The organism is Gilliamella sp. LMG 34359, assembly GCF_984569085.1.
In genome coordinates this window covers 2,941,242-2,998,912 of sequence record NZ_OZ474906.1, presented here as the reverse complement: position 1 = coordinate 2,998,912, position 57,671 = coordinate 2,941,242, and the positions used below count along the sequence as shown (strand labels likewise).

Below are 57,671 nucleotides of genomic sequence, written 5' to 3'. Positions count from 1 at the left end.
TACCAGCCGTTCAACTATCTTCTTCGGCGCTGCGCTCTTCGGATGAAACACCAATCGGGAGTAAATAAGATTGGCGAAACTTTAATGCATATGCCATGATTTCTAGTTCATGTTCAAGCATTTTCCCCCCAAATACGCATGATGATGACTCTCTGAAACAGGAAATTGTTTAACTAAATCGGCATAACGTTCAATTGGACGCTGGTAAAGTTGTTTAAATTGAGAGGGTGAAAGTGATGTGCGCTGCCAGATTGCTTTTAATAGTAGCTCGCAGTGCACGTTGGATAATAGGTTTTCTGCTGTTTGTGGTACGATAAATCCATCAGGAACAATGAGTGGCGTTTCAGTTATTACTTTATTCTCTTCAACTGTTTTTTTCTCTTAACAACTTTCGACAGTTGCGCGCTTCTTCTCTTACTTCTGACAAAGAAACAGTATGTGTAGCGCCAAGTCTGATTCAATACTCTCTTTTTTAAATTAAAACGAAATATCTAAGATTTTGCTCCTGATTCTCTAGCGTAAGGCCAAAGTCCACCGCCACGTCCATCGCCATAACAATCAGCTGTATTTATTTTTTTCACAGATAAAGTTGTCAGTTTTTCAATAAATCTTGCCATGAATAATTCCCCAACATTTTTTTAATGCGTTGAATTATGCAGAGGGAGATAACTGAATTTAATAAAAAAATATAAAACAGCTCGAGTATTTTTCGGTGGATGTTTTGGTACAATTTCTAATCGTGGATTGAAATGGATTGCTCTGGGTGAGTATAAGATTAATAAAAAAGTGGAAATAAAAAAATCCACGTAACCTCATGACTACCAAGATTTTAGTGGATTCTATTACATTGCAGTGGATTCTACCATAAAAATAAATGGCGGAAGCGCAGAGATTCGAACTCTGGGAGGGTCGCCCCTCGCCGGTTTTCAAGACCGGTGCTTTCAACCGCTCAGCCACACTTCCGCAATGGCTGTGCATATTAAAGGAGTCGGACTTAATTGTAAATAGTTAATTTAATATTTTTTATCGACTGCTTTAATTTTCATCAAATTTAGATGGAATTCAGCAAAACTAGATTGTTTACTCGCCAAAACTAGTGTTGCAATCTTATTAATCGAGTATAATACGCAGCAAATATCAAACAAAGTTTTGCAAAATGTTAAATCAAATAGAAACCGATGAAAAAGGCTATCTAAAAAATTGGCAGGATTGGTCTGTTAATTTAGTGCCAGAATTAGCTAGCAAAGAGTCGATTGAATTAACTGATGCTCATTGGGAAGTGATTTTATTTGTTCGTGATTTTTATTTAGAATATAAAACTTCGCCTGCAATTCGTGCGTTGGTTAAAGCAATGGAGAAAAAATTTGGCCCAGAAAAAGGTAATAGTCGGTATTTATATAAATTATTTCCTGATGGTCCTGCTAAACAAGCAACAAAACTTGCGGGCTTACCTAAACCAGTTAAATGTATTTAAATTAAGAGAACAATTAAACTCATGATTAGGTGGAAGATCCCCTTTATATTGCTTCTGGTGCTGGGGTATTTGCAGTACTCATTATGGTATGGTAAAAACAATATTTATGATTACCAAGATAATCTGCAAATGCTTAAAAGTTTGCATCAAGAAAATGATAAACTTAAGGCTCGCAATCAACAGATGATTGCCGAAGTTGACGATTTGCAAAAAGGTTATGAAGCAATTGAAGAACGAGCTCGCAGCCATTTAGGTATGGTTAAACCTAATGAGTATTTTTATCGAATAATTATTGATTCCAAAACACAAAAATAAGGCATTACGTGACAAATAATAGTGATATCGTTGCAATCGTTCCTGCCGCAGGAATAGGTTGCCGCATGGAAAGTCAGTTACCTAAACAATATTTAAAGATTGGTGCAATGACCATTTTGGAACACACTTTACAAAAATTATTAACTCACTCAAAAATCAGTGAGGTAGTAGTGGTTATCAACAAAGAAGATAAGCTTTTTAGCACACTTGATGTCGCATCAAAAGTTAAGGTGACTTACGGTGGTAAAACGCGTGCCGATTCTGTTTTAGCGGGTTTAAATTTAGTTGCTGAAAATAAGTGGGCGTTAGTCCATGATGCCGCAAGACCTTGTGTTACTCACCAAGACATCACTAAATTGATTAACAGAGTCTTACAAGAAGATAAAGGCGGAATATTAGCAATGCCCCTTAGTGATACGATTAAGCAAGCAGATACTAATAATCCAGATACCATTAATCACTCTGTCGATCGCACTTATTTATGGGGCGCTGCGACACCACAATTATTTAACACTGGTGAACTTAAAGCTTGTTTAAATAGAGCGTTAAATAACCATGTAGCAATTACTGATGAAGCTTCGGCGATTGAGTATTGTGGAGGACATCCATTATTAGTTGAGTGTCGTCGAGATAACATAAAAATTACTTGCCCAGAAGATTTAAACTTGGCTACATATTATTTAACTAATCAAATTTAATATAGGTAGATTATGCGAATAGGTCATGGATTTGATGTACACAAATTTGGTGGGGAAGGACCAATTATCTTAGGTGGCGTAACTATTCCTTATCAATATGGACTTATTGCCCATTCAGATGGTGATGTGGTATTACACGCCATTACCGATGCTTTAATCGGCGCATTGGCTTTAGGCGATATTGGTAAACTATTTCCTGATAGCGATCCCAAATACCAAGGTATAAACAGCCGCTTACTATTACAAGAAGTTTACCAAATTATTCAATCTAAAGGTTATCAATTAGTAAATTTAGATACGACCATTATTGCGCAAGAACCTAAAATGAGGTCTTATGTCGATCAGATGCGGGTTAATATTGCCGAAGATTTAAAAGTGTATTTTGACCAAATTAGTGTTAAAGCAACCACCACTGAACAGCTGGGCTTCACTGGTCGTAAAGAAGGGATAGCTTGTGAAGCAGTAGTACTATTAGCAAAAAAGTAAATATAAAATTAATGATAGGCAATATAAGTGTTAGCAGAACTTAATTATTTTTATGGTAAACCTACAGTTCATGGTTTATATAAACAGCAATATGAAGATTTCATAGTTATTGAAGAGCTCGGTTTTGATCTTACCGGTGAAGGTGAGCATATTTTAGTTTATTTAGAAAAAAAAGATTGCAACACAATTTATGTCGCTGAACAGTTAGCTAAATATGTTGGTATTTCCGCTAAAAATGTAAGTTATGCAGGTCTTAAAGATCGCCAAGCAGTCACTCAACAATGGTTTAGTCTACATATGCCAGGTAAAGAAACGCCCGATTTTTCACAGTTTGATTTAGCTGGTTGTAGAATTTTGCAAATTAATCGCCACAATAAAAAATTGAAAATAGGGGCTTTAAAAGGCAATCGCTTTAAAATTATTTTAAGAAACTTGAGTGATAAACAAGCGATCGAACCCAAATTAAACTTAATCAAACAATATGGTGTACCTAATTATTTTGGCGAACAACGATTTGGACGAGAACAAAATAACATCACTCAAGTGATAAAATGGGCAAGTGGAGAAATTTCAGTTAAAGACCGTAAAAAGAGAAGTTTTTATCTTTCCGCCGCGCGCAGTGCCATTTTTAATCAAATTGTAAGCCAAAGAATTGAACAAAATATTCAACAGACTGTCCTTGATGGTGATATATTACAGCTATCTAAAAGTAATAGTTGGTTTGTGTCTAGTTCAGATGAATTACCACTGTTACAACAACGTTTGCAAAATGGCGAAATTAATATTACTGCTCCAATGGTCGGTGATTCACAATTAGGCACCGCATCGGTTGCTTTAGAATTTGAAACAAGTTGTTTAAAACGTTGGTCTTGTTTTGAAGAGTTATTTAAAAAAGAACGAATGGCAACAATAAGGCGTTCAATATTATTGCGCCCTGAGCAGCTTGAATGGCAATGGATTAGCGAAAATGATATTGAGATCAGTTTCTTTTTGCCTTCGGGTTGTTATGCTACAAGTGTTTTACGCGAATTGATAATTGGAAAAGAGTAATGCAAAGTTCAAAAATGCAGACTTTGATTAAGTTATTGCGCCAGCAGGGAATAAAAGATGATCGTGTTTTAGATGCTATAGCTTCGATACCGCGTGAAAATTTTGTGGATGAAGCGCTTTCTCATCAAGCCTATGATAACCGTTCTTTACCTATAGGTAGCGGTCAAACTATCTCTCAACCTTATATCGTTGCAAAAATGACTGAATTATTAAGGTTAACACCAAGTGCTAAAGTGCTTGAAATTGGTACCGGCTCAGGATACCAAACTGCTGTGTTAGCTAAGTTGGTTGACCATGTTTGCTCTGTGGAAAGAATAAAAAGTTTACAATGGAATACTAAACGACGGTTAAAGCAACTCGATATTCATAATATTTCAACTCGCCATGGTAATGGCTGGCAAGGTTGGCCAGAACGCGGACCTTTTGATGGTATAATTGTCACCGCAGCACCAGCTGAAGTACCACAAAAACTTCTAGCACAACTGGCTGATAAAGGGCGATTAGTAATACCTGTGGGTAAAAATAAGCAAATATTACAGCTAATCGAACGCGATGGTGACAATTTTATTACTAAAAACATCGGTGAAGTAAAATTTGTCCCTCTGATTGATGGCGATATTGAATAAATAGCCACCAAATATATTGGTGGCTTCTATCACTTATCATTTATCCTTAATTTAGGCTAAGTATTTTTCTCGCTTCGTTTGGCGTAGCGGGTTGTTTTCCAGCTTCTTTAATTATGCGAACTGCTCTTTCGACAAATTGGCTATTCGATTTTGCTAGTTCTCCTTTCGCATAATAGATATTATCTTCCATACCTATACGAATATTACCTCCCATTGCGATGGTGGCTAAAAGAATAGGTAAATGGTTAGCACCGATACCAAATGCTGACCATGTACAGTCACTTGGTAATAAGTTTTTCAAAAAGACAAGATTTTCAATTGTTGCCGCTATACCTCCTGGCGCGCCCATGCAAAGTTGGAAATGTAATGGTGCTTTTAATACCCCTTTTTTTAAATAATACAATGCATTATAAATAAAGCTTGCATCAAATACTTCAATTTCAGGTTTAACATTATGCTCTTGCATATAATGGCCAAGCTTTTCTAAAAATGGTGGCGTGTTATAAAAAACAGTCGAGTTCATCCAATTCATTGTTCCACAATCGTACGATGCCATTTCCGGTTTTACTTTGGATAAATGGATCATTCTTGTCTCATCTGTAGCATTAAGATCTCCAGACGTTGTGCAATTAATGATAATATCGCAACCAGTTTGGCGAATTAATGAAACTGTCTCTTCAAATTTTTCAGCACTCATTGTGCCTTGACCATTTTCATCTCGCATATGAAGATGAGCAACTGCCGCACCAGCTTTCCAACATTTGTAGACATCATCAGCAATTTCTTTTGGTGTCATAGGTATTGCTTGATTATGTTCCTTAGTAGGAAATGCCCCTGTAGTTGCAACAGTTATAATAACTTTGTCATTCATAATTTAAATCCTTTTAATTAATTTTAGTATTTGGTAAGAAGAACATGGTAATGGCAGAGAATAAGAAAAATACTGCACAGATACCGATACCAACGGTAAGTCCATATTTTGCAGCAATAAAACCAAGAACGAATGGTGAAAATGCTGATATTCCACGTCCTGCATTAAAACAGAAGCCTGCGCCTAATGTTCTGACTCGAGTTGGAAATAACTCGCCAAAATAGGAACCAAATAATCCTACAAATGAAATAAAGAAGGCATAAAAAGGTCCCATTAATAATATCATCATAGGATCTTCTACCATGACATATATAGGTAAAGTAATAGTAGTACCAATAAACGATAAGATAATTGCTTTTTTACGGCCAATAATATCGGATAACCAACCAAATAAGTTATAACCGATAAACATACCCACATTTAGTATTAAGAAAAATAATGACATCGTTTTTATATCAAGCCCACGAACTTGAACTAAAAATGTTGGGATCCAAGTGGTTGAGCCCCAGTAAGCAACAAAAGCAAAACTAGAAACAAGTGTTGCCAAAATTGTTCGTGATAATAGTTCCGGTGAGAAGATTTCTTTAATCGAAATATTACTCATATCACCTTTAGCGATTCTATCGTCTTTTTGGTTTTTCCATACTTCGGATTCAGGTACAAAAAGATAAATATAAATAGCGGCAAATATTGAACCTGCACCGGCTAAAAATAGTGCTCTCCAACCGAATTCAGGAATAATGACAGATGAAAGAAACGCAGCTATACCAGCTCCAACTGGGAATGAACTTAATACAAATGCAGCAGCTCTTCCTCGTTGTTTTGTCGGCCATGATTCAGCAATATAGGCAGCAATGATACCCCAAACACCACCTAAGGCTAAACCAGCAGTAAAGCGTAGTAGCAATAAAACTATCCAATTTGGACTTAATGATATTAATGCAGTTAATATTCCAAAAAGGATTAAACTCCAAATGAGTGATTTTCGTCGACCATAATTGTCAGAAAACCAACCGACAATAACACTACTTAATCCTACGCCTAATAAGGTTGCAGTACCGAGTAATCCACCTTCTGACATCGACATATCCATGTCCTTCATTATAGCGGGTAATGAAACAGCTAATAATGTAATATCCATAGCGTCGAACATGTAACCAAAAAAACCACCTACAAGTACATGCCATTTATTTAGTAACTTGGTTTTCATATTGTTTTATTTCCTATAATTTAAGACATTATTGCGATAGTTCGAGTCCATCCAGCGCTTGCTTTTTTAATTTTTATCGGCAAACATGAAACTTTAAAGCCAAATGGAGGTAACTTATCTAAATTAGTAAGTTTTTCAAGGTGATAGTACTCTTTTTCAATTCCGGCAAAATGTCCTTCCCAAATAAGTGATTTATCATGTGTCTCTTTAAATTTTTCAGCGACCAATGGCAGTGGGCTATCCCAACTCCAGGCATCAGTACCGACGACTTTAATACCTTGATTAAGTAAGTATAAAGTGGCTTCTTTTCCCATTCCGCAGCCTTTAACTAAATATTCTTTGGAACCAAAGTATTTTTGTGCACCAGATTGCACGAGAACAATATCTAAAGGTTTTAATTTATAATCAATACGATCTAATTCATCTTTTATGTCTTGAGCGGTTACGACATAACCATCAGGAAAATGTGAAAAATTCAACATGACACCATCTGAGATACACCACTCTAATGGCATTTCATCAATGGTTCTTGCTCGTTGTCCATTATTCATGGTTGGGTGATAATGCCAAGGAGCATCAAGGTGGGTTCCACTATGTGTAGTTAGTTTTATATATTCTATAGCCCAGCCTAACCCTTTGGGTAAATCATCATTGGTCGCGGTTGGGAAAAATGTTTTAATATGTTCCGATCCTTTTACATGATCCCAATAGTCGATTTCGGTTGGCATAGATGGCGGATCATTTGGAGTACGATCTTCTATATCAACACTTAAATCTATAATTTTCATTTATTGCTCCTTTTGTATTTCTAATAATCAATTGAAAATTATGGGCAATATAATATTGATTGAACGATCATTCAAATTTTTTGTTGTATAGTTTGATCTAGATCACTATTTTAAATGAACGTTCAATTATTTAATGAGGTGAAAGATTAAAAATACCGATTAATTGGATTTTAGTTAAATACAATTATGCTAATCGGAATTTAGAAATAATGTTGAATGCAGACTGATAATCATACTCAGGTTTGGTTAAAACGGCATGTAAACCTTCAATAGCATAATTATAAAGATATTTACAGGCTATTTCTGGATTACTAACAGAACATATTTCTTTGGATAAAAATTTTATTCTATCAACTTCGGCAAAAGTATTGCACATAACTCCCACTAAGAAGTCAAAGCCCCAATGAATTTGTTGTTCAGTCGACGTTGGATAAGAACGTTTAAGTTCGGTAATAAAAAACTCAGCAAATGGATCAAATTGATCACGTAATATAGAAAGCCCTAAAGCAGAGCCAGATGAAAGTAAGCGAGCAACATTGATGGCATAGTAATGCCAACCTTCACCGCCATAAAGTGTATTATAAAGATAAGGCGCTATAAAAGATTCAACAATTTTTTCAAGCGGTAATGGCTGATCGCCATTAATATTCTTGTAATAATTAAGTAAATGTATTCGATCTGAACTTAATATGCCAATTCTTCGATCAATAACAGCTTTAAATAGTTCTTCTTTAGAACCAAAGTGGTAATGTACTAATGCTAATTTTACACCGGCATCTTTGGTGATGTCTCTAATTGAAACTTCACTATAACTGGCTTTTGCAAAAAGCTTCTCGGCAGAGTCGAGTAGCTTCATTGCTGTACTATTTTTCATAATATACTACTTATTAATTTTCTTGATATTCAAGTTAGAATTTATATCTGAATTTTTAAAAATGTATCTGTTTAATATATTATATTATGTAGATATAAAATTTATAAATTAATTTTTTGTTTTTAAAAAATCGTTGGCAAGTTAGCAATGTTAATTAAAGCTATTAATAATAAATATAATTAAAAAATCGTCAAAACTTTTTAAGTATTGCTAGATACATATAATAATCAAAGAAAAATTAGATTTTCTTTGATTATTATGATTATTTAGATTTTTAATTCAATTTAGATTTTTCTTCTGAAAGCTTCCATTCGCAAATTCCATATATTGCATTAAAGAGATAAATTAAATATTGAGTTGCGATCACAATATTGTCAGTATAGAGATTTAAACCGATAACTAGCACATTAAGTAATACCCATAAATACCAGTTGAATGCATATCTCATCATTAGTAATAGTTGTGCAACGATACCTAAACCAAATATAAAGCAGTTAGTAATGAGTTGATAGGAAGTATTCGTCACACCCATTTCGTTAGTTAAATAGATATTAAAAAATGCTGCTGCAATTAGGAATATTAAGGCATATAAAAATGCATTTTCATTTAAAGAGCGAACTTTAACACTCTTATTATTATCTAGATTTTTTTGCCAAGTAAACAAGCCATAAATATGGGAACCAAAATAGTAAAAAGTTGGTAAACCAGCTCCAATATTGCCACCAAGAAAATTAGCGCAACATTCAGCGATTACCGCTAGCATACCAAGCACATTACCTAAATTTTTTCGTTTAGCTAATAAGATTACACATAACAATCCACAAAATGCCCCTACGTATGATACTGCATAACGTAAGTCAAAATTATTAAATGGGTCAGTATACAAAAATGCTATAGTGACACAGATAATACATAACAGTGGATAAAATTTATTTCGGCCAATAGTGATAACAACATCTCTTAAATTATTCATAATTAATACTCTTCATCATTAATAAGTTGATTGACTAATTCAATACTGCGTAAATAACGTTCTTCATAATCAGGTGAGTCAATTTGAACATAACTGATATTATTTTTTTCTAATAAGGAGATAAGTAGTTGCTGAAAGTCTTTTCGCTGTTTTGGACTTCCTAAACTACGCAACCCATCAGCTACCCATGGGGTGTTATTACCTAATAAAATAACTAAATCAAATCGATAGTTATTGATCATGGCTTGTAAAAATGGGTGTTCTTTACCTTCATATTTTTTGCAAAATGCTTGCGTGGTAATAAAGTCAGTATCAATAAATGACACTTTATTGGCATGTTTGATAGCAAAATCAATATATTGTGCATGGCCTAAAGCAATTTTATCGTAGTCGGCGTATTGCAATGCCCGTTCATCACCGCCAAGTTGTGAAAATACATAATCACGGCCATATTCCCAAGCACTTGTCGTATTAAACGTATTGGCTAACTTATTAACTAAAGTTGATTTACCACTAGATTCACCACCAAGAATAGCGATAGTTCTGACAAAGAATGGTCTCACTTCAGTTGGGATATATTGCCAGTTTTTTAAGGGGGCTTGGCGAATTTGCGTGCCGCTAACTTGCATAAATTGCCGAGTAGGGTCAATCAATACTGTATCTAAATAAAATAAATCTTTATACATCGCCACATCTTGTGGTTCGCTGGAATAAACACAGCTTGGGTTAATTCCCTTTTCATTGAATAATTTCTTAACCCGATCACTCCATTCTTGCCAACCATTTGGGTAAGCAGGAATACCATCCTCTTCTAAAAGCTCGATATGGATATTTTTTTGATACTTAAAGGTTTGTAATAACCAACGAATTCTATCGTTGATGGTGGGTTGGCGAGACATGGCGCTATCTTTAAATAATTCCATATCACGCATGGTATCCGAGCACAGAATAACATACAGTTCATCAACCTGGCTTATTGCACGTTGAATTAGATAAATATGGCCTGTATGCAGAGGATAAAACTTACCAAAAATTACCCCCACTTTTTTGTTTTCAGTGTTCGGACTAATTTGCAAATAATGGTGGAGCGATTGTAACTTTTGTGCGCTTGGATTTTTAATTTTATCATTAATTAGTTGACTTAGATAACCTTTGGTCATTTGGCAAGCATCAGCAACTGTCTGTAACGATAAATTTTTGCGTTTTATGGCTATTTTCAAATAATTAAAACCATTCATACCGTCTCCTTACTTTGTGTTTTTTATCTTGAACTAAATTTACATTATTTTTAATAAATGTTCAATATATTAAACAAAAATAATTTTACTTAATTAATTTAAATTTAATAGAGATTAAATTTAAAATGGAGAGTATTTATTATCTTGAAAAGAAAGATAATCTTGTTATTTTAAATAACGCCAAAATTAATGATTGAATAATTAAAAACTAAACAATATAAGGAAATAATAAAGTGAAAATAAAAAAAATTGCATTGGTAATCGCTCTGATGTCAGGAAGTGCTTGGGCAAATAACAGTGTTACTTTAAATAAAGTGACTTTGTTTATTCAGGGGGCTGAATTACAAGGACAATCAACTGTTTCATTAACTAAAGGTGAAAGTGAAATAGTATTAACAGGTATTGCTAATGATATTAATCCTAATTCTATCAACGTAGGTTTTGGTGAAAATAGTAATGTTCAAGTATTATCGATATCATTAAATGAAAACTACTTAGAAAATCTCAGTAAAGATGACGACATTCAATCGATCATTGAAAAACAGAATCAATTACAAGAAAAGCGTGATACGGTAGAAATCCAATTGAAAGCTGTTAATGAACAAATTTCACTTTTACACGGAAATCGTTTAGATACTTTAGCTAAAAATGGATCTGATAACTTGACAGCAATGAAAAATGTGTTAGATTTTGTGAAAACTAATTTAACTACGACATTAAATGAACAAAATCGATTACAAAAAGAAGTCGATCAGCTAGATGCACAAATTAGCCAATACCAAACACAATTAGAAGAAAAGCAAACCAATAATGAAAAATTACATAATGCGGTTATAGTAAAAGTCATTTCTGAAAAGGATATGACATTACCTATTACGCTCTCATATGTCACCACCAATGCTGGCTGGGAACCTATTTATGACGTCAGAGTGGCAGATATCAGTTCACCATTAGAATTAACATATAAAGCAGAGATCCACCAAAATAGTGGTTTAGATTGGCAAAATGTTGATTTCATATTAGCGACATCTAATCCAAGTAAAGACATCAATCCGCCAGCTTTAACTCCTTGGCATATTGACGTCTATAGTGAAGGAAATGGTTTATTTTTTTCTAAATCTGAAAAAGATTCTTGGGAAGAGTATGAATCAAAATCGCAGCTGAATAATCCAGATAAAATTGGCAATGTTAACACATTAGGCATCAATACCCGTTTTGCGGTAAAATTACCTTATACCATCAAACATGCTAGTAAAAATAACATACTCACTTTACAAACCAAAGAAGTAAAAGCAAATTATCAATATGTCTCAATGCCTAAATTTGATAGTAGTGTATACTTACAAGCACAAATAAATGACTGGGATAAACTCAATTTATTATCAGGAAAAGCCCACATATTTTTCAGTGGCAACTTTATTGGCGAAAGCAACATTTCAACCGAAAAAATATTAGGGACATTAGATTTTTCATTAGGTCGTGATAAGAGTATCCTAATTTCGAGAAATCGTAATATTAAAGAAACCTCGACTCGATTATTAATTGATAATGATGTTTCAGAAAAATATGCTTATACTATTAATGTCAAAAATACTAAAACATTACCAATTAATATTGTCGTAAACGATCAACTACCGGTCATTTTAAATAAAGCGGTTACACTTGATGATGCCAAATATGATGGTGCAAATTATGATAAACAGACCGGTTTATTAACATGGAAATTCACCTTAAATCCAAATGAAAATAAAGACCTGAATTTAAGTTTTAAAATTACTTATCCTAATGATAAAGAAAAAGACATATATGGTTTATAAAACTTATAAAACAAAGTATAAAAAATGTTAACAACTTGGTTAGAACAATTTAAGCAAAACAGTCAGATTAGTTTACTTGATCTGCATTTGGCACAATTTTTGGTTAATAAAATTGATAGTGAAAATGAAATTACCGCCAAACGTTTTGCTTTTTTAATCTTATCGTTAAGTATGGAGGTGAGAGCAGGGCATGTATGCCTTGATATTACTCGCCTAGAGCAACAAAATATTGAACCACAAATCTGGTTAGAACTTCATTCACCAGCAATTAATGATTGGGTTAACGTACTTAACCTAGCGGCTAATAAGCAGGTAGTCAGTTATGGCGATCAGCTTGCCCCTTTAATGTTCATTGAAAATAAACTCTATTTTCAACGTATGTGGTTAGATGAACGTTTTGTTGCGCAATATTTCAATCAAAGTCAGTTGGATGTCACTTCCGATAGCAATTTAAAACCCATACTCGACCAACTATTTACTGACCAGAGCGCAACTATTGATTGGCAAAAAATTGCCGTCGCTATTGCTTTAACACGTAAAGTTGCCATTATCTCTGGTGGGCCAGGTACTGGTAAAACCACCACTGTAGCTAAAATTTTAGCGGGATTAGAATTAAACAGCCCATCAATAAGAATCGTGGCAGCCGCGCCAACGGGCAAAGCTGCATCAAGATTAACTGAATCATTAAGTCGTGCAATTGAACAATTGTCTTTTGAATCATTAAATATTAAAACGGAAGCCGTAACATTGCACCGCTTATTAGGTGCTAAAATTGATAATCGTTCATTTAGTTATAATAAACATAACCAATTGCATATCGATGTACTTGTCGTTGATGAAGCATCAATGGTTGATCTTAATATGATGGCAAGAATTCTTGAAGCCTTACCTGCTTCAGCTCGACTAATTTTATTAGGTGATAAAGATCAGCTCTCATCAGTTGAGGCTGGTGCGGTATTTGGAGATTTATGTCACTTTATCTCCAATGGCTATAGCCAATCAAGAGCTGAGGAACTAAGTCGATTAACCGGATATCGCATCCCAATTGCAGACCAACCAGCAACGACAATCACTGATAGCATCTGTTTGCTAAAAAAAAGTTATCGATTCAACGAATCATCTGGTATTGGTTTATTAGCAAATGCAGTAAAAGAGGGACAGTATCTTAATGTCAAAAAATTGATTGTTGATGATAGTTTGCAGGATGTGAATTATTATGAACTCTCGTCAAACCAGACTTATCAAGCAGTTTTAAATGACTGTGTTGAGCATTATAAAGATTATTTAAATGCCATCAAACATCATCAAAACAATGATATTGCCACAATTTTAACTAAATTTGCTGAGTGTCGATTACTATGTGCCGTACGTGAAGGAAAGTTTGGTGTAGAAGGGTTAAACAAACAAATTGAACAATTATTAGCAAAACATAACCTGATCAAACTAAATCAGCGCGATCAATGGTATGTCGGTCGACCAATAATGATTTTACGTAATAGCACTTCATTAGGTCTATATAATGGTGATATAGGTATAACTTTAACTGCTGAACATGATAGCTCTAAATTACGTGTTTATTTCCCTTTTTCCGATGGAACAATCAAAGGTTTTTCGCCTTATCGACTACCTGAACATGAAACGGCCTATGCAATGACAATTCACAAATCTCAAGGTTCGGAATTTGATCATGTCAATATTATTTTGCCAACCGAATTTTCACCATTATTAAATCGCTCGTTACTCTATACCGCAATAACTCGAGCGAAAAAAACAGTATCAATTTATACCAATGAAAAAATTTTAGAACGGGTAGTTAAAAGCCAAATACATCGAGAAAGTGGATTGGTTGATCAGCTAAAAAAATTAGGCAAAATAGAAATATAATGTGAGCATTAAGCAAGCACCAACTGATAATAGTTGGTGCTTTGTGATTTATTAATGGATGATCTTCGCTAAAAAGTCTTTAGCACGATCAGATTGTGGATTAGTGAAGAACTGTTCCTTAGAAGTATCTTCAATGATCTCACCGGCATCCATAAAGATAACACGATGCGCAACTTTACGAGCAAACCCCATTTCGTGGGTAACAACCATCATTGTCATCCCTTCGTAGGCTAATTCAACCATAACATCTAACACTTCGTTAACCATTTCTGGATCGAGTGCAGAAGTTGGCTCATCGAATAACATTACAATCGGATCCATACAAAGCGCACGAGCAATCGCCACACGTTGTTGTTGACCACCAGAAAGTTGAGCTGGGTATTTATTCGCATGTGCTAACAGACCAACTCGATCTAAAAGAGAAAGTGCCTTTTCACGCGCTTCTTCATCTGATCGACCTAGTACTTTAATTTGCGCAAGTGTCAAATTTTTCAAAATTGTTAAATGAGGGAAAAGCTCAAAATGTTGAAACACCATCCCTACTTTTGAACGTAGTTTTGCTAAGTTAGTCGATGGATTAGTGATTTCTGTATCATCAATAATAATTTTACCTTGTTGGATTGGTTCTAAACCATTCACGGTTTTAATTAGCGTTGACTTACCTGAGCCAGAAGGGCCACACACAACAACAACTTCACCTTTTCCTACTTTTGTAGTACAGTTTTTTAACACTTGAAATTTTCCGTACCATTTTGATACATTTTCTAAGGTAATCATTTTTAGCCCTTCTTAAAATAACTTATTTTACGAATTAAACGTGGAGTTCCAAAACAGATAATGAAATAGGTTATAGCCACGAAAATTATCATTGAGTATTCAGCGGTTGAACCAATGTTCTCACCAATTCTCTTAACTGCTGCACCAAGTAAATCAACTAAACCAATAGTTGAAACTAATGCCGTGTCTTGGAATAAAATAATGCCTTGAGTTAGCAATAATGGAACCATGGCTCTAAACGCTTGGGGTAAAATAATCAGACGCATAGATTGGCTTCTTGTCATTCCCAATGCAGAGGCGGCATGATATTGTCCTTTGCTAACAGCGTTAATCCCTGCTCGAATAATTTCAGAGTAATAAGCGGCTTCAAATAATGTAAAAGCTATTATTGCACAGCTTGTTCCTATATCCGCATCTGGTCCTAAATGAAATAGGTGTTTGATCATTTGTGGTAATGCAAAGTAAAACCACATCAATACCAATAATAAAGGTATTGAACGAAATGTGGTTACATATATTTTTGCGAAACTATTCAATATTTTATTATTGGATAAACGCATCAAAGCTAAGAATGTACCCCATATAATGCCAACTACAATAGCTGTAAATGTGATTCGAACTGTTAACCATAATCCTTGTAATAATATAGGATAATTATTCATTACAAGTGTAGGTATATCAGCAATCCATTGAAACAATTGCATAATTAACCTCCACTCATCATATTAGGTAAACGTGTTTTCTTTTCTACAAAACGCATAATCGTAATAACCGAATAATTGATAATCATATAAGTTATTGTTATAACACATAATATTTCAATGATACTATTTGTTTGATCATTCATTGATGTAATTAACCCGACAAGTTCTCTTAATCCTCCAAATTGGGAGGCAATAGATGAATTTTTTATAATATTGGTCATCTCTGATGTTAAAGTAGGCACTATTTTTCGATAGGCATTAGGTAAAAGAATATATCTATAAGTTTGAAATTTAGATAACCCTAATGCAGTAGCCGCATATCTTTGACCTATTGGTAAAGTTTGAATTCCAGTTCTAACTTGCTCGGCAATTCGTGCAGAGGTAAATAGACCTAAAGCAATAGAAACCAATATAAAAGTTTGAATATCAGGATCTAGTTCTTGTATAAACCATTCCTTAAAGCTGCCCGTTAAAAATAATGGCATGATTGTATACCAAATGAACATTTGAACAAATAATGGTATATTACGAAAAAGTTCAATGTAACCAATAGCTAATCTATTCAAAATTTTGCTATCGACAGTTCTCATTATGCCAACTATTGAACCTAGAATAAAAGCAATAATCCAAGCAGTAGCAGCCAGTGAAAGCGTAAGCATTGCACTATTCAATAGCCAATTGAAGTAAATCCCATCACCGTAAGGTGTTGATTGAAAAAATAAAGTCCAATTAAAAGTCATAATTTATGTATTTTTTATTTGGTTTATACTGAATGCGTTTAACATTCAGTATGTTGATTAGTAAGTTAATAGATTATTAATCTAAAGCTTTGTCATTAGGATTAGCGAAAAGCTCGACCATTTTCGGCGAAATTTCAAGTTCTAGGTTTACCCCACTAGGTGGAACAGGTTGTGTGAACCAACGATTATATGATTCTAATGCTTTACCTGATGTTTGTGCATTAGCAATGGTTTTATCAATTAATTGTTTAAATTGGGTATCGCCTTTTCTTAACATACAGCCATAAGATTCATAGGATAAAGGTTCGCCAATAATTTTCCATTCTGCTGGATTAATTGCTCTAGAACGTTCACCCGCTAATAATGCGTCATCCATAAGGAATGCTGAAGCACGACCAGTTTCAAGTGATTTAAAAGCATTGCCATGATCGGTAGGCGCGATAATTCGAATTTTCAATCCATCACGATTATTAATTTGATTTAGGCGTACTTCAGACGTTGTACCAGCAGTAGTCACCACATTTTTACCTTTTAAATCGTTAATACTATTGATATTGCTGTCCGCTTTAACTAAGAATCGAGTACCTACAATAAAAATAGTATCTGAAAAATCAACAACTTTTTGACGTTCTAGATTGTTTGTTGTTGAACCACATTCAAAATCATAAGTATGGTTATTAAGTAATTGTATACGAGTCTTAGAAGTGACCGGTAAATATTTAACTTTAAGATCCGGCATATTTAACTCTTTTTTAACAGCATCTACTATTAAATTAGAATAATCTTGTGAATAGCCGACAACTTCTTGTTTTTCATTATAGTAGGAAAATGGAATCGAAGATTCACGATGACCAACAACAATCACACCACTATCTTTAATTTTGGCTAATGTACCACTTAATTCTTCAGCAACAGCGGTACCACTCATTAGGCCAAGCATTGCTAATGATAACACTAATTTGGTTAATTTTGTCTTTTTGTTCATACTCATCTCCTACTGTTTAATTTGTATCATATTAAATAAATTTAATATTTTTACAAAGGGGGTATATTATAACTTATTTTTCAGTATAAAAGTACTTTTTACTGTATATTTATCGATTAAAAGGATAAGCTACGACCTAGGTTTATCTAGAATTTTACGAAATTTTAACACAGATATTTTTTTGAATTTCAATAATATACAAGCAATATCTGTGCCAAAAATTTGATTAGGGACGTTTTTTTACAAAAAGCAAAATAAATAGTAATGATATTATAAGATAATAAGGCAGTTCCCCAAATCTAGCATAAGGGGTTAAGCCGACGGTTGGTGACAAGGTATAATTTAAAACCTTGGTTTGAAATTGTGGTAACTGCTCAATGATATACCCATGATGATCAATGATCGCCGTAATCCCCGTATTCGTACTACGAATCATAGGTCGTCCAAACTCTAATGCTCTAGCCTGAGCCATTTGTAAATGTTGTTTCGGGCCAATACTATCACCAAACCAAGCATCATTTGAAACCGTTAATAAAAAGTCAGTATCAGGTGCAAAATTTTTCCACATCAAGTTAGATAAAATCACCTCATAACAAATCGCAGTAGTGAATTTAAATCCCTTCATCGTCAGTCGTGGTTGTTTTTCTGCTCCTGCTTGCATTGAAGACATAGGGATATCAAGCAGATCGGCAATAGGATCTAGCAAAAATGCAAATGGCGTAAATTCACCAAAAGGTACTAAGTGATGCTTTTGATATCGATTGGCATTAGGGTATTGATACGGGGTCTTTTCACCTAACACCATTAAGGTATTATAGATATCTGGATTAATTTGGTAACCATTATCAGCAATATGATAATCAATAATACCGACCGCAATTTCACTACCATTAGCTCTCGCTTCATTATCTAAATAATGTAAAAAAGGTTGTTGATTTATCTCGTAATCAGTAATACTGGCCTCAGACCAGATAATAATATTATCTTTACCCCAATTCTTTTCAGTTAAGGAAGCATAGGTATTTAAAGTCTTATTTAACTGCTCGTTAGTCCAACGCAATGATTGCAAAATATTGCCTTGAATCAAGGTAAAATTAGCGGAGCGGGAGTGATCAACAGTAGTCCAATTAATTAAATTGAATGAAATTGGTGCAACGGTGATCGCAAACAGTGCAATAATTGCACCAAATATGTGCTTTTTAAACGACAAATGTGTGAGTTTGTACAAACAATAAACAGACAATCCACAGCACATTGTCAACAGTAAGGTTACCCCATTAATTCCGACAATCGGGAAATAACCGCGTAACGGACTATCAAGTTGACTATAGCCTAATTCCAACCAAGCAAAACCAGTTAAAATATAGCCTCGGAGAAATTCAGTTATTTGCCATAAAATCGGCGCGAGCAAAACCAGTTGTTTCAGCGAAAATTTAGTTGCAAAGCGATCACCGGCTCTTAATAACCAAGCAAATAACATTGGATATAACGCTAAATAAACAACTAACAGCCCCAAAATGATAATAGCAACTGGAGTTGGCACTTCACCATATTGTTTAATGCTGATATAAACCCAGTGAACCCCTGCTGAAAAGTAACCAACGCCCCAGCTCAAGCCAAGCAGCATGGCTTGTTTTTTAGGTTTATCAGCAATTAACCACAAAAGCCCGGCAAACGAGACCAAAGCAAGCGGCCAAATATGGAAGGGGGCGTAACTAAATACGGCAACTGCACCCAAAAATAAACTTAAGCCAATTTGTTTAAGCATTTTCCAGCTGCTCTAAATGAGGTACAGTTGCATCTTCAGGGATAGTGACATGCAGTTGAATAATTCGTCTCCGATCAACAATCGTTACCTTAAATTGATAACCATCAATGGTAATCATCTCACCTCGAATAGGTAAACGTCCAAAATGTTGCATGACCAAGCCGCCAATAGTATCCATCTCATCATCACTAAATGAGGTACCAAAGATCTCATTAAAATCTTCAACAGGAGTAAGAGCGCGAACAGAATAGATAGACGGTGATAAACGACGGATATCGCGATCTTCAACCTCATCGTATTCATCCTCGATATCGCCAACGATAAGTTCTAAAATATCCTCGATAGTCACTAAACCCGAAACACCACCAAATTCATCAATGGCCATCGCCATATGATAACGCTGCATACGAAACTCTTTTAACATATGGTCAACGCGTTTACTTTCAGGTACAACAATGGTTGGTCTAAGGATCTTCTTTAAATCAAAATTGTTAACACCTTGTCGAATATAAATCAGTAAATCTTTAGCTAAAAGCACTCCCTCAATGTGGTCTCTATCTTCACTGATAACTGGATAACGAGAATGGCCGTGTTCAGAAATAATATCTAAACATTCATCAAGGGTAAAATTATCTTTGATTGTTACGATTTGAGAGCGGGGAATCATGATATCGCGAACGCGCTGATCGGCTATATCCATTACACCTTCGATCATATCAAGCGTATCTGGATCAATAAGTTCATTCTCTTCAGCTTCGCGAATCACTTCAATCAATTCATCTTTATCTTTCGGTTCTGAATTGAATAATTGACTTAACCATAATGTAAACCTTTTTTTGGGTCTCCGGTGATTATCATCGCTCATTTGCTCTCTTCCTTTCTGTTGGTAATATACAAATTGTATTTTAAAATTATTGTTATTATTTTAATATCTATCAGACTATTAAAAAACGTTTATCTAATCAATTAATAAATAAGGATTATCAAATCCTAATTGTGCCATTATATCAATTTCGATATTTTCCATTTCTTCGGCTTCTTCGTCAAGAATATGATCATATCCCAACAAATGCAAACAGCCATGGACGATCATATGTGCCCAATGTGACGTTAACGATTTGTGTTGCTCGCTAGCTTCGGTTTCAACCACTTGCTTACAAATCACCAAATCACCAAGTAATGGAACTTCAATCTCAATTGGCGATTCAAATGGAAAAGACAACACATTGGTGGGCTTATCTTTATTACGATAAGTATGATTAAGATGTTGGCTCTCTTCCTTATCGACAATTCGAATAGTGATCTCAGCATTATCAACAAACTGCGGTAAAATCACCTCTAACCACTGCATAATTTGTTGCTCACTTGGCAGGTTATCTTGCTGTTCGGTGGCAATTTGTAAATCTAAAATAACAGTACTCATTTTAATACCTAACCTACTCTCGATGATAAGGATGATTAGCGGTTAAACTCCAAGCACGGTAAAGGCTCTCAGAGACAATTACCCGCACTAACGGGTGTGGTAGTGTCAAAGGGGACAATGACCAACTCTGCTCAGCAGCAGCTTTACAAGCAGGAGACAACCCCTCAGGCCCTCCAATTAACAAACTTACATCACGCCCGTCCGCTTTCCAACGCTCTAACTGCTTAGCTAAATCAGACGTTGTATAAGGCTTACCAGGAATATCCAACGTTACAATGCGATTGCCCTTACCACAGGCGGTTAGCATCTGCTCGCCTTCTTTATCTAAAATTCGCACTATATCGGCATTCTTAGTCCGTTTACCTGCGGGGATTTCAATGAGTTCTAAAGGCAGCTCTTTGGGAAAACGCGATTGGTAATCGTTAAAAGCGGTAGTTACCCAACTTGGCATTTTATTGCCAACAGCAATAAGCTGTATTTTCACCTGATTAACTCCAAAGCTTCTCAAGTTCGTATAGTTGTCGGCTCTCTTCTTGCATAATATGAACTATCACTGAATCCATATCAACCACAACCCAATCAGCATCATTTTGCCCTTCACTACCTAACACCAAGTGTCCCTGCTTTTTAGCTTCATCAAGTAAATGTCCGGCGATTGATGAAACGTGACGGTTGGAGGTTCCGGTACAAATGATCATATAATCGGTAATAGTTGACTTACCTCGTACATCAAGGGTAACAATATCCTGGCCTTTTAGATCATCAATTTTATCAATAATAAAATCTTGTAATGATTGTTGCAAAATAAACTCTCTATTATTTAAATTAAAGTACTAGTATAGCATATTTTTAAAAATCGCTTGGAGAATAGTACATCTTACCAATAACATATCCTATATCAAAAAAGCAAAAATTGTGAAAAATCTTTTTTCAAATCTAAAAAATTAAGTAAATTTTTTTGACCGTATCAAAATTCAAGCTATCTACTCTAAATAAGCCCCTAAAAATAGGTATCAATTAAAACCTGTCATTATTATCATTAAAACTGCTATTGAAAAAATAACCTTAAGCGAATTTTTACAAAAATTAACAATTTAAATTTCTAAATTAGTTGCGTGGTTTTTTCAAGTCATTATAATTCCATCATCTTCAATTCGGCTATAAAGTAATCTGATTGAAGGGAATAAATTCAAATAAAACAAAATATTAATTGACAGGAATGTCGAAATGCATTATAATTTTCAACAGCCAACAGCCAACAGCCAATCTGCTCAACCCATGATCTAACTTCATCAAATTTTTATCATCAAAGTTCTGTTTTTTACGATAATTTATTTTTTCATCAAATTTCAGATTTTCGGATCAAATGGTTCCTAGGATCTTTTTTAGCTCAACGGATCTTTTTAGTCATATTGCTTATTTTATTAATTTTAACTTCAAATTATAGTCAGGCATTAACCGCCAAAACATCCAATTTTATTCAAGGTAATCCCCCGTTTCTAACCTTCGATGGTGGCCGCACTCGTGTTGTAAATACTGAAGGTCTGCTTTGGATAACCTTATCTGATGGAACTAAATTTACGCCCATAACAAATAATTCGTCAACTACACCAATAGAGTTACCAAATTTTGGTGAGAGTTTTGCTGATGTTGCTATGTTAGTTCCCCTCAACGCCAATTCGATCACCTTAAATTCCCTTATCGGTTCACCTAATAATTATTGGGGCGATGATGATGGCGATGGTCAAGGAAGGGATGGAATTTCAGTCAGTGGTAATTTGAGTTTATCCATCGTGGATAAAAATAATCTAACTGTAGCCCGTAGTGATGCGCTGACAAACTGTAACGCACCTTATAAACTCACATTGACAACTACCAATGGAACATTAAATACCCTATATGGCGTTCCTAAGAGTAGTAACTTTAGTGGAAGTAATGTGATTTACTATATTAAGCCTAAGGACACGCCAAAGGTGTGTTTTGTAAAACCTAATACAAAATTCGGTTCAACTACGGAAGTTGCAGGCGTCGATTTCCGCGGTTCAGCCTCAATGTGGAATGAAAAAGAGGGTTTTATCCCGCAATCTTTTGTTCCTTCTCGGTATTACTTAAATTTTCCGACTACGGCTGCTAACAATTTATATTTTGATTTAAAGATCGCAGGTAGTGGTCCATTGAATTGGAGAACGGTCGAGCTTAATGGTATTAAAGCTATGATGGAACCAGATTCGACAGGTACCCTAGTAAGAGTAAAATTAACCGGTCCTGTTGCCAATGAACCTCAATGGAAATCAGATTCACCAACACCCCTAACTAGGCCAAGATTACCGCAAATATTTGAGTTAGTTGGTAGAGATAGCCATGATAATGTGGTAGTTAAGTATGGATTTGAGCTAAAACAATGGTTCATTAATCGAGGTACAGTAAAAGCTAAAGCTGACAACCAGTCATCTTGGTGTAGGAATATTGGTTATCGTCTTCCAGAGGTTAAGGATTTAACTAATGCATCTTGTACAGGTGTTGGTTCAGGTTCCCATTGTAAAGATTCTGTTGGCGTTACTCCATCATCACCTAACAATAATTATCAACGTATGATCAACGGCGGTTTTTTTTCAGAATGGGGTTATATGTTCTATTATGACAATGCAAATTTTGACTATGGCGATCATGCTTACTGGACTGGTGATCCTGCAACTAGCAATAAACAGTTCGTTGTTTCCTCTAGTAGTGGTTTTGTGAACAGTTTTGGACTGGACTATAATCACGGTGGTCTATGTGTATCAGCTTTGCGCTCAGAGCTTAATCCCTAGGATAGAGAATTTTCCGGAGCGGGGTTTTTTTAAAAACCCCACAATCGCTTAAAACCCTATTATCATCCAAAACTTACAACTCAATCACCTGATCAAATAATGGATTATCAGTTAATCTATGAGTTACCATCAATAAGGTTTTATTCTGGCAGGTCTGTTTTATAAGTTGAATAATCTGTTGTTCCGTTTGTTGATCAAGACTTTCGGTTGGTTCATCCATTAGGACTAATGGTGAGTTATGCAATAATGCTCTGGCAATACCAATACGTCGAATTTCACCACCCGATAGAGAACGCCCACCTTGTCCTAATGGCAAATCCAATCCATGCTCAGTTGATAGCAATTTTGATAGTTCAACTTGCTGTAAAACATCGATTAATTGTTGGTCTGAAGCCTTTGGATCACCGATTAACAAATTTTTCCTCAACGTATCACTAAAAATAGTAATCACTTGCGGTACTACGGCAATTACTTTACGCAAAGTTGGCTCGTCTAGTTGATTAATCGGTGTATCGTTAATAAAAATATTACCTGAAGTAGGATCCCACGTACGAGTGACTAAATTAAGTAATGTGGATTTACCACAGCCGGTTTTGCCGATTAAGCCAATATGTTTGCCTGCTTCAATGGTTAATGAAAAGTGATTTAAGACCGCAAACGGTTGATTTGGGTAGCTAAAACTAATGTCATTAAATTGTAGTTTGGCTGCGGTTAAATCTATCACTTTACCTTGCTCGGTAAATTTGATATCGGGCGTTTGATTAAATAAAGCAGTAGTACGTTTTGCTGATGCTAATACTTGGCCTAAAAAGATAAATGCGGTGGGAATAGGAGCCAAAATTTCACTACTAGCCAAGCAGACAAATACAAATAGGGCAACTAAAGGCGATAATGTGTAGTGGGTGATAAGCCAAAGCACCAACAAAGTTAAAAATCCGGCTATCAATACCACAAGCGCGCTAGAGAGAGCCACTAAAGTGGATTGTTTTTGTTGATGATAAAGCCAGCCTGATTCAAGTTGGTTCAATTTTACTCGATAACGATCTTGTGCATTAAATAGAGTCAGTTCAGCTTGGCCTTGAAGATAGTTAATTAATAACGCTCGATATTCACTCTGCTGTTTAGCTAAAGTTTCACCTAACTGTTTTCCAGCATGATAGAAGATCACTGGAATGGCAAGTAACGTAATAGTTAATACAATGCTGATGATTAAGGCGATAGGTAGGTTAATATAACTCAATCCGACAAATAGCATCACAATAATGATTAGTGCCGTCACAATCGGTGAAAACAGTTTTAAATAGAGATGATCAAGCGCATCAATATCCACAATAAAACGGTTAAGCAGATCGGCTTTTTGATATTGAGCTAATTGGTTGGCGCTCAATGGTAGAATCTTGCTAAATGCTAGCGTTCTTAAATACGCCAATATTTTAAATGTAGTATTGTGATCGACCAAACGTTCAGCATAACGCGATGCCGTTCGCACAATGGCTGCGGCGCGCACGCCAGCAGCGGGTAACATATAATTAAATGTATATAACCCCGCAACACCAGCCACTGCGGTGGACGCTAAAAACCAACCTGATAAAGAAAGTAAAAAGACACTGGCAAATAACGTCAGAATAGCTAAGCTCAGTCCAATAACAATTTGCCAAAAATAGTGCTTATAAAGTGCAATATAGGGGCGTAATAGCGTTAGCATAAACTTTCCTTAATGGCGTAAAGTTGTCCATTCGACAGTCTCCAAACTTGGTCAAAATCCTGCATATCATCATGTTGATGAGTGATAGTGATACTATTGGTCGCAATATGATAAGGCGCTAACTTTTGGACTGTCTGCTTATCTAAACTGGCGGTTGGTTCATCAAGAATTAGTAATTGACAAGGTTTTAGCATTGCTCTGGCGAGGGCGATACGTTGGGCTTGTCCGACGGATAGCCTTACCGCATCTTCACCTACTTGCGTATCGACGCCATCTGGTAATTGTGCAATAACATCGGCCAATTGTGCTTTGCCGATGACTTCGTTAAGTTCATTGTCGGTTGCCATTGGTTTACCGAGAAGAATATTTTCTCTAATCGAGCCATTAATTAAATAAGGATTTTGCCCAATCCAACTGATCTGTTGTTGCCAACTAGTCAAATCAAGTTGATTAAATTCAATATTATTAATTTTTAGTGAACCTTGATAAGGTAAAAATCCCAGTAATACCTGCATGAGCGAGCTTTTACCTTCACCACTAGTACCAATTAATCCTAATTTAAATGGTGCCTGTAGTGAAAAACTAAGCGGACCCACTATTGGCATGCCTTCGTTAGATAACACGATAAGATCTTCTGCTTCAATGGTATTTAAGACACTTATTTCAGAAGGACTACTTGATAATGATTGATTAATTGGTTTTTTTTGTTGACCATTATCCAGTGACAACTTTTTATTTAAAAATGTTTCGATATTGTCTGCCGCGGCAATGGCTTCAGCTTTGGCATGATAATAGACACCAAGATCACGCAGTGGTTGAAAATATTCTGGTGCTAAAATTAAGGCAAAGAATCCTGCAAATAGGGTAACGGTACCGTTGTAAGCGCCAAAATCAAACTCCCCTAAATAAGAAAACCCAAAATAGACCGCCACAATGGCAATCGAAATCGAGGTAAAAAATTCCAAAACTGCCGATGATAAAAACGCCATCTTTAATACTTGCATGGTTTTTACCCGAAAATCTTCAGAGGCATGGGCAATTTGTTCGGTTTGTTGTTCACCCTGATTAAATAAACGAATGGTACTAAGTCCCTTTAGGCGATCTAAAAAGTGTCCACTTAAATAAGCAAGTGCTTTAAAGTGACGACGATTAATATCCGCAGCTCCCATTCCAACTAAAATCATAAAAATAGGAATTAGTGGTGCAGTACCCAGCAAAATAACAGCCGCCGCCCAATTAAACGGAAAGATGGCAATACAGATTAATAGCGGCACCATACTAGCTAAGCGCATTTGCGGTAAGTAACGAGCAAAAAAATCATGTAAATTATCGACTTGCTCAATGACTAATGTACTCCAAGCGCCGGTTGTGCTTTGATTTAAATACCCAGGACCAAACAATTCAAACTGATCGATAATTTTTTGCCGAATTTGTTGACGGATTTTTTGCCCGAGGGCAAAGTTAATCTTCTCACGAAGATAAATAAGCAAGCCCCGAGCGAATAAAATGGCGATTAAAGATAAAAAATAGGGAAGAACCGTCAAAAAAGCGGTCTGATCGATGATTAACTTTTGTAGAATAATTGCCAATAATGCCGCTTGAGCAATCATTAATAAACACAGCAAAAAGCCAGATAGAACTGAAGCGCGCAAATCTGATTTATGCTTTTTGGTGTGTTGTTTTAACCAACTGAGTAAATAAGTTTGACGATTTTTATCTAATGACATTTAATTTAGTTACTTTTATTTTAAGTTATCTAAATAATGTTCGGCATCTAAGGCTGCCATACATCCCGTTCCAGCTGAAGTGATTGCTTGTCGATAAATATGATCTATAACATCACCCGCAGCAAAAATTCCCTCAACACTGGTTTGTGTTGCATTACCTTGTGTACCGGATTTTACTTTAATATAACCGTTATCAAGTTCCAGTTGACCGGCAAAAATAGCGGTATTGGGTTTATGACCAATGGCAATAAATACTCCCATTACTGAAAGTTCTTCAGTAAGATTAGCATCTTGACTGCTTCGCAATCTAACCCCGGTTACCCCCATATTATCACCAAGGATCTCATCGATGACTTGATGAGTATGTAAGATGACTTTACCTTCTTGCACTTTTTCTGCCAAGCGATCCATTAAGATTTTTTCTGCTCTAAAGCTATCGCGACGATGGATTAAATGCACTTGGCTAGCAATGTTAGCTAAATAAAGAGTTTCTTCGACAGCAGTATTACCGCCACCAACAACGGCCACTTTTTGATTACGATAAAAAAAGCCGTCACAAGTTGCACAGGCTGATACACCTTTGCTTCTAAATGCTTCTTCAGAAGGTAACCCCAGATATTGTGCAGATGCACCAGTGGCAATGATTAACGCATCACAACTATATTCGGTATCGCCCCCAAAAAGTTTGAATGGTTTTTGGCTAAAATCAACACTGTCAATGTGATCGATAATGATTTCGGTATTAAATCGTTCGGCATGTTGTTGCATTTTTACCATAAGATCAGGACCAGTTAATTCAGGATCTGCCCCTGGCCAGTTTTCGATTTCGGTAGTCGTGGTGAGTTGGCCACCTTGCTGAGAGCCAGTGATCAATACCGGAGATAAATTTGCTCGTGCAGCATAAACTGCTGCGGTATAGCCAGCAGGTCCTGACCCTAAAATTAATAGACGGGCATGTTTGGTTTTCATTTTTTATCCTTCTTATTTTCTGGCTGAATCAATTATAAATAACTCAATTTATAGTTGATAAGTCTAACATTATCAATCATATTCGTGTAAAAAAATTGTTTATTGTAGCAATAGGTGAAGATAATTACGTTAAGTAATGCGCTATACTATTGTATTTTCGATAGTTCATTGACCTTATATAACTTAATTTATTTTTTTACAATTTTGTTTTTAGCGTGACTTTAAAAGTTCAACAAGAGTTTTTAAGCGCTATCGGTATTTGCTCATTTGAGGATGCTAGGCTATCTGGTCTAAGTAACACGATTAACTTTTTACCCAAAATTGAAATACAATTATCTATAATCAATTAGTTACCAGAAATGTTATATTCAATAAAGCGATACATTGATGATGTGTAACTCGAAAAGTTTCTTATTAAGAATTGAGTTTATTTAGGAAGGATTTAGATATTTGCTCAAGTGTCAAATCATACATCAAAATAAGTCACATTAATTATTCAACCTTCATGCCGCCAAAAGGCGACAGAAGGCAGATAACTGCAATTAAGATAAGTAAGTCGTTACATCTTGCAGTGACCAACGAATATGTGGTGGCTGCTCATCAATACGATAACCAAACGCTAAACATAGCCCCACCCCAAAAACTTCACTACTAAATGATGGAATATGTTTTTCTAAAATGCTAAGCACTTTAGGATATTGGAACCCACCAAGTGCGCAAGAGTCAATACCATGATAGGCTGCAGTGGTCATCATATTTGCTGCAGGGATATAACCTTGCATCTCTGACCAGTGGTTGGTACTTAATCCTTCACCTAAACCATGGGTAATATAGTTAAGAAAATCTTGGCTAGCGATATCAATAGCCGTTTCATCGTTTTGATCTGGCACTGTTCTTGCTACCGCTTGACGCAAATAAGGACTTTGTAAAGTGAAGTTATTTGCTTTGCGATAAAGTAAGATCACAAAATGCGAACAACTCGTGACTTGTTCTTGGTCATAGCAAGCTGCACGTAACTCTGCTTTGATATCTGCATTATCGACAACTACAAAATGCCAAGGTTCCAGACCAAATGATGAAGGCGATAAACGACCAGCCTCTAAAATCGTCTCAAAATCGGCATGATTAATTTTTTTCGATTCATCAAACCTTTTACAAGCGTGTCTAAACTCGAAAGCTAAAGATAGTTTGTCCATAAAGTCTCCTAAGATTTTGAATTCCATGGTGCCACTTTGAATAATAGCATCATTCCGGGGATGGCTAACATCGTACATAAACCAAAAAAGGTTGTCCATCCTAAATATTCAACCATAATCCCTGTTGTCGAATTGATGATAGTTCGCGGAATGGATGCGATACTAGTAAATAAAGCAAATTGGGTTGCAGTATATAGTGGATTTGTGGTTTTGGCGATAAATGCAACAAATGCCGCCGAACCAAGACCTACGCCTAATGCCTCAAAGCCGATGACCAGAGCTAACATAATTTTTTCATTTGTGCCTATTTCATTAAAAGGTCCTTCAATGGATAACCACGCAAACCCTAAAATAGAGACGACCTGAACAAAACCAAAACACCACAAAGCGCGATTAATTCCTATTTTTATCATTAAGATACCGCCCATTATGCCACCAAATACACTTGGCCATAATGACGCATTTTTGGCGATCCAACCAATATCTAATCGACTGAATCCCATTTTCATATAAAAGGTGGTCGCTAACGATGTTGCCATGCTATCCCCCAATTTATATAAAAATATGAAGGCTAAAATGATTATCGCTGATTTAACCCCTTGCCGAGTAATAAATTCTAAAAATGGCTTAATAATGATATCTTCAAGGCTGCGGGATTTTGGCATTTGTTGATTGATTGGTTCTTTCACCAAGAAGGTCATGATAATTGCTGGTAGCATAAATAGCGCAGTAATCATAAAAACGCTACTCCATGGCAAAAATTCCGATAAAATTAATGATAATGAACCTGGCACTAATCCAGCGATGCGATAAGTATTAGTATGAATACTGTTTCCCAACCCAAGTTCGGAATCGAGAAGGATTTCTCGGCGAAATGCATCTAAAGCGATATCTTGTGTGGCTGAAAACAGCGCAATAATAAAGCATAATATAGCAATAATCCAAATATTTAGTGTTGGCGAAAAACAACCTAATATGGCAATAATAAATAGCAATAACATCTGTGACAACAACATCCAGCCTCGACGTCGCCCCATTTTAAATAGCGATATATTATCCATAAACGGTGCCCAGACAAATTTAAAAATGAAAGGGAGTTGTGTTAATGAAAATGCGCCAATTGCTTTGATATCCAGACCTTCACTAGTTAACCATGCCGGTAACAGTTGTATTAATAAATAAAAAGGAAGTCCTGAAGCAAAACCGGTAAAAATACAAATAAGCATTTTGTCAGAAAAGATAGTTTTGAAAAGAGAAACTTGTGCTTTATTCATTATTTAACATTATTGGTGAGTTTTATAGCAAAGTGCTATGATAGCACACTAATAAAAAAAATAATTGCTAAAGCTAGTATAAAGCGTTTTACTATATGTGGATTTTTAGAAACTAATATTTCAAAGCAAGTACTTAATCAACATTCAACATTTATTGTTGTCAGAATATCAAGTAAGCAATGTGTTTCGATCATCGTAAAGCTTAAACAATACATCAATTTATCGCCTACAAGGGGGCATAGAATGAAAGGAACAGTCAAAGTTGCTGTTTTTAGCAGTAAACATTACGACAAAGAACATCTCGAAATTGCCAATAAACACTTTGGTTTCGATATTGAATATTACGAGCACAAATTAAGTCACAAAACGGTTGTTACAGCACAAGGGTATGATGCCGTTTGTGTATTTGTTAATGACGAAGTTGATAAAACGGTGCTACAAAAATTAGCGCAATATGGCATTAAAATCTTAGCATTACGTTGTGCTGGTTTTGATAATGTCGATCTGGCAGAAGCCAAAAAATTAGGGATCACCGTGGTGCGTGTGCCTGCCTATTCGCCGGAAGCGGTTGCTGAACATGCCGTTGCTTTAATGATGACATTAAATCGCCGAACTCACAAGGCTTATCAACGTACGCGTGACGCTAATTTTTCTTTAGATGGTCTAACAGGTTTTAACATGCATAGCCGTACTGCCGGGGTGATTGGTACAGGTAAAATCGGTCAAGCAGTGATCCGTATTCTAAAAGGATTTGGCATGAATATTCTGGCTTATGATCCCTATCCAAATGATGTTGTTGTCGAATTAGGTGCCCAGTACGTTCAATTAGACGAACTCTATGCCAAATCAGATGTAATAACTTTACATTGCCCAATGTCTCCGGAAAATTATCATCTACTCAATAAAGATTCATTTAACAAAATGAAAAATGGCGTAATGATTATTAATACCAGTCGTGGGGGATTATTAGATGCAACCGCGGCGATTGAAGCATTAAAACAGACCAAAATTGGCGCTTTAGGTATGGATGTTTATGAAAACGAACGAGACCTATTTTTTGAAGATAAATCCAATGATGTCATTTTAGATGATGTATTTCGTCGACTATCAGCTTGTCATAACGTGATCTTTACTGGTCATCAAGCATTTTTAACCCAAGAGGCATTATTAAATATTTCTGATACAACCTTAAACAACATTGCGCTAATATCCGGCGGAAAAGAGTGCCAAAATATTGTTAAATAACAATAAATAATTTAATATAGCGCCTTTTTTAAATAATTAAAATTGTGGATGATTTATGCAAAATATCGTTATCTGTATCATAATGATTTTCGGGCTTATCGGATGTTCAAGTGGTGGGGCAATGAAATCGCCGATGCAGCAGCACCGAGGCCAGTCGAATGTTAAAGATGGCTTTTTTTTAGAAAAGCAACACGAAAAACCGAAAGCAAATAACAGCAACTTAACCGTCGATAAAGAAAAATTTATTAATATGATGGTTAAGAAACATGGCTTTAATCGTCAACAACTTAAAAATGTTCTTAAGCAAACTAATAAACTTGACTCAGTGATTAAGTTAATGGATCAACAAGCCCCAAAATCAACTTCATTGAACGTACCTAATGGTGCTTGGATCCGCTATAAAAATAAGTTCATCACACCAGGTAACTTAAATGCTGGAGTAGATTTTTGGAAAAAATATGAGAAAGAGCTCAATCGAGCTTATAAAGAGTATGGCGTTCCTCCTGAAATCATCGTAGGTATCATAGGTGTTGAAACAAGGTGGGGCAAAGTGATGGGCAAAACTAGGATTATTGATGCCTTATCCACTCTGGCATTTTATTACCCAAGACGATCACAATATTTTACTCAAGAACTCGAAGACTTCTTAGTTATGTGTCGTGATGAAGGTGTTGATCCGTTTGATTTAAATGGATCCTTTGCCGGTGCAATGGGGTATGGTCAATTTATGCCATCGGCCTTTAGAAATCATGCGGTCGACTTTAATCATGACGGTCATAAAGACTTATGGGATCCAGTAGATGCCATCGGCAGTATAGCCAACTACTTCAAAGCACACGGTTGGCAACCTAATACTAAAATCGCTGTGGTTGCTGATGGCCAAGCACTTGAACTCGATACGGGATTTCACACCAAATACCCGGTTGAACATTTAGCCAAAGCCGGATTAAAACCCAAAAGCGCAATAGGTGGTCATAAAGTTGTCAGTTTATTACGACTAGACATAGGAGATAGTTACCAATTTTGGTATGGCTTACCTAATTTCTATGTCATCACCCGTTACAACCATAGTACCCATTATGCGATGGCAGTATGGCAATTAGGTTTAGCGGTTAAGCAAGCAAAGTAAATCACTCCAAAAATTAAATTATCAAATAGGTCGCAAATTGCGGCCTGTTTTATAATTTGTATAAACTTATGCAAACTCTTAAGAAGAGCTGGGCAAGTACCGAATTCAATAACTTTAAACGTTATTGCAATATAAGTTAGTAAAAAAATACTAAATAATGGTTGGATCTTATTCAGTTATCTATCTTATTCAGTTATCTAATAAATTTAATAAAACTCAAAAGGTGACAGAATCACCAAAAAGCCTTATTTTATAAAGGCAATTAACTAAATACATAATTTTCAGCCTGTTTTTATTGAAGAGGAAAACCACAATGAAAGATCGTTTAAAATGGATTGATGACTTTGGATTTTTAGGGGAAACCGCAAGTGGTCATTCGTTAGTAATGGATGGTGGCTTAGAACACGGCGGGCGTAATCGAGGCGCTAGACCTATGGAGCTTTTATTACATGGCGCTGCAGGTTGTATGGCTTACGATATAATTGCCATTTTAAAAAATAAAAAGAAAGATGTTCGAGATCTTTGGATAGATATCGATAAAACGCAAGCAACATCCTCACCAAAGGTTTATACTTCCATCAATTTTCACATTGTAATAAGCGGGATTGATGTGGATAAGGAATCTGTTGAAAAAGCGATAGAACTTGCTTCGGAAAAATATTGTAGCGCTTCAATTATGTTAGGTAAGACAGCTACAATGTCCTATACTTATGAAATCCGAGAGTATGCCTAAACTGATTCTTATAACCAATAATTCTAAGTTAATAACCAGCTGATCTTAGTCTAAATTGCTTAAATCCTTTAAGATTTTCCCCATCAAAAGGAATAATTAAATGAGGATGATTATGCAGCAATTAACTAAAAATATGCGATTTCGAGATTTAATTATTTTGGGATTGCTTTTTATTGGTCCGGCCGCACCTGTTGGTTTATTTGGTGTTTTAGATGTTATTAGTGATGGCGCTGTTGCACTGGTTTATATTGTTGCAACGCTAGTGATGGGATTTACTGCCTATTCTTATGCTAGAATGTCAAACGCACTGCCGCATGCTGGCGCTGTGTATGCTTATTGTTCTGCCGGCATTCATCCTAATGCTGGCTTTCTAGTCGGTTGGTTATTACTCCTTGATTATTTGTTTATTCCAGCCGTTGCTTATTTATTTAGTGGTATTTCGTTAAACGCCTTAATTCCCGAAATCCCTGTCTGGTTGTGGACATGTTTAGCGGTAGTTTTAACTACCTTACTTAATTTAATCGGTTTTAAAAAATCAGCTAAAATCACGCTGATTATTTTACTGTTTGAAATTGTAATACTTATTGCGGTGCTTGTTGTTGGTATCTGGATTATTGCCACTAATGGTGTTAAACAAGATTGGTATTATCCCTTTGTCGGTGGTGAGTTATTTAACTGGAGTAACCTTTTTAATGCGGTATCTATCGCGGTACTTTCATATTTAGGCTTTGATGCTATCGCAACTTTTTCAGAAGAACATAGTGGTAAACGAAATTTAGTTGCTAAGGCTATCATTAGTTGTCTAATTCTTGCCGGATGTCTATTTGTTCTACAAGTCTATATTGCTGCTTTACTTAATCCTTATGATACACAATATTTGCATAATCATCCTGAATTACAAGGTAAGGCTTACTATAATATCGTCAATAATGAAATCAATCTATGGTTAGGTTGGGCACTAAGTTTGATGAAAGGCATAGGCGCATCGTTTGCGGCTATGGTTGGTCAAGCTGCTGCAAGTCGTCTATTATTTAGTATGGGGCGAGATAAACGATTGCCTACATTTTTTGCTAAAATTGGCAAGAAAAGTGGTGTGCCATCTCGAGCAATTTTGTTTTCTGCATTATTTAATCTATTGTTAGTATTTATCGCCGCTAATCATGACAAAGGACTTCCAATGTTGGTCTCATTTGTTGATGTAGGTGCATTATGTGCATTTATCATGTTGCATCTATCGGTTATAGGTTATTTTAAAGTGAAAAAAAGATCATCGGGGTTTTATGCTTATTTGGGGGATATCTTAGTTCCAATTATTGGTATTACCTTATTATTACCAGTGTTATATCATATTGATAATTATGCCAAAGTTATTGGCGCCATTTGGTTAATGATAGGTATATTAATTATTTGTCTTAACAAAAATAAAAAACCATTAGTTTGGTTAGAACGCAATCAAGAGTGATATAGTTGATTACTGTTATGGGCTACAAAACTTGTCCATTCCTATGAATGGACTATAAAAAAGTTAAGCTTTGATTATTACTATCTGTTTTATATGCAATTTTATTGATGTGCCAATAATTGCTTAGCCGAAAATTAATTTTTGAGGAAAGTTTTTTAACGCCAATAAAGTTGAGAAAAGTGATTTTTAAAGTAAAACAACCATCATTTTTTCTCTAAGCAAAAAATTGTAAGCAAAACGTTGCTGAATCCTTTACAATAATTAACATTAAACAACCCAAAAAAAGTTGCAAGGATTTTTTTTGGTCTCTATACTCTCACTATCCTTCAAGGTGAAGTTATCGACTAATGATTCAGTCGGTTTATGTTAAAATGTAGATAAAACATAGGTCTAGTTGACAAGGTTGTCGTAATGTATTTTTATTTTATCCCCAAAATCTTTCCAACCTGTAATTTGAGTTTGTCAAAATTTAGCAATCAGAGTATTGTTTTACACCGCAGTTTATTTATCCGCAAAACATTAAGATTATCTGGCAAATTCAACTTATTTTCGTTGTTTTTATTATTATTATCGCTCAGTTTCTTACTTTTAAGTTCTTATCCAAGCCTGGCTTTAACGTCTGAAACAACAAATACTATTCGTGGTAATGCGCCTTATTTAACCTTTGATGGCGGACGAACTCAAGCGACGAACACCGATGAGCTACTTGGTATAACTTTATCTAACGGTGATAAATATAGCCCATCTGAAAATCCATCTAGTGAAACCAATCCTATTGAATTGCCTGTTGCAGATCAAAGTGTTGCTGATATTGGCATGTTCTTGCCAACCGATACTGATTCAATCGAGTTAGGTACACTGATTGCCACTACAAACACCTATTGGGTGGATCCTGATGGCGATGGCAATGTTAACGTAACCGGTAATTTAAATCTATCTATCGTTGATAAAGATGACAAAACTGTCACGCGCAATGATATTCTTAAAATTTGTAAAGCACCGTATAAAGTGATGTTAGAGGCTGATGGCGGTACATTAAGTACCAGTTATGGTGTGCCCAACAGTAGTAGTTTTGACCCCAGTAGCGCCACTTATTACATTAGCCCTAAGGCAATGCCAATACCTTCGGTATGCTTTATTAAACCGAGCTTGAAACATGGAGATGCCCACTATAAAGGTCCAGCTTCCATGTGGGATGAAGATAATGGTTATCTAGTTCAATCAATTGATTCGGCTACCTATGAGAAAAACTTTCCTACTACAGCTTCTAACAATTTATCTTTCGACCTATTGCTAGCAGGTATTGAAGAGCCACTTAATTGGGCGACGGTTAATCTTAGTGGTATAAAAGCGACTATGACTAATTCAACAAATAAAAGTGTTCATGTCACATTAACTGGTCCAGCAGCGAAACCTGAACTATGGGTATCAGATGATCCGGGTACTATATATAAACCGGTATTACCGCAAACTTTCGAGTTAGTGGGCAAAGATGCTAGAGGCAATGTTAAAATTAAGTATGGTTTTCAGTTAAAACAATGGTTTGTCAATCGTGGCCCAAATGGATTTGGTTATGATAATACTCTATCTTGGTGTAATAAAATAGGTTACCGCCTTCCGCAGATTAAGGATTTAACTAACGCCGCTTGTCATGGACTAGAGTCGGGTACTTTTTGTAGAGGTGGTGTAGGTACTACACCAATATCTCCCAATAATGAATACCAACGTATCATTGGTGCCGGTTTCTATTCTGAGTGGGGGTTCATGAAAAATTACTCAGGCGCTAACTTCGACTACCCTTATGGTTACTGGGTTACAGATGCTTATGATTTCGAAACGCAGTTTGTTATCCGGGCCCACAATGGTACAATTGGTAATGATAAGGCTGTTCATACGAACGGCAAGGGAATCTGTGCTGCACGTTAAACGATATTTATTCTGTTTTAATCTTAGAGCAGCTCAGCGAAGAATAAAACATATACCAATATCTTTACATTTTTTATGATAGATAATCAAAAAATAGATGGTATAATAAATTTAACACATAGCGTCAAACGAACTGACGAAATCGGTGATTTCGGAGTTCTCTTTTTTAGGTGAGATCTCTAACGTCGAAAGTGGTGTTAGGGGAAATAGTTGTAATATCTGTTGGTGTCGAATAATTACAACATAAGTCAAAAATCAGTCGGTAGTTTTATCGACTGATTTTTTTTACCTGATTAACCATATAGTTATCATTTTTCTAAATCTTTCAACTGATTAAAAAATTGAGCAACACCTTGTTTAAATCTTTTAACCCTCAGCAAATTTAAGCAATTTTAAACATAAAAATTAAGGTTTCGAACAAATTTGTTGGGTAGCATGCTGACAAGTTTTTATAGGAGAAAATGCAAACATCGGCGCAAAATGCCGATGTTTGTATCACGATAAATAACTCTGCAAAACAAATAATTGACAAAGGTTGGGCTTATATCATTTGCTCGGCTATGCTCCCGATAGTGAAACAATCAAAAAAATGTTCAGTCCGCCTAACTCAGAATTTAAACAATATAGCCCACCGAATAAATTAAACAACAGCGACAACCTACTAATTAGGAAAAGATAAGTTTAATGGCAATCAATAACAGAAAAGTACCAAAATATTTAATCAATTTATTTATCGATAATCGTTGGGCAATCTGCACTCCCACTTTTGCCATCGGCATACTAGCTAACATAATTGATAATACTGCTGGTAAATAGACAAAACCTAAACTATATTCTGGCAATGCCTTAATATCCCATCCAGCAATGATATAACCAATGGTACCACCAAGAGCGACCGGTAAAGTGAAAGCTGCCGACGTTCCGATAGCTTTTCGCATACCTACCCCGCACTTCTTCAAAAAAGGAACTACTAATACACCACCTCCCACACCAACCAATGCAGCAAATACACCAATAAGACCACCAATACTGACATAAACCGCGTTATGCAGCGATACGGCTTGAATATTCTCATTTTTGGTTACTTTTCCAGTTTTCAGGATAAATTTACTGCCGGTGTAGATAAGGAAAACGATAAAAATCCATTTCAGCCAAACACCGGGGATATAAGGCGTCATATACGATCCGCCAATGGTGCCAATAATGCAACCTAGCAACATCTTCTTTAAGATCGACCACTCGATATTATGATTTTTATTCTGAACCCAACTTGATGATAAGCTAGTACCAATAATGGTCGCGAGCGATGAAGCAACTGCGATATGGTTTATCCACTGCCCACCGTGACCAAAGTAATCAAGTACCATAATTAAGGCTGGTACGATCAAAGCACCGCCACCCACACCGAACATACCTGCTAGCAATCCAGCAAATGCGCCTATACTCAAAAAGATTAAAAATTCGACAACCATCAGATATCCTTATACTTTTTTATGTTATTAGCAATAAATTTAATTACCGAAGGGGATTATCATAACCGTTTTTTTATAAATGGGTAATAAGCATAGCGTTTTATATATTGATATAAATATTTTTAACCTTTTTGTATAATGTTTGTTTTTATTTATTAGTACATTAAGTTAAATGCTGACAGAAATATTACGTGGTGCGATGATCTCAGCGAGTTTGATTATTGCTATTGGTGCACAAAATTTGTTTGTGCTTAAGCAAGGGTTATTAAAAAATCATATCTTTTTTGTTGCTGCCATCTGTTTTTTTTGTGATTTTAGTTTAATGACGATAGGGATCTGGGGGGTAGGATCTTTTATCGAACGTAATCCACTAATAACCAATACACTAGCCATTTTGGGCGCATTATTTTTGCTTTGGTATGGATTTAATGCATTTAAAAGTGCCTTGCAAGGTAATAGTAGTATGCAAGTGGATTCGGCGCAACCGCAAAAGAACTCTTTAGCAAAAGTGGTGTTGGCAACACTGGCGGTGACTTTACTTAATCCGCATGTTTATTTAGATACGGTTGTCATTGTTGGTGGAATTGCAGGTACTTTGTCGACTGATCAAAAATGGGCGTTTTTAATCGGTGCGGTTTGTGTTTCATTTATCTGGTTTTTTGGTATTGGCTATGGTGCGAGGCTCCTTACTCCACTATTTAAAAAGAAAAGAATGTGGGTAATATTGGATACAGTTGTTGGGCTAGTAATGTTTTATATTGCTTATCGACTTATCTTTTATGTGATATATGGTCAATAAAAGTGATGCTTAAGGTGCCACATATTTTAATTAACCAGCTCATTGTTGCTTATTCACCCTTAAATGCTCACATAACGTGATATTCATCACAATTATTAGATCTTTTATTTCTACTAATATTCACTTGGTGTTAAGTTATTCAGTAATAGTTTGGATTGTTACTGTTGACTTAGCCATTTATTTATAGCTGAATATTCAGGCAAAACCTAAACACTTTGTTCGCAAAGTGTTTAGGTTTTTTTTTCCTCTAAATTTGCCAAAGACCGTTAAAAACTCTAGCAGAGTGACCATAGCTAAATAACTGTAGTTGAATATATTCAGTTAAATAAATACAGTTAAATAAATACAGTCAAGCAAATAAAGTCAAGTGACTCTAGCTAACTAAATACAACTAAGTCGCTATAACCAAATAATTATAACCAAATAACTATAACTTAGTCGGCGGGTAATGAGTTCAAACTTAATAGGATATGATGTAATCAGATAAGGAGTTCATATGACAAATAAAATAGTAAAGTTGACACTGTTGGTTAGCGCAACACTGGTTGCTGGGCAGGCGCTGGCTATTGAACAAGCAGAGCTTAAGAGTCAGCAATTAAAGAAAATTGTGGTTGATAATCTGGAGTTTAAAGACTTTGATCGCGATGGTAAATTATCTCCTTTTGAAGATTGGCGTTTTTCTCCTGAAGTTCGTGCTCAAGATTTACTAACAAAATTATCTTTAGAAGAAAAAGCCGGATTAATGATGCATGGCAATGCCAGAAGTATCGGCGATGAACTGGGTCATGGTGATAAGTATAATTTTGAAGAAATTAAACAGTTAGTGCTTGATGATAAAGTAAATAGTTTAATAACTCGTCTGGAAGTCAGCCCTAAAGATTTTGCTGAACAGAATAATCAATTACAACAAATTGCTGAATCCTCCCGTTTAGCGATTCCTTTAACCATAAGTGTTGATCCGCGCAATACCTTCTATTATGGTAATAAAGTGACAAGTAAAGCGGGTTTTAGCCAATGGCCAGGTACTTTAGGTATGGCGGCGATTGGCGATGAATTGGTGATTAATGAGTATGGCAATATCATCCGACAAGAGTACCGTTCATTAGGGATAACCCAAGCTTTGTCACCTATGGCGGATTTGGGAACCGAGCCACGTTGGTCTCGTTTTGAAGGAACATTTGGCGAAGATCCCTTGCTGAGTAAAAGCATGGTTCGTGGTTATATCGCAGGTGTACAAAATGGAAAACAGGGGTTAAATTCACAAAGTGTGGCGGCAGTGGTTAAACATTGGGTTGGTTATGGCGCTGCCGAAAATGGCTTTGATAGCCATAGTGCTTATGGCAAATATGCCCTTTATACCCAAAAAGATAGTTTGCAACAACATATCATTCCGTTTATTGGCGCATTCGAGGTCAACGTGGCTGCGGTAATGCCAACTTATTCCATCTTAAAAAATGCGGAGTTCAATGGCCACAAAATCGAACCGGTTGGTGGTGGTTTTAATAGCTATTTATTAAAAGATCTTTTACGCGATACCTATAAATTTAATGGGGTGATTATTAGTGATTGGAATATCACCAAAGATTGTAATGAGATTTGTATCAACGGCAATCCGCCAGATGTGCCACTTAAAGCTGAAGGTATGTCATGGGGAGTCGAAGATCTGACTGTAGAGCAACGTTTTATCAAAGCAATTCAAGCGGGTGTCCAACAATTTGGTGGGGTCAGTGATAGTTCGGTTATTGTTTCAGCGGTAAAAAGTAATAAATTGGACGAGAAGACCATCGATAGTGCTGTTTTAGCTATTTTGACGCAAAAATTTAAGTTAGGCCAATTCGAAAATCCTTATGTCGATCCAAATCAGGCGAGTCGTTTTGTCGGTAATCAAGATTTCCAAAAAGTAGCTGACAAAGCGCAATTTGATTCATTGGTTTTATTAGAAAATAGAGATAAAACATTGCCATTGCAAGCTAAAACTAAAGTCTATTTATATGGTTTTAGTGATGATGTTAAAAATAGCCTCAAAGGTAAAGCTAATATTGTTGATAAATTAGAGCAGGCTGATGTAGTGGTGGCTCGGCTAAATGCACCTTATGAACAAAAACACAAAAATTACTTTTTTGGGGCCAAATATCATGAAGGTTCACTAGAATTTACTGCCGATGATAAAGATATCCAATTTATTAATGAAGCCAGTAAAAAACATCCCGTTGTTGTCACTGTCTATTTAGATAGACCGGCAGTTTTAACGCCAATAAAACAAACAGCTAAGGCTGTCATTGCCAATTTTGGGGTAAAAGATGAGGTGTTATTTAACCGATTATTCGATAACAATCCATATAACGCTAAATTACCGTTTGCACTGCCAGACTCAATGGATAGCGTTTTAAAACAATCTTCTGATTTGCCTAATGATATGCCAGCACTTTATCCATTAGGTTATGGTCTAACACAGTAATTGTTCTAATCAATGCTATTGCCTTAAGGCAATAGCTATTAGTTGTTATTCTAAACAATAGCGTTTTCCTCTTCACCACCTCCATAATCATCCATCAACTCTACTGACTATTTGCTTTTTTTGATAATTGTTTGCACGGTTGGGGGTACGATCGCAAGTTTTTGGGTTTTAAGATTATGTCGGGGTGCGGTTTTGGCTTTGGCGTACCATTGTTGGGCTTTAAAATAGTTTTGTTTTATACATTAATTTGTGGATAGATTTTTACTAGGATGTAATATTTGTAAAAGAAGTTAGCCAAAAACATATTTAAAAAGTTATTCACCATTTAAAAATATTGCTTAAAGTACTTATTTTTTGCAACATTTTAATTTTTAGAGCAGCTATTAGGTTGATGAAATCGGATCGCATACCCGTTGTTATGCCATTAACAGTTAAGTAAGAAAAAATGGTTTAATAATTGAATCATTCTCTTTTTTTAATGATTATTAAAACAATAAAATATATTAAAAAAAATCATATTATTACGTTTAATTTGTAGCCTGTAAAACAATTTAACATCAGCGATGCGTCAATAAAAAAATATTTTTTATAAAAAAAATGTTAATTTTAGCAAAGTTTATATTGTATACAATACCACATAAAGTATACTATTAGAGGATATTATTATTCATTAAACTAAATAGGGACATATTGTTTTATGCGAAACACCACGTTGATCCATCGAATATCACTATGTTTTATATCAGTTTTTTTAATGAGTTGTGCTTCTGAGCAAACTTCTAAAAACCCTATGTATACGATTTCAAAAGTAACACAAAGTCAATTAACCGATAAAGATATCTTTGATGAAGAGTTAGATAAAGAAATTACCGACTATGATATTCAAGAAGCTGCTTACTACGCACAAAAAGGCTTTCGTGTTCCATTAAAGTCTTCAATTATTCTCGCTCAATCCGGAGCGCAAGTACCAGATGCTTACATGCAAGCTGCATTGTCAAACTATTATAACGTTTCGGTTTATAATGGTTTTTCCAAAAACAAAAGCTCCTCCAACCGTCGAAAAGATAAAGAACAGCAGGTTAATAATAACTATATGAAACTCCTGCGACTTATTGCGGCTAAAGGCGGGCAAAATACAATCATTGTTTATTGGGGCACAATTGAAAAAGGTGATTTGGACGACAAAACCAATATAGTTAAATGGAGCCAGTATGAAGGCGGTAAATTATCTAGCAAAACTAAAGCATTACGTTACTTATTAAAATTTACTTTAGTTGATGTCACCACCGGCAATTGGTCATCTTATTCACCAGTTAATATTGAGATAGACTACGTACCACCGAAGATTGGCAGCAGTATAACTGACGCGTTGCAAATTGACGAATTAATGAAAAAAAGTTACGACAACGCAGCCTTATTATTGTCTGAAAAATATAAGGATAAAACCAAATAAGAGTTAAAGAAAACATTAGATCTTTTCAAATGTGATTGATTAGTTTTTATGCTATCATCGCCAATGAAGTTTTGTTTAAGTAATATTTGCAATATTATAAGTTAATGGGGCTTTATTTTAATGGAACTAAAGGATTTTTACCAAGATGAGATATCATACTTAAAATTATTAGCTAGGGACTTTGCACAAAAACACCCTGAACTAGAAGTATTCTATTCTCCATCATCCAATGATCCCGATGTTGAACGGGTATTTGAAGCAAATGCTTTTTTAACGGCTCGTTTACGGCAAAAAATTGATGATGCTTTTCCTGAAATTACCCACGCTTTATTAGACGAAGTGTGGTCAACACCAATTAATCCAATACCCGCAACAACTATCATTGAGTTTACCCCAGAAAAAAATGGTGAAAGTTATTTTGTGGCGAGTGGCACTCGACTACAAAATCAACCAACGCTTGAAATGAATGAAAGTTATGTGTTTCAAACGCGGCGAGATGTAAATATTTTACCTCTGCAAATAATAGATCGTAAAATAGTACACAGTAATGAAGGTTCGCAAATCACCCTAACGTTTGAATGGACGGGAAGCCCGGAAAAAATTAACTGGGATATAGAACCTTTACCTCTTTTTTTGGGTAAAGATCGACAAACCGCAGGATTGTTACTGTTATGGTTTTCACAATATTTGAAGGATGTGCAGATCAACCTCTCAGGTGAATTCCAGTACTGCTCTAATCAGTTTGTTAAGATTAAACCTTTTACTTCAAAAGATTTGCTGCTCTCTTGTAATAATATTCAATATTGGCGATTACAACTGTTGCAGGAATATTTTTATACCGACCATGTTAATGATTTCATTGAATTGGATCTTCGTCACATAAAATCATTTTTTCATCAGCAATCGGCTAACTCTTTTAAAATAGTGTTTAACTTTAGTCATGTGTTTCCATTTGACAATATAATTGATGAAAACGTATTTCTCTTATATTGCGTGCCTGCGATTAATCAGTTCTCAATGGTGAGTCATCCAATCTCATTTGATAATAAATTCAAAACTCCAACTGGGTTTATCATTAAACCGATTAACGCTGCTCATGAACTATCGCGTATCAGAAGGGTTTATTCGCCAACCGAAGCTCATAATCTCAATCGCGGAATAATAACGGAATATCGACCGATCACCAAATTTTCACCGACACGATATCCGTCCGCTGATTCAGATACTTTCTATAAAGTTGAACGAGAATATGATGTTCAAGGCCATATCGTACATAAAATTTCATTTTTTGATCACCAAGGCAAACCAACCGAAATTTCTGATAAAAAATATTTTTTATGTGAATTTGATTGTATTAATAATGAAGAGATCTTAAAACTTGCTATTAATGATATATCCAAACCCACAACCGATGTATCAAGTGGCATTAACTTTAAGAATATTACCCAAATTAGCAAACCACTACTACCGGTGATTTCAAGCCATGCTCATTGGCCTTTAATTTCTCATTTATCATTAAGTCCTATCTTCTTAAATGATATCAATGTGATTCGTCAGGTAGTACAAGATTTTGATATCCATAGTGAGTCGAATCGTCCCTCACATACTCGTTTAAAACAATTTTTACAAGGGATAGAAAACGTTATAAGTCATCCTATTGATAGACTCGTTAAAGGGTTACCTTTAAGAGGCGTAAAAATGGAACTTTACATAAATCCTGATTTCTATCCAGATAAAGGCGAAATGTTTAGGTTAGGATTATTATTGGGAAATCTATTCCCTTATTGCATTATTGATAATAGTTTCTTATTAACCCAAATAATCAACACAAAAACTGAAGAATGTTGGCAGTTACCACAAATTAGTGGTAGTCGAAAACAGATATAAGGTAAGGATAAGATATGAATGATAATGGTCTTCATTTTACGTGTAAAATAGGTGAGCTTTCAGAGGATACTTTTTCTGTGTATAAGTTTACACATGAGGAGGCTATGTCAGAGTTATTTATATTAACTCTCCATGTTGCCACCAAAGAACCTTTGGAAGATTTAGCCAATTTAATTTTACAACAAGCAACCTTTAAAGTAATAGCCAATGGTTCTGAACAACGAACTGTGTCAGGTTTAGTTGAAACCATTGAACAAGGCAAATCAGGATTTAGGCGTACACATTATAAAATTATAATACGGCCATCGGCATGGTTATTAACCTTACGCCAAGATAGTCGGATTTTTCATTTCAAAAGCATTCCTCAAATACTCGAAGAAATGTTTCAATACCACAATGTGCAATTTAGTAACCAACTAAATGATGAACACCTAGTCAGAGAGTATGTGACACAAAAACGAGAAACCGATTATCAATTTTTAAAACGATTGTCGGCAGAAGAGGGTATTACCTTCTGGTTTGAGCAGATTGACGATGAAAACGAGCAGATTTTTTATGCTGATACCAGATTAGGGCAAAAATCGGGGGTTAGTTTAACTTATAACTTGCATCCTCAAACAGCCGAAACTGGCGATATGATGAGTGATCTGACTTTTTCTGTCACCATGAAACCTAATATGGCTATTCATAAAGATAGAAATTATAAAAAAACTGCCTACGATTTAATTCATCAATCATCAGCTAAAGAGAGTAACGAACACTTCGCAATCTTTGAAAGTTACGGTCGTTTTGAAGATGATGCACCAGGTAAAACATTTACCAAATATCGCTTAGAAGCATTACAAGCAGAAACCGAATTAGGTCGTGCAACCACCAATTGCTTTAGTCTTATGCCTGGAGTCATTTTTTCTTTATCCGAGCATCCGGATAGTAAATTAAATGCCAATTGGCAGGTGATTAGGGTTAGCCATCAAGGTTATTGCCCACAGGCGTTGGAAGAGGAGGCCGATAATGGTCCAACGGTAGTAACTAATCAAGTTGAATTCATCTCATCTGAAAAAGAGTGGCGACCGGCTTATATCCATAAACCAGTTCCTGATGCCAATGAAATTGCTGAAGTAGTAGGCCCCGCAGGAGAAGAAATCCATACCAACGAATATGGTTGTGTCAAAGTTCACTTTCATTGGAACCGTTATGATGCTGCTGATGATAAAGCATCAGCTTGGGTGAGAGTCTCTAACCAATGGGCAGGTAACGGCTTTGGTAGTGTTACCTTACCTCGTATAGGCCAAGAGGTTATTATCACTTATGTAGATGGTGATATTGATCGCCCTATCGTTAGTGGCCGTTATTATAATGATCTTAACAAGCCACCTTATGAGTTACCGGCGCATAAAACTAAAATGGTCTGGCGTTCTAAATCTCATAAGGCAGAAGGATTTAATGAGATCTCTTTTGAAGATGAAAGTGGTCAAGAACAGATCTACATTCATGGGCAAAAAGATTTTAATTCTCTTATTAATAATGATGTAATGTGGGATATCCACAATGACCATAAAATTAAAATTGGTAATAACAACGTAATTGAGATCACAGGAAATAGTGACCTTTCTATAAAAGGCGAAACAAAAATAAAACGTGAGGGAAGCAAATCTGAAAGTAACAGTGTTGATTCCCATCTAAAGGTTGGTACAGACTATGTGATCGATGCAGGAAACGAAATTTCTGCTAAAGCCAACTCCAAAATAACCTTGGATGCCGGTACAGAGCTGACCATTAAAGCTGGTGGACAATTTATCGCCTTAAAACCATCCGGTATTTTTACCTCTAGTCCATTCAATATGGGCGCCGGTTCGCCAGGTAAAGGGAAGAAACTCAAGTTAAAAATTCCGGGTATTATCTCTGCCTTATTGGCTCCGACATTGACTCAGCAAAACACCTTGAAAAAAGATGCTCCGTTCTGTGAAGAGTGTGAAAGATGTAAACGAGGCGAGTGTGATATTGGTGAAACACCATTTGGGGCACCAGACAATTCAGATAAAATGCAATATCTGATCTCTGGCGGTGGTTTTGCTGGCGGAGCGACACCAAATTTAGGAATGCCAGATGGCATAGCCGGTTTGGGTGGTTTATCAGATCTATTTGACAGCTCTGCGATGATGGATAAATTGATTCCTGGTGGTGGTTTTGCTGGTGGCATTGGAGGAAATTTAGGCATGCCAGATGGCATAGCCGGTTTAGGTGGTTTATCAGATCTATTTGACAGCTCTGCGATGATGGATAAATTGATTCCTGGTGGTGGTTTTGTTGGTGGCATTGGAGGAAATTTAGGCATGCCAGATGGCATAGCCGGTTTAGGTGGTTTATCAGATCTATTTGACAGCTCTGCGATGATGGATAAATTGATTCCTGGTGGTGGTTTTGCTGGTGGCGCAGGAGCAAATTTAGGCATGTTGGGCAACCCAACCGATTTTGCCAATGATTTAGTAAAAAACCTTGGTTTTAATGATGCTTCGCAACTCGCTTCAGGTGCATTTAACAATGCGGCTGCGCTTAAAAATAACATTCAAAATGTAAAACAGGCACTGGATTTTGCTGAAAATATAAAATCGGGCGGTTTTACCGGAATGACAAATTCGGCGCTGAATAATGCATCGGCAATGGGGAATTTCAGGACCAATCCTGCTGATTTTCTGATTAAAAAATAATCGTTTAATAATCGATAACAGATAATAGGTAATCAATAAACGATAATCGATAATAGATAACTGATAAACGATAACCGCTAATACATAACAAAAGTTGATCGTAAGGGAGTACAAATGAGCACGATTTCGCTTACTGAGTGGGTTGCGATAACAGCAAGATCTCAAATGCCACTTTATGCTGTTTTATCCAATGTTAGTGATGCCCAAGCTATTAAAAATTATTACCTTCATGATGGTTCGCAAACACCATATGGACTCTATTCTCAAACACCTTATGAAAATTGGTTTTCGGTCATGCCAATGTTGGTAAGGCTTGATGAAAATAGCCCTTTTCTAAAATGGATAGCCGAAACAGAACATAAAGACTGGGGCTGGCTTGCTCGTTCTCATTTACCATTTGAATCGATTTGTTGTCATTTACGCTCGTTGACTCAAGTGATTATGCCAGTCAATGAAGAAACGGTTTTTTTCCGTTATTGGGATGGAAGTTACCTCTCAATTATGCTTGATTACTTTGTCGATAGTTGGCAAGAGATCCTACCGGCCTTTGCGTTTTATTGGATTAATAATCAACACTATGTAGTTGATATTCCAGTAGAACAACAAGCTCAACAAACCCCTTGGTGGCGGATACCGCAAGAGTTAATAAATACAATAATGAAAGATAATCCAACAACAATAATAACTAATTTATTGTTATGGTTAAAAGAAACCTATCCATCATATTATGAAACTTTGCCGGAAATTCTAATTAAGCAGCGAATATTAGCCTTATGGCAATCACAATCAGCTAAATATAACGTTATTGATAATCTCATCATAAACAACTTAAAAACAAAATTAGTCGAAGAACTAGAGTTAGTTACCAATCCATTTGAAGAACTGGAGAGTGAATTTTTTAGTTAGTTTTGAATAAAAGGATATTAGCATGTTAACACCAATTGAATTTATTGAAGATGAACTAGAGTTATTTAAAAATAAGCAAATTATCACGACAGAATATAAGCAGTTTTTAGAAAAAGGTTATGTTCAATTTGCGAATGGCGCGTTAGATTTAATAGGGTTACCTAATCTGGAAATGGACAGGGTGACCGTTATCAATGATGTAGAATCTAAAAAAGAATCACTATCAAAAACTAAAAAAAATAAATCATGGGAGAGTGACAATTATTCTTCAGCAAAGTGTGAAAAAGATGGAACGATGAAAATTGTTCTAAAATACGAATCAGCCTTCGACCTACCTATTCCCGATGTTAAGATTGAAGTATATGGTGATGTAAGGGATATGACATTCCAAACTGGCGAAATATATGTAAACCCTATACTTAAACTCGTGGATCTGGTAGCAAGTGACAAGACTGATAACGACGGTACAGTTGTTTTTTCGGGATTAACTCCCGGAAAAAATTACTATATTCGGGCGACAGATGATAAATTAATTGAGCATAATCAAGCGTTGTACTTGGCCTATGACGATTTAGTACTAACTGCCTACGAACGATTAGCTGCACAGTGGCCAAAACGTAAACAAAAGTGGTTAGATGAGCCGCTTGGTGAAAACATATTAGAAAAATTTAAGGATTCAGTTTGGAAGGGCTTTATTAGTGTTTGGGATGACGTGACGCTAGCATGGGATCTTCTAACCGATCCTATAAAATATATAGAAGAATTTAACAATGCAAAAGCACAATTAGGAGAATTATTAAATGGCATAACTTTTGATTTATCTGAAATCGGAAAGATATTGGAAGAAGATAAACAAAAAGCAAAAGAGTTCTTAGCTTTAACTCGAGACGAAGCTATGATGTATATCGTTGGTCGCTATTTAATTTCCGAAATCGTTTCCTATCCATGGGGTAAGGTTTTAAATGAGCTTGTCAAAATTGGTGGTTCACTGTTAGGTGAATTATTAAGAGGGATATTATTTGGCGCTATATTATCTGTTGTCAATCCTGTCCTTGGTCCTATCTTCTTGTCATTACGAATAATCCGTGCTGGTTTAAATTTAATACGTGCAGTTAATATGATATTGAAGCCTATAAATATTATAATTTCGCAAGCTACTAATTTAATCGCTAAGTTTTTTAATAAGATTAAGCTTAAGAATGCCGAGCGTCTTAGTATAAGCAACAATTTAAAAAAAGATAAAGTTAATGTTTTTAATAGCACCCAGAATACGAAACCAATATTGGATGGAAATGGCAATATAAAACTTAATGTTCACCCTGACAATAAGAATGGTGGGGTAAGCACTATTAATCAAAACAGAGCCCCAAATGATAGTGGTATTATTCCGACTAATATTAATCATAATACTACTCCAACTCCTCATCATCAAAATACTAAAGGTAAAGCTGAAGCTGAAACTGGAGGTAACAGCAAAGGTAAAGATCAAGATGGAGGTAACAGCAAAGGTAGCGGAAAAGGTAACGGTAAAGGTGGAGGTAGCAATAAAGATAACGGTAAAGATAACGGTAAAGGTAAAGGTAAAGGTAAAGGTACATCAACGTCTGAAACCCCCAGTGGAAAAAAATCACAACCTGATAAAGATACCAAAAAAAAGGCTGACCCTATTTCAATGGTTACTGGCGAAGAGTTACTATTACTCGATGATGTCACCTTACTAGGACTATATCCTTTTGCCTTCCAACGGCAATATCGTACAACAGCGGTAGAGATAAACTCTGTCTTTGGTTATGGTTGGAGTCACTCTTTACAACACCATTTTTTATTTAACGATGAAGATAACACTATCATTTGGACCGATCATGAGAATTTAATCAATACACTCGATTTACCAAGTAAGAATATGCCCATATCCGCCAATAAACTCGCTAAAGCCGCGGTCTGGTTAAGTGAAAAAGAGAATGAATATCTATTTACTGCTGCCTGTTTAAATGGTTGGGTTATGCATGTTAATCGCTTATCGGATAATCATGGACAGGTCACTGCCTTTTCGCAAAACAAGCAAAAATTATTGGTTCATTATGACCCAGAAAAGCAGCTTCCGGTCAAATTGGAAAATCCAGCCGGTGCTTCACTCCTATTCTATTATATTGAGACCGAACAGGGCGATAGATTATCTGAAATTCGCTTAGCTCGCCATATCACCATCGCTGGCTCGGAGCCTCAATGCCTAATACGTTATACTTATGACGAACAAGGGCAATTAAGTGAAGTGATTAATCCCGTTAACGAAGTCGAACGTTATGAGTACCGCTCCGATTTTGTTTTTACCAAAAGACAACTGGCTGGCGGTACCGAATTTTATTGGGAATGGATTGGTGAAGGCAAATCGGTTCGAGCGCTTCGACAATGGAGTAATATACCCAATACAGAAATTAATTTTAAATGGGATACCGCCTCCGGCACCTCAGAAGCCATTTATGCTGATGGTAGCAAAGAGATTTTTGTACATGATAAACAGACCGCCCGTTTGCTTAAAACGGTCTCAGCCAGTGGCACCACAACCACTCGCCATTATGGTCAAGATGGTGAACTAATCGCGGAAATCGATCCTGCCGGTCACGTAACAGAATTTGATTATGATGATGAATTAAATTGCACGTTAATGCGTTTTCCTGATGGTCAAGTGGTAACTAATCGCTATAATCGCGGTTTATTGATGGAGCGCACACATTATAGTGCTGATAGATTAGAGATTAGACGAGAAAAATGGCGCTACGACTATGACGGTAATTTGATAACTTATATCGACCCAATGAAGTTAGAAACCAACTATCGCTGGTCGGAAAATGGCTCACTCTCCGCCGTTATCTATCCGGATAACACCTCGGAGCGCTATACCTTTAATGCACTCGGTCAATTGCTTGAATACCAAAATACCAGTGGAGAAGTAATGTACTATCGTTATAATGCACTGGGTCAACTGATTTTTGAGAGCACAACCGATCCTAATTCGACAAATAATATTGATGCTGTGCAGGCAACTCGATGGGTATGGGATGATATCGGTCGCTTAGTGGCGGTTCACTGGCCAGATGGAACATCACGCAAATTTAGCTATAACCCTTATGGTAGTGTCACGAAAGAGATTGATGAAAAGCAGCGGGTCACTCATTTTGAATATCACCCAAATACGCCATTTATTAAACGAATTTATTACCCGGATAACAGCTATACGCAGTATGAATATAACAATATTCACTGTAAAATCAGCGATATTATTAATCATAATGGTGACCGTTACCATATTGATTATACGCCAACTGGCAAAATACAATCGGAACGATTATTCGATGGCCGTCAAATTTTTTGGGAATATGATGTCAATGACCAGATAATAAAACGCACCGAGTATGGCGATAGCGGACGGCAAGAAACCGCATTAGTCACTCAATATGAGCGAGATATCCATGGGCGTTTAATCGCACGAACGCTCCCGGATGGTCAAAAGATAGCCTATCGTTATAACGGCTTTGGTCAGTTGCTCGAAGTAGATGATGGCCAATGGCCGCTAGTTTGGCAATATGACAAATGTGGTCGCCTAATCCAAGAGCATCAAGGATTTAGTAGTCAATACTTCGATTACGATGCCGTCGGCCGCTTATACCGAATGCGGATGCCAGATGGCAATATACTCGCTTACCATTACCATGGCGATAACGTAAGTCAAATTGACTTAAATGGGCAACCACTTTCAACCCACCGTTGGCAACAAGGTCAAGAAATTGATCGAACCCTGGGGCGATTTGGTGAGTTAAATTGGCGCAACCAGTTTGACAGCATGGGCCGATTGCTGCATCAACGTATTACGGTTGGTGACAATATCATAAAACCGATTGAGCGCCACTATCAATACAATCAGGTAGGTGAGCTAACCCAAATTACCGATACCTATAAGGGTATCAAAAAATTCACCCATGATTTAAAAAGCCGATTAGCTAGTGCAAACCATAAGCCTTATAACCATAAACAACTGCCTGATGAGTTAAGCTTTAAAGGCTATCACGAGCAGTTTATTTATGATGGTGCCAATAACCTGTTAAGCAGTGACGCCCCACTTGATGCGCTTAAAGGCGATAAACAGTCCAATACCGCCGCGAGCACCCAAGTTAGCGCCAACCGTTTAAAAATTCAGGGCGATAGGCATTATGAATATGATGAATATGGTAATGTGATAAAAGAGTTACGTGGCAAACGGCAACATACCGAACATCAGTTTAAATGGGACTGCCAACATCGATTAATTGAATTTAAAAAAATTCGCCACTATCGGGATAATGATTTTCATCAAGCGGTAGAAACCGTGCACACTTATACTTACGATGCCTTTGGACGGCGTATCAGTAAAACGGATAAGCAAACCGGGGATAAAACCCTGTTCTTTTGGCAGGGGGATAAATTAATTACTGAATGTCATGCCGACGATGCCGATTTTAGTCCATCGGCGGTCCGCAATCAGGGGAGCAAAGCGGAAGACTACCGCTGTTGCAGCTATATTTACGAGCCGAGTGAGGATAGTTTTATTCCCCTAGCGCAGTTACAGGGGCGGGGGCGCGGTGGTCAGATCTACTACTACCTTACCGATCAACTAGGCACACCGCAAGAGCTAATCAGCGCCAATGGAGATATCGTCTGGAGTGGTATTTACAAATCTTATGGCCAAATTGCTATAGCCGCCGGCACTAACGACCAGAATCTACGATTTCAGGGACAGTATTTTGACCAAGAGTCGGGATTACACTATAATTTAAACCGTTACTATGATCCCTATTGTGGGCGCTACTTTAGCCAAGATCCGATAGGACTAGATGGTGGCGAAAATACCTATGCTTATGTGTTTGATCCACTGGCATGGATTGACCCATTGGGATTAGCGAAAGTACCTAAAATAAAAATGAATCAAGCAGGTCAAATAACTTCAGCATCGGCAAAAGTTACGAAAAAGGATATAGGAAAAGGAACGCCAACTAACCAGAAAGCACGTGATTGGGCCCGTTCAAGAGGTAACAATGATGATGATGCAGGTCATATATTAGGTGCGCTTTTAGGTGGTTCAGGTACTGATCCAAGAAACATATTCCCCCAAGTAGTGAAGATAAATCGTGGTGCGTATCGGGTTTTTGAAGGTAAAATTAGAAACTATATAAACAAACATGGAACAGTACATTTAGAGTGGAAATTTGTATACGACAATGGTGGAACGCGACCGACCAAGATTATTTATATCGTTAAACAAAAAGGTAAGGTGGTAATGAAAGAAAAGTTCAAGAATCAAATATAGAGGTGTATTATGGAACCCAATATACAAGAAGCAGTAGCAGTACTAAAAAAATTTATTATCGCAATGAATAGATGGGAGGTATATTTTTTTAATTTAACTGAAGAATACGATGAAAATAGTAAAAATTCTGATTCTTTAACCCCCAAAATCCAAGAAGAGCTTGATGCTATATTTAATAGCTATTGTACCTTAAAAGAACGAAAATACGGAAGGCAAGCTGGTTTAGCTCTTGGATTCCCGCCAGATTATTCTCCCGATGAAGAAATACTGACAACCGAGGTGTTAAACAAAAATAAAATTGCCATCGAAACCCAAGATCATTCTATCTTGGAATATCGCTATCGTTATACGCTTCACTATAAAAATAAAGAGTGGCGAATCGATAAAAAAGAAGCTTATAATGACGAGTACGATAAATGGGAAAGATGGATTCTGTAGAGGATAGTTAAATTAAAGTTTAACGATATTAATTTGCAGTAAGCTTTTAAATCGTAGTTTTAAAGATAGTTCACTCTTAATATGCATCGTTGCCATCTTCAATCAGTTAAAACCGGTCAGGTTTTAACTGAACCTTCATATTTTGCCTATTTAAAATACAGATACTTGAAGACTAGCCTAATAAACGGCGTAATTGACATGAAATAAAATCATGTAAACCATCATTTTCTTCATCTATTTCTAATCTATCCTAACCTAGAAAAGTGTTAGATATCTAAATATTTACATTGGTTTGCATAACCGGATTAATATACTTGCACTTAAACTATGGCAGCGTTATTATCTGTAATGGTATTGATAAATTAGCTGGTTAGTAAATGGAAGGACGCATTATGGAACCCAATATACAAGAAGCAGTAGCAGTACTAAAAAAATTTATTATCGCAATGAATAAATGGGAAGTATATTATCATGCTTTAACTATGGACTACATTGACCAAGGTAAAAAGTTAGCACCCTTGGATGCCAAAAAGGGGGAGGAACTTGATGCAATATTTAATACTTATTGTACCTTAAAAGAGCGAAAATATGGTAGGCAAGCTGCGTTAAATACTGGATGTCCACCAGAATATTCTCCCGATGAAGAAATACTGACAACCGAGGTGTTAAACAAAAATAAAATTGCCATCGAAACCCAAGATCATTCTATCTTGGAATATCGCTATCGTTATACGCTTCACTATAAAAATAAAGAGTGGCGAATCGATAAAAAAGAAGCTTATAATGACGAGTACGATAAATGGGAAAGATGGATTCTGTAGAGGATAGTTAAATTAAAGTTTAACGATTTAAATTTGCAGTAAGTGCAGTATGTTTTTAAGTCGTAGTTTTAAAGATAGTTCACTCTTAATATGCGTTGTTGCCATCTTCAATCAGTTAAAACCGGTCAGGTTTTAACTGAACCTTCATATTTTGCCTATTTAAAATACAGATACTAGAAGACTAGCCTAATAAACGACATAATTGACATGAAATAAAATCATGTAAACCACTATTTTCTTCATCTATCTCTAATCTATCCTAACCGCAGTTTAGGCGATTTGTTTGATAAACAGCGTAATTGACATGAAGTTAAATCATGTAAACCATCATTTTCTTCATCTATTTCTAATTTATCCTAACCGCAGTTTAGGCAAGTTGCTTGATAAACGGCGTAGTTGACATGAAATCAAATCATGTAAACCACTATTTTCTTCATCTATCTCTAATCTATCCTAACCGCAGTTTAGACGATTTACTTGATTCTGTATTTATTTCCAATTTATTCTGACAGTTAATTTAGGAGACTAACCTAACCTAGAAAGGTGTTTGATAATCTAAATAAGTATATTGGTTAGCAAAAGTTGATAAACATACTTGTACTTATTTTAATCTGTCGCTATTGTTTACTATGATAGTTCCAGTTCTTTAGATTAAAGGAAATAACCATAAGGAAATTTTATAATCATGACAAAGACAACATATAATAATCCTTATCATCCATATCCATATGAGATGCGCGGGCAATTTGCAGAAAAACAGGAGAAAGATAAGACTCGTTTTTTTGAGGTTAATTCATTTAAATATGATGAAGAAGAAATTAAATGGTTAAAAGAAAATGATATGTTTGAATACTCTGGATATGATATATATATCGAACAGTTAAATAGACCAATTACTGATAGTGATAGTGTTTTTTATTTGTATAAGATTGCAACTTATTATGCGGATCCTAATCAAGACGATCCTGAATTATTTAATGAAAGCACTTATTGTCATGAACGTTATTATTTTCAAAACATTGATGAATTACTCGAATTTGCTAATCATAAGTGGGGATTGGTTTTAAGTGATTTTGTACAGAAACATAAAACCCATATACCATCATATTAAAAACAGTTAACCGCCGGATAGTCATCCGGCTTTTTGTAATATTAGTAGTTACATAGCCGTATTCTCTATGTTTTGGTACTAGTTAATCACCATTAATCAAATCAGGGAGACCGTTATATTTCTAATTTATACTAACCTAAGTTTAGGTGATTTGTTTGATAAACGGGGTAATTGACGTGAAGTTAAATCATGTAAACCATCATTTTCTTCATCTATTTTTAATTTATCCTAACCGCAGTTTAGGCGATTTGTTTGATAAAAGGCGTAATTGACATGAAGTTAAATCATGTAAACCATCATTTTCTTCATCTATTTCTAATCTATCCTAACCGTTAATTTAGACGATTTACTTGATTCTGTATTTATTTTGAATTTATTCTGACAGTTAACTTATGAGACTAGCCTAACCTAGAAAGGGGTTAGATAATCTAAATAAGTATATTGGTTAGCAAAAGTTGATTAACATACTTGTGTATATTTTAATCTAGCGCTATTGTTTACTATGATAGTTCCAGTTCCCTAGATAAAAGGAAATAACCATAAGGAAATTTTATAATCATGACAAAGACAACATATAATAATCCTTATCATCCATATCCATATGAGATGCGCGGACAATGTGCAGAAAAACAGGAGAAAGATAAGACTCGGTTTTTTGAAATTTTTTCAATTAAATATGATGAAGAAGAAATTAAATGGTTAAAAGAAAATGATATGTTTGAACACTCTGGATATGATACGTATATCGAGCGGTTAAATAGACCAATTACTGATAGTGATAATGTTTTTTATTTGTACTATATTGAAACTTATTATGCGGATCCTAATCAAGACGATATTGAACTATTTAATGAAAGCTCTGATTGTTATGAGACTTATTATTTTCAAAACATTGATGAATTACTCGAATTTGCTAATCATAAGTGGGGATTGGTTTTAAGTGATTTTGTACCGAGTTATAAAACCCATATGCCATTATCTTAAAAACAGTTAACCGCCGGATAGCCATCCGGCTTTTTATAAAATTAATTATTAGTTACATAGCCGTATTCCCCCTATGTTTTGGTACTAGTTAATCACCATTAATCAAATCAGGGAGACCGTTATTTTTTGTATCTATTTCTAATCTATCCTAACCCGTAATAGCCGATATGACTAATAAACTGAGTAAGTATTATCATAAGTTCGATATCGCGAAGCGACCTATCAAGCGAAAATTAAATTAGTTTTATAACGGTAGCTCACCAAAAGATAGCGAAAACGTTAATAGATTTTATCTATATTCATCTCTATGATTTTGCATAAGAATAGTTAACTTGACTGTATCAATCGTTTGCTTAATAATTGAGCATGCAAAACCGGAAATGAGTCATGATAAAAAGGTTTGGTTTATTTCTCCT

Annotated in this window: 48 protein-coding genes, 1 tRNA gene and 1 pseudogene (1 of these 50 only partly in view); 25 read left to right on the top strand and 25 right to left on the bottom strand. The window is 35.8% G+C overall.

The features are described 5' to 3' along the window. The 4 genes and pseudogenes from AC5LXV_RS13720 to AC5LXV_RS13705 all read right to left on the bottom strand — a co-directional run. A pseudogene (locus AC5LXV_RS13720) lies at nucleotides 1-97 on the bottom strand (TraI domain-containing protein); it reaches 149 nt to the left of the window's first position. Between the two features lie 5 nt (nucleotides 98-102). Then, a complete protein-coding gene (locus AC5LXV_RS13715; protein ID WP_493466785.1) occupies nucleotides 103-279 on the bottom strand; it encodes a TraI domain-containing protein in 177 nt (58 codons plus the stop codon). 212 nt (nucleotides 280-491) lie between these two features. Then, nucleotides 492-617 (bottom strand): hypothetical protein, encoded by a 126-nt coding sequence (locus tag AC5LXV_RS13710; protein ID WP_493466784.1) that lies wholly within the window; start codon nucleotides 615-617, stop codon nucleotides 492-494. 258 nt (nucleotides 618-875) lie between these two features. After that, nucleotides 876-963, bottom strand: a tRNA-Ser gene (locus AC5LXV_RS13705). Nucleotides 964-1,156: 193 nt separating this feature from the next. Between AC5LXV_RS13705 and AC5LXV_RS13700 the strand changes: the two genes are divergently transcribed. From AC5LXV_RS13700 to AC5LXV_RS13675, 6 genes are read left to right on the top strand one after another with little or no spacing between them, the layout of a single operon-like run. Then, a complete protein-coding gene (locus AC5LXV_RS13700; protein WP_110422911.1) occupies nucleotides 1,157-1,474 on the top strand; it encodes a TusE/DsrC/DsvC family sulfur relay protein in 318 nt (105 codons plus the stop codon). 21 nt (nucleotides 1,475-1,495) lie between these two features. Further along, nucleotides 1,496-1,789, top strand: a complete 294-nt coding sequence (gene ftsB / locus AC5LXV_RS13695) for a cell division protein FtsB (protein ID WP_110422912.1) — start codon at nucleotides 1,496-1,498, stop codon at nucleotides 1,787-1,789. An 8-nt stretch (nucleotides 1,790-1,797) separates the two neighbouring features. Then, nucleotides 1,798-2,487, top strand: coding sequence for a 2-C-methyl-D-erythritol 4-phosphate cytidylyltransferase (gene ispD / locus AC5LXV_RS13690; protein WP_493466783.1), 690 nt, complete (start codon nucleotides 1,798-1,800; stop codon nucleotides 2,485-2,487). A 12-nt stretch (nucleotides 2,488-2,499) separates the two neighbouring features. Next, nucleotides 2,500-2,973 carry a 2-C-methyl-D-erythritol 2,4-cyclodiphosphate synthase gene (gene ispF / locus AC5LXV_RS13685; protein WP_493466782.1) on the top strand — a complete coding sequence of 158 codons (474 nt, stop codon included), beginning with the start codon at nucleotides 2,500-2,502 and terminating at the stop codon, nucleotides 2,971-2,973. Nucleotides 2,974-3,000: 27 nt separating this feature from the next. After that, complete coding sequence (gene truD / locus AC5LXV_RS13680) at nucleotides 3,001-4,023, top strand: tRNA pseudouridine(13) synthase TruD (protein WP_493466781.1); 1,023 nt, start codon at nucleotides 3,001-3,003, stop codon at nucleotides 4,021-4,023. Then, entirely contained in the window at nucleotides 4,023-4,649 is a 627-nt protein-coding gene (locus AC5LXV_RS13675; protein ID WP_493466780.1) for a protein-L-isoaspartate(D-aspartate) O-methyltransferase, read from the top strand. Before truD ends, AC5LXV_RS13675 begins: the two co-directional genes overlap by 1 nt. A gap of 46 nt (nucleotides 4,650-4,695) precedes the next feature. Here the strand turns inward: AC5LXV_RS13675 and AC5LXV_RS13670 are convergent, their stop codons facing one another. The 6 genes from AC5LXV_RS13670 to nadR all read right to left on the bottom strand — a co-directional run bounded on the left by AC5LXV_RS13670 (nucleotide 4,696) and on the right by nadR (nucleotide 10,603). Beyond that, complete coding sequence (locus AC5LXV_RS13670; RefSeq protein ID WP_110432921.1) at nucleotides 4,696-5,520, bottom strand: beta-keto acid cleavage family enzyme; 825 nt, start codon at nucleotides 5,518-5,520, stop codon at nucleotides 4,696-4,698. Nucleotides 5,521-5,533: 13 nt separating this feature from the next. Continuing rightward, nucleotides 5,534-6,730: an MFS transporter gene (locus AC5LXV_RS13665; protein ID WP_493466779.1), complete on the bottom strand. Its 1,197-nt coding sequence runs from the start codon at nucleotides 6,728-6,730 to the stop codon at nucleotides 5,534-5,536. Nucleotides 6,731-6,750: 20 nt separating this feature from the next. Continuing rightward, a complete protein-coding gene (locus tag AC5LXV_RS13660; RefSeq protein WP_493466778.1) occupies nucleotides 6,751-7,518 on the bottom strand; it encodes a cyclase family protein in 768 nt (255 codons plus the stop codon). A gap of 184 nt (nucleotides 7,519-7,702) precedes the next feature. Beyond that, complete coding sequence (locus AC5LXV_RS13655) at nucleotides 7,703-8,392, bottom strand: TetR/AcrR family transcriptional regulator (protein WP_110422917.1); 690 nt, start codon at nucleotides 8,390-8,392, stop codon at nucleotides 7,703-7,705. A 274-nt stretch (nucleotides 8,393-8,666) separates the two neighbouring features. Then, nucleotides 8,667-9,365 carry a nicotinamide riboside transporter PnuC gene (gene pnuC, locus AC5LXV_RS13650; protein ID WP_110422918.1) on the bottom strand — a complete coding sequence of 233 codons (699 nt, stop codon included), beginning with the start codon at nucleotides 9,363-9,365 and terminating at the stop codon, nucleotides 8,667-8,669. A gap of 2 nt (nucleotides 9,366-9,367) precedes the next feature. Continuing rightward, nucleotides 9,368-10,603 (bottom strand): multifunctional transcriptional regulator/nicotinamide-nucleotide adenylyltransferase/ribosylnicotinamide kinase NadR, encoded by a 1,236-nt coding sequence (gene nadR, locus AC5LXV_RS13645; protein WP_493466777.1) that lies wholly within the window; start codon nucleotides 10,601-10,603, stop codon nucleotides 9,368-9,370. A 233-nt stretch (nucleotides 10,604-10,836) separates the two neighbouring features. On the opposite strand from nadR, the gene AC5LXV_RS13640 reads away from it, so the two are divergent. Then, a complete protein-coding gene (locus AC5LXV_RS13640) occupies nucleotides 10,837-12,420 on the top strand; it encodes a mucoidy inhibitor MuiA family protein (RefSeq protein WP_493466776.1) in 1,584 nt (527 codons plus the stop codon). Between the two features lie 24 nt (nucleotides 12,421-12,444). After that, a complete protein-coding gene (gene recD, locus AC5LXV_RS13635; RefSeq protein WP_493466775.1) occupies nucleotides 12,445-14,304 on the top strand; it encodes an exodeoxyribonuclease V subunit alpha in 1,860 nt (619 codons plus the stop codon). A 51-nt stretch (nucleotides 14,305-14,355) separates the two neighbouring features. Here the strand turns inward: recD and AC5LXV_RS13630 are convergent, their stop codons facing one another. The 9 genes from AC5LXV_RS13630 to rsfS all read right to left on the bottom strand — a co-directional run bounded on the left by AC5LXV_RS13630 (nucleotide 14,356) and on the right by rsfS (nucleotide 21,504). Continuing rightward, nucleotides 14,356-15,081: an amino acid ABC transporter ATP-binding protein gene (locus AC5LXV_RS13630; RefSeq protein ID WP_110422922.1), complete on the bottom strand. Its 726-nt coding sequence runs from the start codon at nucleotides 15,079-15,081 to the stop codon at nucleotides 14,356-14,358. 2 nt (nucleotides 15,082-15,083) lie between these two features. Further along, nucleotides 15,084-15,785, bottom strand: coding sequence for an ABC transporter permease subunit (locus AC5LXV_RS13625; RefSeq protein WP_110422923.1), 702 nt, complete (start codon nucleotides 15,783-15,785; stop codon nucleotides 15,084-15,086). A gap of 2 nt (nucleotides 15,786-15,787) precedes the next feature. Then, a complete protein-coding gene (locus tag AC5LXV_RS13620; RefSeq protein WP_110422924.1) occupies nucleotides 15,788-16,525 on the bottom strand; it encodes an amino acid ABC transporter permease in 738 nt (245 codons plus the stop codon). Nucleotides 16,526-16,601: 76 nt separating this feature from the next. Further along, nucleotides 16,602-17,510, bottom strand: coding sequence for a glutamate/aspartate ABC transporter substrate-binding protein (locus tag AC5LXV_RS13615; RefSeq protein WP_110432926.1), 909 nt, complete (start codon nucleotides 17,508-17,510; stop codon nucleotides 16,602-16,604). A gap of 226 nt (nucleotides 17,511-17,736) precedes the next feature. Next, nucleotides 17,737-19,278, bottom strand: a complete 1,542-nt coding sequence (gene lnt, locus AC5LXV_RS13610) for an apolipoprotein N-acyltransferase (protein ID WP_493466774.1) — start codon at nucleotides 19,276-19,278, stop codon at nucleotides 17,737-17,739. After that, nucleotides 19,271-20,143 carry a CNNM family magnesium/cobalt transport protein CorC gene (gene corC, locus AC5LXV_RS13605; RefSeq protein WP_110422927.1) on the bottom strand — a complete coding sequence of 291 codons (873 nt, stop codon included), beginning with the start codon at nucleotides 20,141-20,143 and terminating at the stop codon, nucleotides 19,271-19,273. The genes lnt and corC overlap by 8 nt, the downstream gene beginning before the upstream one ends. Nucleotides 20,144-20,236: 93 nt before the next feature. Beyond that, complete coding sequence (gene ybeY / locus AC5LXV_RS13600) at nucleotides 20,237-20,701, bottom strand: rRNA maturation RNase YbeY (RefSeq protein ID WP_110422928.1); 465 nt, start codon at nucleotides 20,699-20,701, stop codon at nucleotides 20,237-20,239. Between the two features lie 13 nt (nucleotides 20,702-20,714). Further along, nucleotides 20,715-21,185, bottom strand: a complete 471-nt coding sequence (rlmH, locus tag AC5LXV_RS13595; RefSeq protein WP_110422929.1) for a 23S rRNA (pseudouridine(1915)-N(3))-methyltransferase RlmH — start codon at nucleotides 21,183-21,185, stop codon at nucleotides 20,715-20,717. Nucleotides 21,186-21,189: 4 nt separating this feature from the next. Then, nucleotides 21,190-21,504 (bottom strand): ribosome silencing factor, encoded by a 315-nt coding sequence (rsfS, locus tag AC5LXV_RS13590; protein WP_375334970.1) that lies wholly within the window; start codon nucleotides 21,502-21,504, stop codon nucleotides 21,190-21,192. Nucleotides 21,505-22,113: 609 nt separating this feature from the next. On the opposite strand from rsfS, the gene AC5LXV_RS13585 reads away from it, so the two are divergent. After that, nucleotides 22,114-23,511: a hypothetical protein gene (locus AC5LXV_RS13585; protein WP_493466773.1), complete on the top strand. Its 1,398-nt coding sequence runs from the start codon at nucleotides 22,114-22,116 to the stop codon at nucleotides 23,509-23,511. Nucleotides 23,512-23,584: 73 nt separating this feature from the next. Here the strand turns inward: AC5LXV_RS13585 and cydC are convergent, their stop codons facing one another. The 5 genes from cydC to AC5LXV_RS13560 all read right to left on the bottom strand — a co-directional run bounded on the left by cydC (nucleotide 23,585) and on the right by AC5LXV_RS13560 (nucleotide 30,382). Continuing rightward, nucleotides 23,585-25,216: a heme ABC transporter ATP-binding protein/permease CydC gene (cydC, locus tag AC5LXV_RS13580; RefSeq protein WP_493466772.1), complete on the bottom strand. Its 1,632-nt coding sequence runs from the start codon at nucleotides 25,214-25,216 to the stop codon at nucleotides 23,585-23,587. Beyond that, nucleotides 25,210-26,943, bottom strand: coding sequence for a heme ABC transporter permease/ATP-binding protein CydD (gene cydD / locus AC5LXV_RS13575; RefSeq protein WP_493460316.1), 1,734 nt, complete (start codon nucleotides 26,941-26,943; stop codon nucleotides 25,210-25,212). Before cydD ends, cydC begins: the two co-directional genes overlap by 7 nt. A 15-nt stretch (nucleotides 26,944-26,958) precedes the next feature. Continuing rightward, complete coding sequence (trxB, locus tag AC5LXV_RS13570; RefSeq protein ID WP_493466771.1) at nucleotides 26,959-27,912, bottom strand: thioredoxin-disulfide reductase; 954 nt, start codon at nucleotides 27,910-27,912, stop codon at nucleotides 26,959-26,961. 542 nt (nucleotides 27,913-28,454) lie between these two features. After that, nucleotides 28,455-29,108 (bottom strand): NAD(P)H-dependent oxidoreductase, encoded by a 654-nt coding sequence (locus AC5LXV_RS13565; protein ID WP_181415911.1) that lies wholly within the window; start codon nucleotides 29,106-29,108, stop codon nucleotides 28,455-28,457. Between the two features lie 8 nt (nucleotides 29,109-29,116). Beyond that, nucleotides 29,117-30,382 (bottom strand): AmpG family muropeptide MFS transporter, encoded by a 1,266-nt coding sequence (locus AC5LXV_RS13560; RefSeq protein ID WP_493466770.1) that lies wholly within the window; start codon nucleotides 30,380-30,382, stop codon nucleotides 29,117-29,119. Nucleotides 30,383-30,625: 243 nt separating this feature from the next. Here AC5LXV_RS13560 and AC5LXV_RS13555 point away from each other — a divergent pair, with 243 nt between their 5' ends. The 5 genes from AC5LXV_RS13555 to AC5LXV_RS13535 all read left to right on the top strand — a co-directional run bounded on the left by AC5LXV_RS13555 (nucleotide 30,626) and on the right by AC5LXV_RS13535 (nucleotide 36,877). Continuing rightward, nucleotides 30,626-31,627 (top strand): 2-hydroxyacid dehydrogenase, encoded by a 1,002-nt coding sequence (locus AC5LXV_RS13555; RefSeq protein ID WP_493466769.1) that lies wholly within the window; start codon nucleotides 30,626-30,628, stop codon nucleotides 31,625-31,627. A 55-nt stretch (nucleotides 31,628-31,682) separates the two neighbouring features. Beyond that, nucleotides 31,683-32,756 carry a lytic murein transglycosylase B gene (gene mltB / locus AC5LXV_RS13550; RefSeq protein WP_493466768.1) on the top strand — a complete coding sequence of 358 codons (1,074 nt, stop codon included), beginning with the start codon at nucleotides 31,683-31,685 and terminating at the stop codon, nucleotides 32,754-32,756. A 313-nt stretch (nucleotides 32,757-33,069) separates the two neighbouring features. Further along, the gene (locus AC5LXV_RS13545) at nucleotides 33,070-33,489 is read left to right on the top strand and encodes an OsmC family protein (RefSeq protein ID WP_110432937.1); all 420 of its coding nucleotides are present in this window, start codon (nucleotides 33,070-33,072) and stop codon (nucleotides 33,487-33,489) included. A gap of 112 nt (nucleotides 33,490-33,601) precedes the next feature. Beyond that, nucleotides 33,602-34,951, top strand: coding sequence for an APC family permease (locus AC5LXV_RS13540; protein WP_181415912.1), 1,350 nt, complete (start codon nucleotides 33,602-33,604; stop codon nucleotides 34,949-34,951). A gap of 411 nt (nucleotides 34,952-35,362) precedes the next feature. Beyond that, nucleotides 35,363-36,877 (top strand): hypothetical protein, encoded by a 1,515-nt coding sequence (locus tag AC5LXV_RS13535; RefSeq protein WP_493466767.1) that lies wholly within the window; start codon nucleotides 35,363-35,365, stop codon nucleotides 36,875-36,877. Between the two features lie 665 nt (nucleotides 36,878-37,542). Here the strand turns inward: AC5LXV_RS13535 and AC5LXV_RS13530 are convergent. Beyond that, the gene (locus AC5LXV_RS13530; RefSeq protein WP_493466766.1) at nucleotides 37,543-38,349 is read right to left on the bottom strand and encodes a sulfite exporter TauE/SafE family protein; all 807 of its coding nucleotides are present in this window, start codon (nucleotides 38,347-38,349) and stop codon (nucleotides 37,543-37,545) included. Nucleotides 38,350-38,524: 175 nt separating this feature from the next. Between AC5LXV_RS13530 and AC5LXV_RS13525 the strand changes: the two genes are divergently transcribed. From AC5LXV_RS13525 to AC5LXV_RS13475, 11 genes are all read left to right on the top strand, one after another. Further along, nucleotides 38,525-39,148 (top strand): LysE/ArgO family amino acid transporter, encoded by a 624-nt coding sequence (locus AC5LXV_RS13525; protein WP_493446464.1) that lies wholly within the window; start codon nucleotides 38,525-38,527, stop codon nucleotides 39,146-39,148. Between the two features lie 496 nt (nucleotides 39,149-39,644). Continuing rightward, nucleotides 39,645-41,606: a glycoside hydrolase family 3 protein gene (locus AC5LXV_RS13520; RefSeq protein WP_493466765.1), complete on the top strand. Its 1,962-nt coding sequence runs from the start codon at nucleotides 39,645-39,647 to the stop codon at nucleotides 41,604-41,606. A gap of 754 nt (nucleotides 41,607-42,360) precedes the next feature. Next, nucleotides 42,361-43,059, top strand: a complete 699-nt coding sequence (locus AC5LXV_RS13515; RefSeq protein ID WP_110432943.1) for a lipoprotein YafT — start codon at nucleotides 42,361-42,363, stop codon at nucleotides 43,057-43,059. Between the two features lie 120 nt (nucleotides 43,060-43,179). Further along, nucleotides 43,180-44,946 (top strand): type VI secretion system baseplate subunit TssF, encoded by a 1,767-nt coding sequence (tssF, locus tag AC5LXV_RS13510; protein WP_493445127.1) that lies wholly within the window; start codon nucleotides 43,180-43,182, stop codon nucleotides 44,944-44,946. 14 nt (nucleotides 44,947-44,960) lie between these two features. Further along, a complete protein-coding gene (gene tssI / locus AC5LXV_RS13505) occupies nucleotides 44,961-47,654 on the top strand; it encodes a type VI secretion system tip protein TssI/VgrG (protein ID WP_493466764.1) in 2,694 nt (897 codons plus the stop codon). Nucleotides 47,655-47,768: 114 nt separating this feature from the next. Then, nucleotides 47,769-48,560, top strand: coding sequence for a DUF4123 domain-containing protein (locus AC5LXV_RS13500; RefSeq protein WP_493466763.1), 792 nt, complete (start codon nucleotides 47,769-47,771; stop codon nucleotides 48,558-48,560). Between the two features lie 22 nt (nucleotides 48,561-48,582). Beyond that, complete coding sequence (locus tag AC5LXV_RS13495; protein ID WP_493466762.1) at nucleotides 48,583-53,901, top strand: RHS repeat-associated core domain-containing protein; 5,319 nt, start codon at nucleotides 48,583-48,585, stop codon at nucleotides 53,899-53,901. A gap of 9 nt (nucleotides 53,902-53,910) precedes the next feature. Then, nucleotides 53,911-54,339, top strand: a complete 429-nt coding sequence (locus AC5LXV_RS13490; RefSeq protein WP_493466761.1) for an NTF2 fold immunity protein — start codon at nucleotides 53,911-53,913, stop codon at nucleotides 54,337-54,339. A 392-nt stretch (nucleotides 54,340-54,731) separates the two neighbouring features. Beyond that, a complete protein-coding gene (locus AC5LXV_RS13485) occupies nucleotides 54,732-55,160 on the top strand; it encodes an NTF2 fold immunity protein (RefSeq protein WP_493466760.1) in 429 nt (142 codons plus the stop codon). A gap of 685 nt (nucleotides 55,161-55,845) precedes the next feature. Further along, nucleotides 55,846-56,271, top strand: a complete 426-nt coding sequence (locus AC5LXV_RS13480; RefSeq protein WP_493451186.1) for a hypothetical protein — start codon at nucleotides 55,846-55,848, stop codon at nucleotides 56,269-56,271. A gap of 558 nt (nucleotides 56,272-56,829) precedes the next feature. Further along, nucleotides 56,830-57,255: a hypothetical protein gene (locus AC5LXV_RS13475; RefSeq protein WP_493466759.1), complete on the top strand. Its 426-nt coding sequence runs from the start codon at nucleotides 56,830-56,832 to the stop codon at nucleotides 57,253-57,255. The last annotated feature ends 416 nt before the right edge of the window (nucleotides 57,256-57,671 follow it).

Bases quoted from the DNA above. Each gene is read 5' to 3' on its own strand.
- AC5LXV_RS13655 (WP_110422917.1), bottom strand. From the start codon at position 8,392: ATGAAAAATAGTACAGCAATGAAGCTACTCGACTCTGCCGAGAAGCTT.
- AC5LXV_RS13500 (WP_493466763.1), top strand. From the start codon at position 47,769: ATGAGCACGATTTCGCTTACTGAGTGGGTTGCGATAACAGCAAGATCT.
- recD (WP_493466775.1), top strand. From the start codon at position 12,445: ATGTTAACAACTTGGTTAGAACAATTTAAGCAAAACAGTCAGATTAGT.
- AC5LXV_RS13630 (WP_110422922.1), bottom strand. From the start codon at position 15,081: ATGATTACCTTAGAAAATGTATCAAAATGGTACGGAAAATTTCAAGTG.
- AC5LXV_RS13545 (WP_110432937.1), top strand. From the start codon at position 33,070: ATGAAAGATCGTTTAAAATGGATTGATGACTTTGGATTTTTAGGGGAA.
- AC5LXV_RS13660 (WP_493466778.1), bottom strand. From the start codon at position 7,518: ATGAAAATTATAGATTTAAGTGTTGATATAGAAGATCGTACTCCAAAT.
- AC5LXV_RS13530 (WP_493466766.1), bottom strand. From the start codon at position 38,349: ATGGTTGTCGAATTTTTAATCTTTTTGAGTATAGGCGCATTTGCTGGA.
- AC5LXV_RS13670 (WP_110432921.1), bottom strand. From the start codon at position 5,520: ATGAATGACAAAGTTATTATAACTGTTGCAACTACAGGGGCATTTCCT.
- AC5LXV_RS13480 (WP_493451186.1), top strand. From the start codon at position 55,846: ATGACAAAGACAACATATAATAATCCTTATCATCCATATCCATATGAG.
- tssF (WP_493445127.1), top strand. From the start codon at position 43,180: ATGGAACTAAAGGATTTTTACCAAGATGAGATATCATACTTAAAATTA.
- AC5LXV_RS13625 (WP_110422923.1), bottom strand. From the start codon at position 15,785: ATGCAATTGTTTCAATGGATTGCTGATATACCTACACTTGTAATGAAT.
- AC5LXV_RS13520 (WP_493466765.1), top strand. From the start codon at position 39,645: ATGACAAATAAAATAGTAAAGTTGACACTGTTGGTTAGCGCAACACTG.
- corC (WP_110422927.1), bottom strand. From the start codon at position 20,143: ATGAGCGATGATAATCACCGGAGACCCAAAAAAAGGTTTACATTATGG.
- tssI (WP_493466764.1), top strand. From the start codon at position 44,961: ATGAATGATAATGGTCTTCATTTTACGTGTAAAATAGGTGAGCTTTCA.
- AC5LXV_RS13485 (WP_493466760.1), top strand. From the start codon at position 54,732: ATGGAACCCAATATACAAGAAGCAGTAGCAGTACTAAAAAAATTTATT.
- AC5LXV_RS13615 (WP_110432926.1), bottom strand. From the start codon at position 17,510: ATGAACAAAAAGACAAAATTAACCAAATTAGTGTTATCATTAGCAATG.
- AC5LXV_RS13700 (WP_110422911.1), top strand. From the start codon at position 1,157: ATGTTAAATCAAATAGAAACCGATGAAAAAGGCTATCTAAAAAATTGG.
- AC5LXV_RS13560 (WP_493466770.1), bottom strand. From the start codon at position 30,382: ATGAATAAAGCACAAGTTTCTCTTTTCAAAACTATCTTTTCTGACAAA.
- AC5LXV_RS13535 (WP_493466767.1), top strand. From the start codon at position 35,363: ATGTATTTTTATTTTATCCCCAAAATCTTTCCAACCTGTAATTTGAGT.
- AC5LXV_RS13515 (WP_110432943.1), top strand. From the start codon at position 42,361: ATGAGTTGTGCTTCTGAGCAAACTTCTAAAAACCCTATGTATACGATT.
- AC5LXV_RS13620 (WP_110422924.1), bottom strand. From the start codon at position 16,525: ATGACTTTTAATTGGACTTTATTTTTTCAATCAACACCTTACGGTGAT.
- AC5LXV_RS13475 (WP_493466759.1), top strand. From the start codon at position 56,830: ATGACAAAGACAACATATAATAATCCTTATCATCCATATCCATATGAG.
- trxB (WP_493466771.1), bottom strand. From the start codon at position 27,912: ATGAAAACCAAACATGCCCGTCTATTAATTTTAGGGTCAGGACCTGCT.
- ispF (WP_493466782.1), top strand. From the start codon at position 2,500: ATGCGAATAGGTCATGGATTTGATGTACACAAATTTGGTGGGGAAGGA.
- AC5LXV_RS13665 (WP_493466779.1), bottom strand. From the start codon at position 6,730: ATGAAAACCAAGTTACTAAATAAATGGCATGTACTTGTAGGTGGTTTT.
- AC5LXV_RS13540 (WP_181415912.1), top strand. From the start codon at position 33,602: ATGCAGCAATTAACTAAAAATATGCGATTTCGAGATTTAATTATTTTG.
- ftsB (WP_110422912.1), top strand. From the start codon at position 1,496: ATGATTAGGTGGAAGATCCCCTTTATATTGCTTCTGGTGCTGGGGTAT.
- AC5LXV_RS13710 (WP_493466784.1), bottom strand. From the start codon at position 617: ATGGCAAGATTTATTGAAAAACTGACAACTTTATCTGTGAAAAAAATA.
- AC5LXV_RS13565 (WP_181415911.1), bottom strand. From the start codon at position 29,108: ATGGACAAACTATCTTTAGCTTTCGAGTTTAGACACGCTTGTAAAAGG.
- mltB (WP_493466768.1), top strand. From the start codon at position 31,683: ATGCAAAATATCGTTATCTGTATCATAATGATTTTCGGGCTTATCGGA.
- AC5LXV_RS13495 (WP_493466762.1), top strand. From the start codon at position 48,583: ATGTTAACACCAATTGAATTTATTGAAGATGAACTAGAGTTATTTAAA.
- AC5LXV_RS13555 (WP_493466769.1), top strand. From the start codon at position 30,626: ATGAAAGGAACAGTCAAAGTTGCTGTTTTTAGCAGTAAACATTACGAC.
- cydD (WP_493460316.1), bottom strand. From the start codon at position 26,943: ATGTCATTAGATAAAAATCGTCAAACTTATTTACTCAGTTGGTTAAAA.
- AC5LXV_RS13675 (WP_493466780.1), top strand. From the start codon at position 4,023: ATGCAAAGTTCAAAAATGCAGACTTTGATTAAGTTATTGCGCCAGCAG.
- cydC (WP_493466772.1), bottom strand. From the start codon at position 25,216: ATGCTAACGCTATTACGCCCCTATATTGCACTTTATAAGCACTATTTT.
- pnuC (WP_110422918.1), bottom strand. From the start codon at position 9,365: ATGAATAATTTAAGAGATGTTGTTATCACTATTGGCCGAAATAAATTT.
- AC5LXV_RS13490 (WP_493466761.1), top strand. From the start codon at position 53,911: ATGGAACCCAATATACAAGAAGCAGTAGCAGTACTAAAAAAATTTATT.
- lnt (WP_493466774.1), bottom strand. From the start codon at position 19,278: ATGCTTAAACAAATTGGCTTAAGTTTATTTTTGGGTGCAGTTGCCGTA.
- ybeY (WP_110422928.1), bottom strand. From the start codon at position 20,701: ATGAGTACTGTTATTTTAGATTTACAAATTGCCACCGAACAGCAAGAT.
- nadR (WP_493466777.1), bottom strand. From the start codon at position 10,603: ATGAATGGTTTTAATTATTTGAAAATAGCCATAAAACGCAAAAATTTA.